We start from the raw sequence: 57,184 nt of genomic DNA, 5'->3' as shown, positions 1-57,184 counted from the left end.
CGGCCATCGATGCCTGAGCCCATCTAGCGTAAATCCAGTCTGAAAAAACCTGTGGGAGCGAACCGAAACCTGTGGGAGCGAGCTTGCTCGCGATGAGGGCGTGCCAGTCGGTATCACAGGTGTCTGACATACCGCTATCGCGAGCAAGCTCGCTCCCACAGGTTCAGCGTCACTTCAGATTGATCGCGATCATAAGACGATCAGGTATTGGTTTTCAGCTTGGTCCACAACCTCGTGCTCAACCGTGCGATGGCCGCGGGCAAGTCCTCGACGGTGAACAGCTTGTCCATCACGTTTTTCGGCGGGTAGATCGCCAGGTCCTGCTTCACCGCCGGGTCAACGAAGGCATCCGCCGCACTGTTGGGGTTGGCGTAATGGATGCTGTTGCTGATGTTGGCAATCACCTTCGGCTCCAGCAGGTAGTTCATGTAGGCGTAGCCGTTGCGCTCATGGGGCGCGTTCTTGGGCATGACGACCATGTCCAGCCACAAGGTGGAACCCTCCTCCGGGATCGAGTAGGCAATATCGATCCCGTTTTTCGCCTCCCTGGCACTGGCGGCGGCCTGCACTATGTCGCCGTTGAAACCGATCACCGCGCAGACGTTACCGTTGGCCAGGTCGCTGATGTATTTGGACGCATGGAAATACTGGACGTAAGGCCGGATCTTCAGCAGCGCCTGCTCGGCTTTCTTGTAGTCGGCAGGCTCATGGCTGTGGGGCGGCAGGCCCAGATAGTTAAGCGTGATCGGCAGGATCTGCGTCGGGTTGTCGATGATCGCCACCCCACATTCGCTGAGTTTCTTGATGTTGTTCTCGTCGAAAAACAGACTCCAGGACCGGGTGACGTCGGTATTGCCGAAGATCGCCTTGATCTTCTCGACGTTGTAACCGATGCCCGCCGTGCCCCACATGTAGGGGTAGCCGTACTGGTTGCCCGGATCGTTGACCTCAAGTTTTTTCATCAACGCCGGATCGAGGTTTTTCCAGTTGGGCAACTGGCTCCGGTCGAGTTTCTGGATGGCGCCGGCCTTGATCAGGCGCGACAGGAAGTGGTTCGACGGGCTGACCACGTCATACCCGGTGTTGCCGGTCATCAGCTTCGATTCCAGCACTTCGTTGCTGTCGTGGATGTCGTAGGTCGCCTTGATCCCGGTTTCCTTGTTGAAGTTGACCAGGGTGTCGTCGGCGATGTAGCCGTTCCAGTTGGAAATATTGACGGTTTCGTCGGCATGAGTCACGGCGGAAAAGGTCGAGATCAGGGCCACAAGGGAAAGCGTATTGACGCGCATGTTGAATCACCTTCGATGGGAAGTGCTTTTGTTCTTGTTGTGAAACGGGTGTTTTCAGATTTCGCTTCTGGCCCGGACCGCTTCCACGCGCATACGCAGCATGGCACCGATGTCGAGCAACGGCTTGGGCGGCAGCCAGCCGGGTTGCGCCCGCGCGATGACCGATTGCAGCAACGGCGAATCACGACCCGAGGCCAGCTCCGCCAGCAAGCGGCCCCACAGCGTGCCCCGTGCCACGCCGGAACCATTGCACCCGGCCACGGCGAAAACGCCCTCCTCGACTTTGCCGAAATACGGCTGCCCGGAACGCGAAGCGCTGAGATGACCGGTCCAGGTGTATTCGATGTCCTGCTCGCCGAGCATCGGGAAACGTCGTTGCAACCCCAGTACATGGTGCTGGCGGCGGATCGACAATTCGCTCAATGAAAGATCCCGCGAGCGGTATTCCGCGGTGTTGCGGATCATCACCCGGCGATCCGGGGTCAGGCGCACCGTGGCGCCCAACGGGCGGGTCGACAGCACGCCCCAGGACGCTGGCGCACCAAGGGCTTGAAACTCTTGATCGCTGAGCGGCCGCGTAAGGCTGGCGCTGAGCTCCATTGCGAAGGTGCCGCTGTCATCGATGCCCGCGCGAGGGATAAAGGCGTTCAGGCAGACCAAAACCTGTTTGGCTTCGACACTGCCGTTTTGGCCCCGGGCGCGGATCCGGCCGTCGCCCAGGCGCTCAAGACCTGCGATATCGGTGTTCTCGTAGACCGTCACTGTCGACGGCAGGGCATCGAGCAAGCCCCGAACGTACTTCGCCGGTTGCAGCAGCGCATTGCCGTTGCCGCACCAGATCGCGGCGCGGTAGTGCCGGCTGCCGAGTTTTTCGATCAATGGCTCGCCTTGCAGAAATTGCGCGCTGGCGCCAACGGTACGCAGGGTCTGCAGCTTGGCTTCGACGTGAGTCAGCTTGCGTGGGTCGCTGACGGCGAAGAAATAGCCCGACTCCCTGAAGTCGCATTCGATGCCATGGCGGGTTATCTGCTTGCGGACTTCGTCGGCGGCTGCGCGGCCGATTGCCGTATCCGCTTGATACCCGGCGAACCCGTCGCTACCCAGTAGCTCCCCGGCAGCGGGATGCTCATGAGCCACCACAAAACCGGAGTTGCGCGCCGAAGCGCCTTGCGCGGCACGCTGGCGGTCAACAACCACGATACGTGCCTGGGGGTGTATTTGCGCCAGAGCGTGCGCCGCACTGAGGCCAGTGATGCCAGCACCGATCACCAGCCAGTCGGCTTGCTGCGCGCCTTTGAGCGGCTCGCGCAAGGGGGAACTCCCCGCTTGCGCAATCCAGCCACAGATATTTTCCATGTGTCACCTCAGGTTCTTGTTCTGCGAACCGTCTCGATCCAAAACAGCACTGCATGCAGAATTTGCATAAGCTGTTTTCGAGGACGGTGGCGATGACTAGAATCTAAAGGCTCAAAACGCAGGCAACCAACGTTATTAAATCATCGAGGCATTCTGAAAACGCATGGACAAGATTCGCCACGTGCCCTCGCTGCAGGGCTTGCAGGCTTTGGTCGAGGTTGCCGGGTCTGGCAGCTTCACCCAAGCGGCGCAAAAGCTCTGCCTGACCCAGAGCGCGGTGAGCCGACAGATTCAGCAACTGGAGAGCCACTTTGGCCTGCCGCTGTTTGTCAGGAGCAGCCGCAGCCTTCAACTGACCGCCGAGGGCGAACAGGTACTGGCCAGCGCCCGCAGCATCCTTGAACAGTTGCGCACCCTCGAAGACCGGCTCGCGCCGCAAAAACGCCCGTTCCGCATTCGCATGCACGTGTCACTGGCGGTGCGCTGGCTGCTGCCCAAACTGAGCGATTTCTACCGGCATCACCCGGACGTATCCCTGGCAATCGAAACCGTGGCCACCGAAGTGGTCGAGCCGGCCAGCGACAGTGACGCCTACATTCTCTATCTGCCTGAGCCGTCCACAGCGCCCGATTGCCTGACCCTGTTCGAAGAGGCATTGGTGCCCGTGTGCGCGCCAGGGCTCAGCACCAACGACCGGCCGTTGGCTTCGCAAGAAGATCTGTCGGGTTTCGCGTTGCTGCACCGCTCCTCTGATCAACATGACTGGAAGGTCTGGCTGTCAGCCCATGGTGGCATGTCGCTGCATGACTACCGGCACATCCCTTTCAACCTCGACGAACTGGCACTCGATGCCGCCGCCCGGGGCCTGGGCGTGGCGATGACCGACATGACCCTGGCGGGTGAGTCGATTCAACGGGGCGAACTGGTGATTCCGTTCGGGGAGCCGTTGAAGACACGGGGGATTTACTCGCTGTGCCTGCAACCCTCGGCGGCATCGCACCCAGCCTGCGCACCGGTCATGCAATGGTTTACCGCGCAAACCACAACACCGCCAGTCAACTAAGCCCCAGAATCTGTGGGAGCGAGCTTGCTCGCGATGAGGGCGTGCCAGTCGGTATCACAGGTGTCTGACACACCGCTATCGCGAGCAAGCTCGCTCCCACAAGAGTTGCGCATCGCAGGACTCAATCATCCTCATGCAACTTGATGCCGCGTTTATGCAGCACATAGGGCACCATCAGCACCAGCAGCGTCAGGGCGAGGAAGAATGCCGAGATCGGTTGCGTGACGAACACCGTCCAGTCGCCCTGGCTGATGGACAAGGCATTACGCAGTTGTTTCTCGGCCATCGGCCCCAGCAGCATGCCGACGATCACGGGGGCGACGGGGAAGTCGAAACGCCGCATCAACACCCCGCCCCAGCCAATCGCCAACATCAGTATCAGGTCGAAGGATGAGTGCCGCATGCCATACACGCCAATGGTGGCGAACACCAGGATGCCGGCATTCAGGTATGGCCGGGGGATTTGCAGCAGTTTGACCCACAGCCCCACCAGCGGCAGGTTCAACACCAGCAGGATAACGTTGCCGATATACAGCGACGCCACCAATGTCCAGACCAGGTCGGCGGAGGTTTCGAACAGCATCGGCCCCGGTTGCAGGTTGTAGTTCTGGAACGCCGCCAGCAGGATCGCCGCGGTAGCGGACGTCGGGATGCCCAAGGTCAGCAACGGCACCAAAGACCCGGTCGCGCTGGCGTTGTTGGCCGCTTCCGGGCCGGCGACGCCTTCGATGGCGCCCTCGCCCTTGTTGGCGGAAAACTCCTTGGGGTACTTGCTGAGCTTGCGCTCGGCGGAATAGGACAAAAAGGTTGGAATCTCGGCACCACCGGCCGGAATCGAACCAAACGGGAAACCGATCAGCGTGCCCCGGAGCCACGCGGGCACCGAGCGTTTCCAGTCCGCGCGGGTCATCCACATCGAAGTCAGGCGATGCCGTCCTTCGTTTGATTCCCCTTGATAGAGCAGGCTGTACAAGGCCTCGCCCACCGCGAACAAACCGACCGCCACCAGCACCACTTCGATGCCGTCCACCAGTTCGGGCACGCCGAGGGTGTAGCGGGCAATGCCCGAGGTCGAGTCCAGCCCGATCAAACCGATGGTCAGCCCGACGCCGAGCGAAGCGAACCCGCGCAGCATCGAAGCGCCGAGCACTGCCGACACGGTGGTGAACGACAGCACCAGGATCGCGAAGTATTCGGTCGGCCCAAAATTCAGGGCCAGCCTGGCCACGACGGGTGCGAACAGGGTCAGCAAAACCGTGGCGATGGTGCCGGCGACGAACGAGCCTATCGCCGCCGTTGCCAGCGCAGGTCCCGCCCGGCCGTTGCGCGCCATCAGGTTGCCTTCCAGGGCCGTGACCATGGAGGACGATTCACCGGGTGTGTTGAGCAGGATCGAGGTGGTCGAGCCACCGAACTGTGCGCCGTAATAGATACCGGCGAACATGATCAAGGCGCCCGTGGGGTCGACCTTGGCGGTGATCGGCAACAGCAGGGCCACCGTCAGCGCCGGACCGATCCCCGGCAATACGCCGATGGCGGTGCCGAGCAGGCAGCCGATGAACCCCCACATCAGATTGATCGGCGTCAGTGCCGAGGAAAACCCCATTGCCAGGCTTGAAAGAATGTCCACGGTGTCGAGCTCCTTTCAAAGCCAAATGTTGATCAGCGACGGCAGGGAAACCCCCAGCCCGGCGTTGAACAGCCAAAAGATCGGCAAGGTCAAGGCAATGCCGATGGCCAGGTCCCGCACGGGATGCCGGCTGCCAAACCCCCGCGCCGAACAGGCGAACAGCAACCCGGCGGCCAGCACGAAACCGATCAAGTTGATCAGCAGGGCCACCCCCACCAACCCTCCAGTAACCCAGGCGGCTCCGGATTTACCGCCAGGGATCGCACCATTGCCGCTGTCCAGTTCGCGAAAGCCGCCGGTGAGCGCCTGATAACTGAGCAACAGGCCCACCACGCCGAGAAAGCCGGCGACGATCCAGGGATAGACGTAAGCCGGCAGAATCACGAAGCCCATCTCGGGTGGAAAGCGGTTGGCCCCCACGGCCAGCAAGGCGCTAAGGGCGATCAGTCCAAGGCCGATCGCCAATTGCGTCGGTACGATTGCGCGTGACCCGGCCATCTCAAAGCAGCCCGACCTTGACCAGCATCGCCCGCAGACGCACGTGCTCTTCGTCGACGAACTTGCCGAAGTCATCACCGGTCAACACGCTCTCGGTCCAGGCATTGGTTTTAATGTTGTCTTGCCAGACTTTGCTTTTGCTGGCGGTCACGACCGCGTCGGTCACTTCTTTACGCTGCTCGGCTGTGAGGTTCGCAGCACCGTAGACACCGCGCCAATTGCCGATGATCACGTCGTAGCCGCTTTCCTTGAGGGTCGGCGCATCGATCCCCGGGACACGCTCGGGCGCACCGATGGCCAGCACCCGGATCTGGCCGTTCTTGATGTATTGACCCAGTTCGGCGTAGCCCCCGGTGAGCACCTTGATCTGGCCGCCCAGGGTCTGGGCCACGATTTCACCCCCGCCGCCGGTGGCGATGTAATTGACCTTGTTGACCGGGACATCCAGTTTGCCAGCCAGCTCGGCGATGCCGATGTGGTCGATCGACCCCTTGGAACCACCGCCAAAGGTGACGCCGGTGGGCTTTTCCTTGAAGTCCTTGATCAGGTCATCGAGGGTCTTGTATGGCGAATCCTTGCGCACGGCAATCACGTTGTACTCGGTGAACAGCCGGGCTATGGGCGTCACATCCTTAAGGCTGATCTGCGGTTTGTTCTGTTCGATCCCCGCGACCATGATCGCACCGACCACCAGCAATGCGTTCGGGTCACCCTTGGTGCTGTTGGCAAATTGCGCCAGCCCCAGGGTCCCGCCCGCCCCGCCCTTGTTCTCGAAGGTCGCGGACTTGGCCGTATTGGCCTCGACCATGGCCTTGCCCAGCACCCGTGCGGTCTGGTCGTAACCACCGCCCACCGAACCCGGGGCCATGAATTTCACGGTATCCAGCGCGAAGGCTGGTGCGACCAGCACGGCAGCGGTCAAACCGGCGGCCATGCAGCGACTGAAACGACGGATCAAGGCGGACATGGGATCTCCTGATTGCATTGTTTTTATCGGTGCCGCTTGCCCATCGAGGTGTGCGATGGACCGGGGCCTGCAAACAAGCTTAGGCCATGGATTCATGGGTTGACTTGTTTTGCTGAAACCACCCGCCAAAGGCGCCGCCCCCCACTGTGGGAGCGAGCTTGCTCGCGATGACGGAGTGTCAGTCGACATTTTCGGTGTCTGACACACCGCCATCGCGAGCTAGCTCGCTCCCACAGGTTCTCGGTGTTCCATTGCGACAAAACAATGCTCCAGGGTACGTGTCATGGCCTAACCTCATTGGCTAAGTGACCAACAACCCGTCGAGCTCGCCGATGCGCAATGTCTTGAAGTCAATGATTTACGTCGCCTTCGCGGTTCTGGTGGCAAGCCCGGGATGGCTGTTGGCAGGGGATATGGCCGACGCTCCTGCTCTTGCCCCCGCCCCTGCCCCCGCAGCCCCGATCATCAGCATCTCCGACAGCGAATTGCTGGGGGTGCAAAACCAGCTCAACAGCCTCAAGCAGCAGGTTTCCCAGGCCAGTAATTACACCCAGCTGGAAAGCTCACAGGACCAGGTGCAAGTACTGATTCAGGAGATTGAACGCCTGTCCACATCGCTGCTGCCTGGCCAGGCGCAATTGCAGGCGCAACTGAACGTGCTGGGGCCCGTGCCGCTTGACGAGAACGCACAGGTGACATCTGCAATTACCACCCAACGAGACGCCCTCGGCGAGCAAAAAAACAAGATCGACAGCCAACTCAAAACCCTGGCCGCGCTTAAAATAAGTGCCGCCGAGCTGATCACCCAGATTGCCAGCATTCGGCGCAGCTTGCTGGAAGCGGAAGTGACTCAGCAGACCAGCAGTATCCTGAGCCCGAGATTCTGGTCGCCATTGTTCGCTCTTCCGATCGAGGACCGCCAACGTTTCAGCGTCCTCATCGAGCAACTCGAGGCCACGCACCGGGCCGCCTGGCAACCCGGACAACGCGGGATCACGGCCATCCTGTTGATCCTGGCCCTGCTCATATGGACCGTGGGTCGAGACCTCGCCGGCCGGGTTCTGGCGTGGCTGTGCTTTCATCGAATGCCTGCAGGCCGGCTGCGGCGCAGCTCCCTTGCGCTGGCGTCGGTGATGGCGACGGTGCTGACCGCTGGCATCGCCCTGCAACTGCTGCATTTTGCCGGGACCCGGCAACTGCCCTACCCCCCCCTGCTGGCCGACCTGGCGCAATATCTGGAAAAGCTGGCCTATACCTGCGTACTGATCACCGGATTGAGCCGCGCACTGTTGTCCACCAAACATCCTTCCTGGCGCCTGCCCGATATTGCCGATCCGGTGGCGCTGGCGATGGAGCCCTATCCGAGGTTGCTGGCCAGCCTGCTGCTGGTGCTGGTGACCCTGGTGCAGATGAGCAATGTCACCGGCATGAGCGCCGAAGTGGTGTTGTTGGGTCGGGGCATCGTGGCATTGGTCGCGGCACTGGTGATCGGTGCGCTGCTGTTGCGCGTCAGCAAGACGCGCAGAGACCTGATCGTTGCCGGAGAAGCCCCCGAAGGCGTCACCACCTTCGCCGGCCTGATTTACACGTTCACGGGCGCTGCCGTGGTGGTGTCCCTGTTCGCCCTGTTGATCGGCTACGTGACGATGGCCCGGTTCATCACCTATGAAATGGTCTGGATATTCATCATCTGCGCCGGTTTCTACCTGCTCACACAGGTCTATCAGGACACCTGCGACTACGTTTTTTCGCCCCGGCAACCCACCGGCAAGACCATCAAACAGCTGCTGGGCATCGGCAATCCGCGCCTGGAACAGATCTGCACCGTGTTATCCGGAGCCGGCCGCGCCATCCTGATACTGATTGGCCTCATTGCGCTGTTTGTCGGCGGGATCGGTACGACACTCGGGCAACTGTTCACCGGCACGGTGGCCGTACTCGGCGGTGAAGGGCTGCGCAAGCTGAACATCGTCCCGGACAATTTGATGCATGCCCTCCTGACACTGATGATCGGTGTCTACCTGATTCGTACCCTGCGCCGCTGGCTGGATCGCGAATTCCTGCCGAAAACCGAGATGGACCCGGGCATGTGCGCCTCGCTGAGCACCCTGTTCGCCAACATCGGCTACGTGTCCGTCGTCCTGCTCACGCTGGCATCGCTGGGGATCAAGTGGACCAACCTGGCCTGGATTGTCAGTGCCTTGTCGGTGGGCATCGGCTTTGGCCTTCAGGAGATCGTGAAGAACTTCATCTCCGGCCTGATCCTGCTGACCGAGCGCCCGGTGAAAGTCGGCGACCTGATCAGCATCAGCGGCGTCGAAGGCGACATCCGCCGGATCAACGTACGGGCCACGGAAATACAACTGGCCGACCGCTCGATCATGATCGTGCCCAACTCCCACCTGATTTCGCAGAACCTGCGCAACGTCACCCTCGGCGGCAGCGCCCAGGGCGTGGTGATACTCGAGCTGATGTTCCCGTTGGATATCGATCCGGAGCTGGTGCAAAACCTGCTGATGGACACCTACACCGAGCATGAATCCATTCTGGATAAACCAGCGCCGTTTTTACGCTTCAGTCAGCTGAAACCCGAAGGAATCACATTGACCATCACCGGCTATGTCGGCAGCCCACGCACGGTCGGCGCGATCAAGAGCCAGCTGCTGTTTGAAATTCTCAAGCGGTTGGGGGCCGCCGGGATTGAACTGGCGAAACCGCCTGCAGCGTGATGTGGGGGCGAGCCTGCTCGCGATGGTCGCCAACGATAACGCGAACTAACTGACAGACCGCATTATCTTGACGTTTTTCGCGAGCAAGCTCGCTCCTACAGGTTGATCAATGTGCGATGCACACCGACTTGAGCTCGGTGTAAGCCTCGATCACCGCACGGCCAAACTCACGGCCCATGCCCGATTGCTTGACGCCACCGAACGGCATCGCCGGGTCGAGCAGCACGTGGGCGTTGACCCAGACCGTACCGGCTTCGATGCGAGGCACCAGGTTCATCGCTTTGCCCAGGTCATTGGTCCACAGGCTGGCCGCCAGGCCGTAGCGGTTGTCGTTGGCCTGTTCGATCACGGCGTCTTCGTCGTCGAACGGCATCACGCCCAGAACCGGGCCGAACACTTCTTCGCGGGCCACGGCCATGCTGTGGTCGATGTCCGCCAGAATGGTTGGCTGCACGAAGAAACCATCACCCTCCAGCAACTCGCCGCCAGTCACCACCCGCGCACCTTGCTGTCGGGCCAGTTCGATGTGCTTGAGCACGCTTTGTTGTTGCTTGCGCGATACCAGCGGGTTGATTGCCGCGTCGCAATTCATGCCAGCGCCAATCGGCATCGAAGAAACGGCGGCGGCCAGGGCTTCGACGAATTGGTCGTGGATCGAACGGTGCACGTAGAAGCGCGAGGCCGCGGCGCAGACCTGGCCATTGTTCAGCAAGCCGCCGAGGATCGCGCCTTGCACGGCTTTTTCGATGTCGGCATCGGCGAGCACGATCATCGGGTTCTTGCCGCCCAGTTCCAGGGAGAAGCGCGTCATGTTTTCCATGCACGCCACGCCGACACTCTTGCCCACGGCGGTGGAACCGGTGAACGACACTTTGCTCACCAAAGGATGCTGGGTCAGCACGCCGCCAACGGAGGCGCCACCACCGGTGACCACGTTGAATACGCCAGCCGGGATGCCGGCTTCCAGCGCCAGTTCAGCCAGGCGCATGGCGGTCAGCGGGGTTTCCATGGCTGGCTTGATGATCACCGTGCAACCGGTGGCCAGGGCTGGCATCAGCTTCCAGGCGGCGATCAGCAGCGGGAAGTTCCACGGCACGATACCAACCACCACGCCCACCGGCTCACGTTTGGTGAAGGCGGTGAACTTCGCACCGGGTGGCAACGGGATCGACACGTCGAAGGTCTGGCCTTCGATCTTGGTCGCCCAACCGGACATGTAGCGCATGAACTCCACCGTGGCGTTGAGGTCCAGGGCGCGGGCCATGTTGATCGACTTGCCCTGGCTCAGGGTTTCCAACTGAGCCAGTTCTTCGGCGTGTTCTTCGACCAGGCGGGTGAAGTTCAGCAGGATGCGTTCACGGTCCGCCGGGCGCAGGCTCGACCACACGCCAGATTTGAAAGCCTTGTGGGACGACTGCACCGCACGCTCGACGAGTTCCAGCGGCGCATCCAGGGTTTCGCACAGGGTTTGCCCGGTGGCCGGATTGACCACGGCGATGCTGTCGCCCTCGGCAAGCACCCACTGGCCGTCAATGAAGCAGCCGTGACGACGTTCGAGGAATGCAGCAACCTGGGGCAGGATTTCAACGTTGCTCATAATTCACCTTTCATTCAGACGATGTGTTCAGGCGCAAATCCGGCCTGATCAGTGTTGTTCTTTGAGGAAGCACGCGACCGCCTGGCGGTCGTCGGCGGAAGCCAGGCCCATGTAGGGCATGTAGGTGCCCGGCACGAAAGCCTGGGGCTGGATGATCAATTGCGTGATGTTCTCGGCCTGCCAGTCGACGTCTTTGTCGCGCATGGCCTGGGAGTAGCTGAAGCCCGCCAGCGAGCCGGACTTGCGTCCATACACACCGAACAGGTTCGGCCCCATCATGCCGGTCGTGCCCTTGGTCACCGCGTGGCAGACGCTGCACTCAGTGGCAAACACTTCGGCACCACGGCGCGTGTCCGGGGCGCACTCGGCGGCGGACACCGCCTGAACCAGGGTGAAAGACAGCAAACCGATCACGGGCAAACGCAGCGAAGTGAACATAGGAAAACGACCTTGAAAATCCACGCGCCCGCCAGCAGGCGAACGCCAACACTAAAAATGCCGAGGCAACGGTGCTTCGGCAGGTTGGTAGGGATTGTCGGTGGTCGCCGGCACGCAGGTTTTGCCCTGCGTGCCAGTTGTGTTGGCCGGGCTGCCAAACCAGACAATCTGGCATGCACAACCAACTAATTGGCAAACAGGGAAAAGGGCAAACAATAGCCGCGCCTTAGTATCCGGACAGACCGCAAACCTGCGCTCAAGAACAAGAACGGATGCCACACCATGCTCAAGTCCCCCTTGCTTCGTCTCTCGACGCTCGCGCTGATGATCAGTGCCGGCAATGCCGGTGCCTATGAACTCTACGCCGATGACGACAGCCATCTGAACGCTACCCTCGAAGCCGTGTTCGGCATTTTCCACAGCCAGGAAAACTACGCCCTGTCCGGTCGCCTGAATGAAGGCAGCTCGTCGTGGCGCGAGGGCTACATCAAATACGGCTTGAGCTTCGATCAAGGCCTGGGCGGTGTGGGCACCGCGTACGGCGCGGCGAACATGCTCAGCTCCGGCACCTGGGGCGATGGCGATGCCGCCGGCTTCTCCGATGGTTCGGAACGCACCACCAAGTTCGAAGACGCCTACCTCGGCTGGCGCTCGACCGATCTGTTCGGCGCGCTGGGCAGTGACGGCGTCGACCTGTCCTTCGGTCGTCAGAACATTGTGGTCGGTGACGGTTTCCTGATCGACGGCGACGCGTTGAACATGGGCAAAGGCCTGGCCGACGGCGAATTCAACCGCGGCGGCGCCTACTACCTGGCGGCACGCAAGGCCTTCGACGAAACCGCCGTATTGCGTCTGGGTGGCAAGGAAGGCTGGCGTAGCGACCTGATGTGGCTCAAATCCGACAACCGCGCCCAGGCCAAGACCGAAATGTACGTCGGCACCCTGGAGCACGTGGCCGAGGCCGGCACGGTCGGCCTGACCTTCATCAAGACCACCGATATCGATGAACAGTACGCCTCGCCGATCCAGCTCGAACGCGACGGCATGAAGACCTACAGCCTGCGTGCGGCGGGCAACGCCGGGGTGAAAGACCTGTTCCTGTCCGGTGAATACGCCAAGCAGGACAAACCCAACACCTCCAGCGAAGACGCCTGGTACCTGGAAGCCGGCTGGACCTTCTCCGACGCGGTCTGGACGCCTAGCGCCAGCTACCGCTACAGCCGCTTCTCGGAAGGCTACGACACCCTGTTCTACGGTTTCAGCCGTGGCTACGGCACCTGGTTCCAGGGTGAAGTGGCGGGCAACTACGCCGGGCCGTTCAACAGCAACTCGCGCATCCAGAACGTCACGCTGAAAGTCTCGCCGCTGGAGAACCTCACCGTCGGCGCGATGTACTTCAACTTCGACACCATCGACCGCAACCTGGGCAACACCGATGGCCACGAAGTCGACTTGTACGCCGAATGGCACATCAACGACCACCTGACCGTGATGCCACTGGTGGGCATCTACCAACCGGACAAGAGCGCCGAAGACGGTGGTACCCAACTGGGTAACAACGACAAGAACGTCTACGCCCAGGTGGTGTTCGCCACCGGCTTCTAATCTCGGTCGCGGGCAGTGGCCACGCCATTGCCCGCGTGGAAAAAGGTATTTCCAATGCACAGAACATTCCTGACGATCCAGAGCAAGATCGCCCTGCTCGCCGGTCTCTGCCTGCTGTTGGTCGTCGGCTTGTTGATGGGTTTGTCGCTCTATCAGACCCACAAGAGCAGCCGGCAAGTGGCCGAGGCCAGCGGCGACATGCTCGCCAATGCGGCCAGGGAACACATGCAGGCCCTGGGCAAAGTACAGGCCATGCAAGTGCAACGGACCTTCATGCAGACCCACGAATACGGCCAGGGGTTATCGCGCTACTTGTTGTACCTGCGACAGTTGCAACATCAGGGCAGCCTGACTCGCCCGCAACTGCGCCAGGAACTCAGCACCCAGCTTCACCAAGCCTTGATCGACAAGCCCGACCTGCTCGGGCTTTATGTCATTTTCGAACCCGGTGGACTCGACGGTGCCGACGCCGACTTCGCCGACCAGGCCGCCTTGGGCAGCAACGAAGCCGGTCGCTTTGCGCTCTATTGGGTACAGAGCAAACCCGGCGAGCTGCAAGCGGTCATCGGCGACGAAGGCCTGCTTGCCAACACCGAGCCCGGGCCGAGCGGCGCACCGTACAACGCCTTCTACACCTGTGCCCGCGACACCGGCCAGGCCTGTGTGCTGGAACCCTATTTCGACGAGGCCTCCGGCAGCCGCAAACTGGTGACCAGTGTTGCCTTCCCGCTGCTGGAAAACGGCAAGGTCATTGCCGTGGTGGGACTGGACATCAACCTCGCCGCCCTGCAGCAGAACAGCGAAACCAGTGCCCGTGAACTGTTCGACGGCAACGGCCAGATCAGCATCGTCAGCCCCCATGGGGTGATTTCTGCCAACAGCCAGGACGTCGGTCGCCTCGGTCAGCCGATGGACAATGCCGAGGTGATGGACAGCCTGCGTCAGGGCCAGCCCAAAGTGTTTGTCGATGCCCGGCAAATCAAGGTGCTTGAACCGCTCTCACCGATTGCCGGAGCCGCGCCATGGGGCGTGTTGGTCGGTGTGCCGCAGAACGTGTTGCTGGCACCGGTCACTACGTTGCAGAACGAACTCGATGCCCAGGGCGTGCAAAGCACTGCGCTTGAACTGCTGCTCGGTGGTGGCTCGGCCCTGCTCGGCCTGTTGTTGATCTGGTACACCGCGCAACGCATCACCCGGCCGCTGCAAGTGCTGACCCGGGTCATGGAGGATATTTCCCTGGGCGACGGCGACCTGACCCGTCGCCTGCAAGTGCAATCGCGAGATGAAATCGGCCAACTGGCGACCGCCTTCAACCGCTTTGTCGAGCGCATCCACCATTCGATCCGCGAGGTGTCATCGGCGGCGTTGGGGGTGAACGAAGGCGCTCGGCGGGTACTGGATGCTTCAAACTCGTCGATGAGCAATTTCGACGATCAATCCACCCGCACCAACAGCGTGGCGGCGGCAATCAACCAGTTGGGCGCGGCCGCGCAGGAGATCGCCCATAACGCCTCCGATGCCTCGCAACAGGCTTCGTCTGCACGGCAGCAAGCCGAGGATGGGCGCCAGGTGGTGCAGCGCACGATCGAGGTGATGAACGAACTGTCCGGCAAGATCAGTGCCTCCTGCGCCAACATCGAAGTGCTCAACGACAAGACCGTGAACATCGGGCAGATCCTCGAAGTGATCAAGGGCATCTCCCAACAAACCAACCTGCTGGCGCTCAACGCAGCGATTGAAGCCGCGCGGGCGGGTGAAGCGGGTCGTGGGTTTGCGGTGGTGGCGGACGAAGTGCGCAGCTTGGCCGGACGCACCCAGGCCTCGGCGCTGGAGATCCAGCAGATGATCGAAGAGCTGCAAGTGGGCGCGCGGGAATCGGTCACCACTATGACCGTGAGCCAGCGCCACAGCGAAGAAAGCGTCACCATCGCCAACCTCGCCGGCTCCCGCCTGGGCAGCGTGACCCAGCGCATCGGCGAGATCGACAACGTCAACCAGTCCGTCGCCGCCGCCACCGAAGAACAGACCGCGGTGGTCGAGGCCCTGAATGTCGATATCACCCAGATCAACACCCTGAACCGGCAAGGCGTGGAGAATTTGCAATCGACATTGAGGGCTTGTACCGAGCTGGAGCAGCAGGCCGGGCGGTTGAATCAGTTGGTGGGGAGTTTTCGGATCTGAGATTTTGGTTGCCTGATATGCCGCCATCGCGAGCAAGCTCGCTCCCACAATTGGATTTCTGTCGCACACAAAAACCGTGTACACCGCAGATCCCTTGTGGGAGCGAGCTTGCTCGCGATGAGGCCATCACATCCAACACCATCGTTGACTGACACTCCGCCATCGCGAGCAAGCTCGCTCCCACATTTGGATTTCTGCCGTGCACAAAATCCGTGTACAGCCCAGATCCCCTGTGGGAGCGAGCTTGCTCGCGATGAGGCCACCACATCCAGCACCATCGTTGACTGACACTCCGCCATCGCGAGCAAGCTCGCTCCCACAGAGATCAAGGCAAGCCCGCACAAATCTGGCACCCACAACCAACCACATGGCATGCGCGCAAACATGTCGCCGCGCCCCCCGGGCGTAGTATCGAACCCGACCTCAGGGCACAACCCGCTCCTGGGCGCCCTGCAATGCAACGCTGAACCCCTCCATTTCTCACTAACAACAATAAATCGACCCTCGGGTCGCGGGAGATTTCTGTGCTCAAGAAAAGTGCGCTGGGCTGGCCAAAGATTGCCGGCCTCGGAATTGCGTTGGTGGTGGCCGGGCAGTTTTCCGGCTGGAACTTCGGGCTGGCGGCCGGTGGCTGGCTGAACATGCTGATCGCTACGTTGTTGATGGCCCTGCTCTGCGGTGGCCTGGCATTGTGCGTGGCGGAAATGTCCACCGCGCTGCCCAGTGCTGGCGGTGTATTCGTCTATGCGCAAAGTGCGTTCGGGCCGTTCGTGGGTTACCTCGTTGGCGTGGCCTGTGCCCTGGCTTTGACCATCGGCACCGGTGCAGCCGCGACCTTTATCTGCGCCTATACCGAATCAATTTTCGGCCTCGGTGGCTGGCCGGTGAAGATCGCCCTGTTCACGGTGATCATCGGCATCCACATGCGCGGTGTCGGTGAGGCCATGGGCCTGACGTTCATTGCCGGCGTGATCGCCGTCGTCGCCCTGCTCACGTTTGGCGTGGCCATGGCGCCCCATGTCGAGTTGGCCAATTTGCTGAAGTTGCCCGCCAGCGTCGCAACACCGGTCAGCCTTGGCGGTATCTTCGCCTGCGTGCCATTCGCCATCTGGCTGTTCATCACCGTTGAGCAAACCGGCTCGGCCGCCGAGGAGGCGCACAATCCCGGTCGCACCATGCCCCGCGGCATTCTGGCGGCCATTGGCACGTTGCTGGTGACCGCGCTGGTGGTGCTGGTATGCGCACCGGGTGCCGGTGGTGTCGAGCTCGTCGGTTCGGCAGGTGATCCGCTGTATGCCGCGATGTCCAGCAACAGCGCCTTCGGTGAAGGTTCATGGCTGGCCAGGGTGATTGGCTGCGGCGCGGTGTTCGGCCTGATCGCGACCTTCTTTTCACTGGTGTACGCCGCGTCCCGGCAACTGTTCGCCATGGCCCGCGACGGCTTGTTCCCGCAATGGCTGGGCAAGACCGGCAAGCGCGGCACGCCCTACCCGGCGCTGCTGCTGATCGGTGCCATCGGCCTGCCGCTGTCCGAAGTGGACCCGGCCACGGTGATGCTCGCGGTCGTGTTGCTGCTCAACGTTTGCTACCTGTTCATTTTCGGCGCGTACCTGCACATCAAACGCAACCAACCGGACCTGCCACGGCCGTTCACCCTGGTCGGCGGCAAACTGGTTGCCTGGCTCGGTCTGGCCCTGACGCTGGTGGTGATCGCCGCCTGCTTCCAGCTCGACATGCTGATGCTGATCGCCCTGGCGGTGACCTTCACCCTGTGCATTTTCAATTACCTGTTGCGCAACCGTCGCGCCACCGTCATCGAGGTTCCAGACCATGCCTGAAGACACTCTGCTGCAACGCCGCCATCGCGTGCTCGGCAGCGCCTCGCCGCTGTTCTACGACAAGCCCTTGCATCTGGTGCGTGGCGAAGGCGTCTGGCTGTTCGACGTCGACGGTCGCCGCTACCTCGACGTCTACAACAACGTGCCCTGCGTCGGTCACTGTAACCCCCATGTGACCGAGGCCATGCACCGCCAGGCCACCACGCTGAACATCCACACCCGCTACCTGGATGAACACGTGGTGCGCTACGCCGAGCGCCTGACCGCGACCTTCGTCGCGCCGCTGGACACCGCCATGTTCACCTGCACCGGCAGCGAAGCCAACGAACTTGCGCTGCGCCTGGCGCGCTTTGCCAGTGGCGGCACCGGCATCATCGTCAGCGACTACAACTACCACGGCAACTCGGCATCGCTGGCCGAAGTCACCACCGCCCTGCCCTCGCCGGAACCCTTCGCCGCCCATGCCCGGGCCGTGCCGATTCCGTGCCTGTACCACGCACCGGCCGGCACCACCGAAGCGCAACTGGCCGAGCAGTACGCGGCCAACATCGCGGCGGCGATTGCCTCGATGCAAGCCCAGGGCATTCGCCCCGCCGCGCTGCTGATCGACACCCTGTTCGCCAACGAAGGGCTGCCACGGGTACCGGCCAGCTTCGTCAACAAGGCGGCAGCGCTGATCCGTGCAGCAGGCGGATTGTTCATCGCCGATGAAGTGCAGTCCGGTTTCGGTCGTACCGGCGATCACCTGTGGGGCCATCAGGCCCACGGCGTGGTGCCGGATATCGTCACCCTTGGTAAACCGATGGGTAACGGCTATCCACTGGCCGGGTTGATCACCCACAAGGCGCTGGTCGAATCCTTCGGCCGCCACGCCATGTACTTCAACACCTTCGGCGGCTCGCCGGTCGCGGCAGCGGTTGGCATGGCGGTGCTGGATGTGATCGAGCAACAGCAACTGCTCAAGAATGCGCAAAACGTCGGCGCTTATGTGCAGCAACGCTTGCAGGAGCTTGCCAACAAACACTCGATCATCGGCGACGTGCGCGGCAAGGGTCTGTTCTTCGCCATGGAGCTGGTACGTGATCACGCCAGCAAGGAACCGGCCGGGCTGGAGGCGCGCAAGGTGGTCAACGACATGCGCGAGAACGGCGTGCTGATCAGCAAGATCGGCGCTGGCGACAACATTCTCAAGCTGCGCCCGCCGCTGGTATTCAGCCGCGACCACGCTGACTTGTTCGTCGACACACTGGACAGCGCCCTGAGCGCGATTTGAGGCCCTGCCATGACTGAATTCCACACCCTGCCCCATGACCAGCAAGTAACCCGTCTGCACGAACTGGCGCGCCATGCCCTGCAACAGTGGGAAGGCGAATTCGCTGACATTGAACTGGTGAAGTTTCGCGAGAACGCAGTGTTCTCGGCCCGCCGCCACGACGGTCAGCGCGTCGCCCTGCGCATCCATCGCAATGGTTATCACTGCGAGGCCGCACTGCGTTCCGAGCTGCAATGGATGGAAGCCCTGGCCAGCGCAGGTATTACCGTGCCGCAGATTATCCGCGCACAGAATGAAAGCCATCTGATCGAAGTCACCCACCAGGCCATCGGCGAGGCGCGTCACATCGATATGCTCGCCTGGCTGCCCGGTGCCACCGCCGGTACTTCCGAGGCGGGTGTGCAGGCCGATACGGAGATCGATTTCCTGTTCAATGAGGCGGGGGCGATTGCCGCGCGCATCCACCTGCATTCGGCGGATTGGCAACAACCGGACGAGTTTGTCCGGCATGCCTGGGATGAAGAAGGCCTGATCGGCGCCAATCCGTTCTGGGGGCGTTTCTGGGAGCTGGAGCAGCTCAGCGACGAGCAACGGGATCTGCTGCAACAGGCCCGGCGTACGGCGCGCAAGGACTTGCGCCAGTACGGTCGGCACCTGGGCAACTTCGGCATGATTCACGCGGATCTGGTGCCAGAGAACCTGCTGATCGAGGGCCCGCAACTGCGCCTGATCGACTTCGACGATGCGGGGTTCGGCTGGCACATGTTCGAGTTGGCCACTGCCTTGTACTTCTGCCTGGATGACCCGCGCTTTGATCAGATCAAGACGGCGCTGCTCGACGGCTACAACGCGGTCAAGCCGCTGACCGAGGCGGATCGCAAGACACTGGCGTTGTTCCTGATGCTGCGTGGCACCACGTACCTGGGCTGGATTCACACCCGCCAGGGCACACCGACAGCGATTGAAATGGCGCCGATGCTGATTGAGCGGGCTTGCTTGTTGGCTAGGGATTATTTGCAGGCCTGATACATCGAAATCGCGAGCAGGTCGGATCGCCTCACCGTCGCTCCCACACTGGATTTCAGTGAACTCAGAACTTGTGTTCGACGACGATCCACTGTGGGAGCGAGCTTGCTCGCGATGGGGTCATCACATCCAGCATCATTGCTGACAGATACTCCGCTATCGCGAGCAAGCTCGCTCCCACAGTGTTTAGTGGTTAACCGGGTCGATCGACCTGATCCAGCGCCCGATTCACCGCCAACTCCCCCAGCATGATGACTTGCGCGATGCCCAGCAGGGTGTTGCGGTGCGTGCCTTCCAGAAAACCCGCCAGGTCATTGGCCATGACACTCGCCGAGGCCAGCGATTCGCAGGCGTGGGCCAGCAGGGTTTCGGTGTTGATGTCGGGGTTGATGGTGAACAGTATGGAGGGTTTGTGCGAGGTGGCCATGATGTGAGCGGCCGGGTTGGGGCAGGAATCGTTGTCTGGTGGATCAGGCGTAACCTTGGACATGATGTTCTTTTCCGTTGTGATGCAACCACACCGTCGCTGCTAAACGAGGGGGTGGCGGCTGTACGCAGGTTAGCAGACCGGGGAAAAGAAGAAAGCCGGCGCGCCCAAGGGCGCCCTGCGCACAGCCACCATCAAATGCAGGTATGGAATACCTGCCTGACGGACACTCGTACGACCTTCAAATACCACGGGCTGCTAAACCCGATCACTGGGAATCAGTGACGCGGACCAAGTTACCGATGGCCTCCAGGGCGCACAAGCCGGCGGATTCTGGCGTAGCTGTAGGCAATGACGCAAGGCGTTGTGGCTTGCAGGAAGTTACTCCTACAGCCGTTAAACATGCATTCCAAACTGGCACCGCCATCGCGAGCAAGCTCGCTCCCACAGTTGATCTCAGTCGTACACAAACTTTGTGTTCACTACAGATTCCTGTGGGAGCGAGCTTGCTCGCGAAGAACGATAACGCGGTCTCAATCAAGCCGCGCTGGCATGCTCAACGCGATGAAACAACCGGTTGAAATACACCAGGCTATCGCGTGGCTCGCGCACGCCCACCTTCGTCAGCTCCACGAACATCACCGAATGCGACCCCACTTCCTTGCACTCGCTGATCCGCCCTTCGAGCTGCACCAGGGCATCGCGCAGCAACGGCACATCGGCCGCGCCGTCGTCCCACAGGTCCCAGGCAAAACGCTCGGCCATCGGCACCTGGGTCATGCCGGCGAAATGACGGGCCAGTTCTTCCTGCTCGCCACACAGCACGTTGACGCACAGATGGCCGTTGGTGCGGAACACGTCGTGGGTGGCGCTGTTGCGGTTGACGCACACCAGCACGGTGGGTGGCGAGTCGGTCACCGAGCACACGGCGCTGGCGGTGATGCCGCAACGACCGCCGGGGCCGTTGGTGGTGATGATGTTCACCGCGGCAGGCAGCTGCGCCATGGCGTTGCGAAAGTCGATTTGCTGCTGGCTCAGGTCGGCCATGTCGATGCCCCTTCCTTCAGGAGGACCGCTATCTGGCGGCCCGTAGGTGATGGAACAAGACTAAGGCTGCGGGTGCGCCGCAACCATTCTGACGATCCCCATGGCAGGGTTGGGTTTCCGCTAGTCGACTAGGTGGTTTCTTTATCGCAAGGGCCGGCCACAGTGGGTATTCTGCATACAGGCTCCAGAACGATGAGCCGATGCGTGCCGCGCGTTCGCGTGCGAAAACAATAATTAGAAAACTTTCGTGGCAGCCCCGATGGAAATCCGAAAACCGATTGTTTATATCGTTGACGACGACAAGGACCTGCGAACCTCACTGGCCTGGTTGCTGGAGTCGGTGAGCGTGCAGGCGCAGTGCTTTGCCGGCGCCGAAGAGTTCCTCAGCCAGTACGACCCCAAGCAGCCCGCCTGCCTGGTGCTCGACGTGCGCATGCCGGAGACCAGCGGTTTCCAGTTGCAGGAAATCCTCAACCAGCGCGGCAGCACCCTGCCGACCATTTTCGTCTCGGCCCATGGCGATATTCCGATGTCGGTCACGGCGATGAAGAACGGCGCGCTGGATTTCGTCGAGAAGCCCTACAACCCGCAGCAGATGATCGACCGCATCCAGGCCGCGCTGAAGACCGCCGTGCACGCCCAGGCCGATCAGCAGCAGCGTCAGAACCTGCAAGGCAAACTGGCACTGCTGACCAGCCGTGAGCGGGAAGTGTTGATGCTGGTGATCGATGGCAAGGCCAGCAAGGTGATTGCCCGGGAGCTGAACATCAGCGTGAAGACCGTTGATGTGCACCGCACCAAGATCAAGGAAAAGATGGGTGTGTCCAGCATTGCCATGCTGGTGCGCGAGGTGCTGCATTTACCGGTGGATGAGCCGGTGCGGCACTGAGTGATTTGCAGCGGTCATGAGGCCGCCATCGCGAGCAAGCTCGCTCCCACAGGTTGATCCCGGTCGTACACAGACTTTGTGTTCACCGCAGATCCACTGTGGGAGCGAGCTTGCTCGCGATGGGGTCGGCACATCCAACATCGCTGGCGACTGACATACCGCTTGTGCGAGCAGGCTCGCTCCCACAGGTTGATCCCGGTCGTACACAAACTTCGTGTTCACCGCAGATCCACTGTGGGAGCGAGCTTGCTCGCGATGGGGCCGGCACATCCAACTTCGCTGGCGACTGACATACCGCTTTCGCGAGCAGGCTCGCTCCCACAGGTTGATCCCGGTCGTACACAAACTTTGTGTTCACCGCAGATCCACTGTGGGAGCGAGCTTGCTCGCGATGGGGCCAGCCCATTCAACATCGAATTCAGCAGCTATAGCGCTTGCGATAAGCACCCGGCGACACGCCAAAACGTGATTTGAAGGCCGACGAGAAGTAGCTCGAATCCGAGAAGCCCCAGGCATAACACAGTGCCGATAGCTTCTGCTCGACATCGGCGCGACGCAGGTTTTCGGCGCAGAAGTCCAGGCGGCGGTGCTTGATGTATTGCGCCACCACCAGGCCGCGCTTGGAGAACATCCGGTACAGGCCGCGCACGGAAATCCCCACTTCACGGGCGATCAGCTCGGGGCACAGTTCTTCGTCGCTGAGGTGGGCGTCGATGAAGGCGATGATCTTGCGGAACTGCCGCTCATGGGCGTCTGCACCGCCGTCCCGGGCGCTGATGCCCGGCAGCAACAGGCTGGCCAGGGCATCGAGCACGGCCTCGCTTTCCTGCATGTCCAGCCCCTCCTGCTGGCGGGTGTCCAGCACCAGCTTGTTGGCCATCGCCGCCAGGGGGCTGCCGGCCGCGATGCGCGTGGCGCAGTTGACGGCATTGAAGTGCGAACCCCGCTCGACCACCTGGCGCGGAAGAATCAGCGACAGCTGTCGGCAATCGTCGTTGTAGATCATGTCGCTCGGACGGCTGGCGTCGATCAGGGCGATGTCGCCACAGCCCAGTTGCGCGCGGTTGTCGCCCTGCTCCAGTTGCGAGCTGCCGCGCATCTGGAACACCGCGTAGTAGTGGCCGTCGCTGCTGGTGCTGACGTCCTTGCTGGTGCGGTACAAATGCACGTGCGCCATGTCGACCACACTCAGGTTGATCGCACCGCTGCGAAATTCCGCCAGTTCGCCGTAGAAATCGGTGTCCAGCGCCCGGGCATCGAAACGCCCACAGGCCTGGTTCACCTGGCTCAACCAACTTTCGAACGCCTCGTTGCGCACCGTCGATGCTGTAATCATGTCCGCAAAGCCTCACGTTTTTGTTGTTATTTTTCGACCGCTTCATCGAGCGGTTCGTCAAAACGGTTGTTTCTGTAGCCATCTCCTCCTTCGACGGCCGCCGGGCGCCCATTCAACAGGCTCCGGCCCAAGCTTTCCAGTCGACCTACGGGTTAAATGTCCAATACCAGACGAGCGGAAAGCGCCCGTGATACACACGCGCAAATCTGCTTGTTGGACGCCTTTTCCTTGTTCGACAGGCAGTTGTCGCGGTGCTCCGGCACGCCGTCCAGTACCTCGACGATGCAGGTGCCGCAGATGCCTTCGCGGCACTCGGTGTCGATGTCGCAACCGTGGGCCTGAAGTACGTCGACCAGGCTGGCGTTTGCCGGCACTTGCAGCACCACGCCGGAACTGGCCAGCTCCACTTCGAACGTGCCGGCCGGGGCGCTGTTGGCGGCCGGGTCTGCGGCAAAGTGTTCAAGGTGAATCGAATCGTCAGAGCGACTGCGGGACGCCACTTCCACCACTTTGTTCATGAAAGGTGCCGGGCCGCAGGTGTAGACGTGGGCGGCGCTGCCGGCACGCGCCAGGCATTCGCTCAACGCGCTGTCCAGATCCGCCGGCTCCACACCGTAATGAAACTCCACGTGGTCGGCGAATTTTGTCGCCAACAGCTCTGTAAACGCCGCGTACTGCGCCGAACGGGCGAAGTAATGCAAACGATACGGCTGGCCGCTTTCCGCCAGTCGATAAGCCATGCTCAACAGCGGAGTCACGCCGATACCGGCGGCGAACAGCACGTGTTCGCGGGCACTGTCATCGAGACGGAACAGGTTGCGCGGCGCGCCCATTTCCAGCTCCATGCCCTCTTCCACTTGCTCGTGCAGCGCCAGCGAACCACCGCGCGACTGCGCTTCTTTCTTCACCGCCACCAGATACGCACGGCGATCCTGCGGCGGGCTGCACAGCGAATACTGACGGGTCACCCCGGTCGGCCCGGTTAGGTCGACGTGGGCACCCGGTTCATAGGTGTCGAGCGGCTGGCCGTCACTGCGCACGAGGCGAAAGGAACGGATATCCAGCGCTTCGTCGACGATCCTTTCGATCTTCACCTTCATCATTGCATCACCTGAATACTGTTGTTTTGGTTTACTGCACCTTGTAGGAGCGAGCCTGCTCGCGATGAACCTGAGAACAACACGGGGTGTCAGGTTTCCCGCGTTATCGTTGGCGACCATCGCGAGCGAGCTCGCTCCTACAGGGTGGGGGCATTTTTCTGCTGCTCAGCGCATGAACAAACCGCCATTGATGTCCCAGCACGCGCCGGTTACCGAGGTGGCGTTGTCGGCGATCAACAACAGAACGCTGTCGGCGATGAACGTTGGGTCACCGAGGGTGCCGGCCGGGATCATTTTCAGGATCTGTTCCAGACGCTCCGGAGCCACGGTTTCGCGTACCACCGGCAAGTCCAGCGGACCTGGCGAAATGCTGTTGACCGTCACGCCCTGGGGCGCCAGTTCACGGGCGAAGACTTTGGTCAGGGTCGCCACGCCACCCTTGGCCGCCGCGTAATGCGCGCCGGTAGCGGTGCCGCCGTTCTGCCCGGCCAGGGACGCAATGTTGACGATGCGACCGAAGCCGCGCTCGGCAAAGTGCGCGCCGAATACCTGACAGGCGACAAAGGTGCCCCGCAGGTTGATCGCCATCGACTCATCGAACTCTTCCGGCGTGATGTCCATCAGCGCCGCGACTTTCGACACACCGGCGTTGTTCACCAGAATGTCGGTGCCGCCCCAGCGCTCGGCGAGCACATCGCGGGCACGTTGAAAGTCGGCCTTGCTGCGCACATCCAGTTCAATGGCCACGGCGCTGGCGCCGCTGCCATCGAGTTCCAAAGCCAGTTGCTGCACGCCATCGAGGCGCACATCCGCCAGGCCGACGCGATAACCGGCTGCGTGCAGACGGCGGGCGATGCATTCGCCCAGTCCGCGCGAGGCACCCGTTACGAGGGCTACTCGACTCATGATGTTGCCCTCACAAAAGGAAGCCGAGCGCGCTCAGGCTGTCGGTGGAGTTGATCAGGCGCACCACTTTTCGCTCCAGGGTCGGCACGCCGTCGGTGAAGCGGATACGGTGGTTCAGGTCGGCCACGAACGGCGTGTGCACGCCGCGCTTGTACGCGTACAGCAACTGCGCCGAATTGACTTCGACGATGTCGCCGGCCGCTTCCACCAGGCGGAAACGCGAGATCGTACGGATGGTTTTCGCTGCGTCCACCGCCGACGGCGAGTAGCCGGCGGTCAGGCGTTCGATGCGCAGGTCACGCATGCGCGCATCGTCGTAGGCGTAGTTGAGGGTCGCTTCGAAATCTTCGGTGTCCGGGTCGATCGGCACGATGTACTTGCCGCTTTCGCTCCACAAGGTTGCCCATTCGGCGTAGTTCTTCTGGTCGAGCAATTCGGCTTCGCGCCAGATGAATTCGATGGCCTGGGCCAAGGGACCTGCAAAACCGTTCAGGGTGTCGTGATTACTCATTGGCTCATCATCCTTTTCCACATGTCATAGGCACCGCGCATGCCGCCCTCGTCGGTGGCGTGGCTGACCTTGTCGCCGTTTTCAGCGGTGATTTCGCGGTTCAGGCCGCGGTTGACCAGGATTGGCGCATCGACGCCGGCGTACGAGCCGCGCTGCACGCGGTCCCAGGCTTCGGCATCGTCAGGGCTGCCAAAACCGAACGGGCCCTGGAAGTGTTCGTGGATGCGCATGCGTTCGCGGTTGGCGATTTCCGGGCCGCCGTCCATGCCGAGGGCCACGTGGCGGATCTCGGTTTCGGTGACCGACACCGGGCGCAGCACGCGGAAGAACGACATCGACATCGCCACGTTGGGGAACAGGTTCAGGTTGAAACCGGCGCCGTGCAGCGAGCGCACGATGCGACGGACCTGATCGGCCGGCAGGGTTTTCGACAGTTCTTCGGTGACGTGGGCGAAGCGCTCCTGCAACTGTTCGGTGCCGTCGTCGTGATCGAGGTCGACGTGCTCCGGCACCATCACCATCACACTGTGGCCGTTGCCCAGGGAGTGGGTCACGGCTTGCTCGTCGGTCATGAACGAAAGCATTTCCGAAGTTTCTTCATCCACCGACGACATGAACGACTTGTGCACGATCGGGAAGTGATAGCCGTCGGTGGTGTTTTCCAGCTGGATCTTCCAGTTGCCCTTGAAGCTGAACTTGTGTTCGCCCTGGGTCTTGATCGGGTAGCCGGCGCCCTGCTTCATGAACAGGTCCATCCAGTGTTTCGCGCCGCCGAGGAAGTCTTCCAGCGGTTCGATCTCGTCGTTGTAGCTGGCGAACACCATGCCGGCGTAGCTCTCGACGCGCAGGCTGGTCAGCGGCAATTCCGACTTTTCCAGAATGCCTTCGTAGCCGTCCGGATACGGCAGCGCACGCAGTTTGCCATCCAGGCCATAGGACCAGCTGTGGTACGGGCAGGTGAAACCGGTGGCGTTGCCCTTGTGCTTCTCGCACACGGTGGCGCCACGGTGGCGGCAACGGTTTTCCAGCACGTTGATGTTGTTCTTCTTGTCGCGCACCACAATCACCGGGCGGCGGCCGATGGTGGCGGTCTTGAAGTCGCCGCTATTGCGCACTTCGCTTTCGTGGGCAACCCACACCCAAGTGCGGTAGAAAATCTTGTCCAGCTCGGCTTCGAACAGCGCCGGGTCGTTGTACAGCGAGACGTCGACGCGGTCGTGCCGGACCAGGTCTTCGGGGCTTTTCGACGTTGCGATCAGCTGATATTCATGAGTGCTCATGCGGTTCTCCTCATGGCTTCTTTTTATGATTGAGTGGTAGAGGCTTGCAGCTGCGCACCAAAGGCGCAGACCAGTTCGTCCTGACCTTTGCGGCCAACGATTTGCAGGCCGACTTTCAGCCCGCCGCAATCGAGTTCCACCGGCACCGTCAGCGCCGGGTGACCACTGAGGTTGAAAGGCCGCACCAGCGGGGTCATGCCGGCCACGGCTTTGCTGCCAGCGCGGGCTTCGCTGAGGGTTGGCGGCAAGGTTGGCAGTGTCGGCAACAGCAATACGGCGAAGTCTTCCAGCGCTGCATCCACCTGTTGGGTGAACCGCGTGCGCACGGATTCGGCCTGGGCCAGTTCTTCGCGCGTGGTGCGGCTGGCCGCCAGCAAGCGTGTTTCCACGTCGGCGCCGATCAGGCCCTTGCCGGTCAAATAGCCGAACGCCGCCCAGTTTTCGAAATTGATCACGGTCAGGCCGGCGGCAAACGCTGCTTCGAATTCGCTCAGGTGCAGGTTGCTGCGACGCCATCCGGCGCGGTCGGCGGCTGCACCCAGGCTGGCTTGCAGGTGCGAATCACAGGCCACCTCGAGAAAGCCGACCCTGGCGCCGTCGCCTGGCAGGCCTTGAGCGGTAAAGCCCGGGCAGATCACCTGCATCGCGGCGATCAGGTCGTCCATGCTTTTTGCGAACGGCCCGACGCAATCGAGGCTCGACTCCAACGGATGCGCACCCACACGGCTGACGCGACCATAAGTCGGCTTGAGCCCGGCAATCCCGCAGCACGCTGCCGGCACCCGCACCGAACCACCGGTGTCGGTGCCGATGGCGATGTCCGCCAGGCCTGCCGCGACCGCCGAAGCCGAACCGCTGGACGAGCCGCCAGGCACACGGTCCGGCGCTTGCGGATTGATCGGAGTGCCGGTCCAGTCGTTGATGCCGGTCACGCCGAACGCCAGTTCATGCAGGTTGGTCTTGCCAACGATCTGCCAGCCAGCATCGAGGATCGCATCGACCACCTCGGCGTTTTGCGTCGCCGCCGGTGCATCGGCGAACGCACGGCTGCCTGAGCGGGTCGGATGGCCGGCGATGTCGATGGAGTCCTTGATGGCGACGCGCTTGCCGTTGCCACCGAGGAGGAATTCGCTGATGAAAGTACTCATGCGCTCAGCTCCGAATTGAACAAGCGTTGCGTGCGGAAATGCGCGATCAGCCAGACGCCGTCGAGACAGCGAAAATCGATGTTCAAGCGAGTGCCGAACAATTCGTTGCGACCATCGGCGTAGGTGGAAATCTGCTGCATGATCCACTGCCCCTGCGCCGCCTTGCCGTCGACCACGATCGACTCGCTGGTGAGGTAATGCAGGTTCAGCTTGAAGTGGTTGGACGGCGGCAGATAACCGCCGACAAACGCCGCCACCGCCTCACGTCCACGGTGTTGACCGAAGGTCTTCGCGGTCTGTGTGCCGAGGCCTTCCCAGACCGCATCCTCGGTGAACAACTGCGCCAACTGGTCGAGATGAATCGCCGCCCGCGGCACATCGCACAGGTCCATGTAGTGCGCCATCAAACGGCGCACTGCGCTTTCCCCTTCGAGCGTCGCCAGACGCTGCAGCAAGGCCTCGTTCATGGCTTACACCTTGGCCGCATCAGGAATGGTCAGCGGACGACCGATGCGCGCTTCGATCTTGGCGTAGCGCCACAGGCTGTATTGGCCAACCGGTGTGGTGCGGAACAGGTTGCAGGCGTCGATCACCGACTGGTGGCAGTCGACGTCGGCCATGATGTACACGGTCCAGGGCGAGGTGGTGGACGGGCCGACCATCAGGCGGTCGTCATCCATCGCGCCGAGCACGGTGATGCCGGGCATCGCGCCAAGGTCACCCATCATCTGGCTGAAGCCTTTCCACACGCTCAGGCCTTCGCCGGTGGGCAGGTCGAAAAAGTTCTGGGTGATACCGATGCAGAAGACGACGCGCAATGGCTCTTGGGTGGTTTGCGACATGGGTGTGGTTCCTTGAAAAAGTAATGGGGATTCAGATGTAGCCCGGGAACGGAGGTACGCCGAGGAACACCGAGCCGGCGCCGTCGTACAGGCCTTCGCTGAGGAAGGCGTGCTGGGTCACCACCATCGAGTCGCGCAGGTAGCGTTGCAGCGGATGGCGCAGGTAAATGGCGGTGGTGCCGGCCAGGCTGTAGGCGCTCTGCACCACCTCGGCACCGGCCTGGGACACATGAATGGCCGACAGGCGCAACAGGCTGGTCTGCTCCGGCGTGACCGGGTTACCGGCCAGGATCGAGTTCCACACCTGTTCGGTGGCGTTGTAGAAGAAACCGCGCGCGGCGCTGAGCTTGGCTTCAGCCTTGGCGATCTCGATGCGCACGTAAGCGCGGTCGGACAATTTCGGCGCGCCGGTGATGCCACTGCCGCCAGCCATGCGGCTGATTTCGTCCAGCGCGGCACGGGCCAGTCCGAGGTTGACCACCGCCAGCACTTGCGCGGCGTAGGCGATCGATGGATAGCGGAACAGCGGCTCGTCGATGGTCGAGGCACCGCCGCGGATGAACGTCCAGCGCTCGTCAACGCGTTTATCGGTCACTCGTAGGTCATGGCTGCCGGTGCCTTTGAGACCAACCACTTCCCAGTTCTCGACGATGTCTACCTGCTCCGGGCGGAACACAGCGGTGCGTGGCTTGCCGCCCGCAGCGCCGATGCCGACACCGAGCAGGTCTGCGCCTTTGCAGCCGCTGGCGAATTTCCAGGTGCCGCTGACCTGATAGCCGCCTTCTACGGCCTCGGCCGGTTGCAAGGGGAACAGGCCGCCAGCGAACACCAGGTCAGGGCTTTCGGCGTAGAGTTCAGCCAGGGTTTCCCGTGGTAAAGCAGCCAGGTAGACACCGGCGCTGCCGAAGCTGGCCACCCAGCCCGCCGAGCCGTCGGCTTCAGAGATGCGTTCGATCATTTGCAGAAACAGGTGCGGTGCCAGGGCGTCGCCACCGAAGCATTTCGGCGTGGCGGCACGGTAGATGCCCACTTGTTTGAAGCGCTCGATCATGTCCCGTGGCACGTGGGAGCCAGCGTCGAATTCTTCGCGGCGCCGGCGCACTTCATCCAGTACCTGCGCAAAGGCCTGGCTGTCGACGACATTCTCGTCAACGCCGATCGATGCGTCTTGTTGCGCAACCGCTGAACGCAGCATGGGCATTCTCCGTTTTGTTTATTGTTAGTGGGGTGACACGCATGCCCCGTTGTAGGAGCGAGCCTGCTCGCGATGGTCGTCAACGATGACGCTGGAAACCTGGCACCCCGTGGCGCTCTCAGGTTCATCGCGAGCAGGCTCGCTCCTACAGGGAATCGGCGTGGTCACCCTTGCATTGCGGTCCAGTGTAAAAACCGCATCCGGCCGCCACTATTGGTGCGTGCAGCCCCCTCGCTAAAGAAAACCCCTAGACCCACGCCGGTAACCTCTGAGCGCATCCCGCTGTGCGAGCAGGTATAAAACGCCATACTGCAAATCTCTGCCGCCAGGGGCCGTGCGATGTACCAGCCAAAACCGAACGACTTTTATGCGCTGATCGAAGCCATGCCGCTGTGCATCATTCTTCATGACGCGCACACCAAGGAAATTCTCTGGGCCAACGCCGCTGCCCTGGCGGCGTTGGGCTTTACCCTGGAAGAACTGACGCCGCTGAAGGCCTCCGACATGACCCGCGATGCGCCGAAATACCGGCGTTCCATAGGTTTGCGCTGGCTCGAAAGGGCCGCGCGCACCGGGCAACGGACCATCGAGTGGTGCTATCGCTCCAAGCAAGGGGTGGAGATTCTTTCCGAGGCGGTGGCGACCCTGGTGCACCTGGACGGTCGCGATGTGTTGATGGTGCAGTTCCGTGACATTTCCAAAGAGGACAAGGTCAAGCGCGACCTCAAGCGTTTCGAGAGCCGGCTCAAGGCCTTCATGCAGGACCTGGCCGAAGGTGTGGCGGTGCTCGGCCCCGAGGGCGATATAGGTTTTATCAGCGACTCCGGCGCGCACCTGCTCGACAGCGAAGTGCACCAGCTGATGGGCGAGAACTTCCTGGCCTGGTGCGACGACGCTTCGCGTCAGCGCTTGTTGCAACAGTTCGCCCATGAAACGCCGGAGCACGCGCCGTTCAACGTGCACTACAAGGTGCAGCGCCGGGACGGCGAATGGCGCTGGCATGACGCAACCTGCCGCTACATCGAGATCGAGGACGATCTGGTCGGCCATCTGCTGCTGTTCCGCGACGTGACCGAGCAGGTGCAGGCCGAAGAGGCGCGGCGGGTCAGCGAGCAGAAACTCGAGTACCTGGCGCGCTACAACGCCATGGGCGAAATGGCCGTGGCCATCGCCCACGAGCTGAGCCAGCCATTGGCGGCGACCCGCAACTTTATTGAAGGCGCAGTGATTCGCCTGGGCAACACGGGTGAAACCGATCAAGGCGTCACCTGGGGCTTGCAGAGCGCCGTGCGGCAAATCGAGCATGCCTCGGTGATCATCAAGAGCGTGCGCGATTACGTGGTCAAGCTGGAGCAGACTGAAGAGCTGGTCGACCTTAATGAGTTGCTGCGCGAAACCCGCTACTTCATCAGCCTGCGCGCCGATCCGAGCCGGGTGCGCGTGGAAATCGTCGCCGCGTCCGAACCGCTGCGGGTGAGTTGCGAGAAGGTGCTGATCGGCCAGGTGATCCTCAACCTGGCCTTCAACGCCATTGAAGAAATGGCCGACCTGCCCACTGAACGACGCCTGTTGCGTATCCACGCCAGTCGCGAGAACGATGTGGCCCTGGTGCGCATCGAAGACTGCGGCCGCGGCATCCAGGCCCAGGCGCAGGAGAAGCTGTTCGACGGCTTTTTCTCGTCCAAGGTCAGCGGCAACGGCATCGGCCTGGCGCTGTGCAAGAACATCATCGGCAGGCATCGTGGCGATATCTGGGCGCAAAACCTGGAGCCGTGCGGCGCGGTGTTTACCTTCTCCCTTCCCCTCGCCAATCCCGCCTGACCTGCACCACTACTGTGGTCTGACATACACAAATCCTGTGGCGAGGGGGCTTGCCCCCGTTCGGTTGCACAGCAGCCGCAAAACCTGCTGGCACGGTGTGACTGGCAAATGCTGGGGCCGCTTCGCAACCCAACGGGGGCAAGCCCCCTCGCCACAAATGCAGCTTCGCCCTTCCCACCTCTGACGCCAGTCAAACCCCCGCCTTATCAGATTGTGCAGCCAGTTTCATGACACTGGCACAGACACACAAACACTTGGCAGGCAGGGCAATTCTCCCGATCTCGGGGCACGGCAGAATCAAAGGGTAAAAATCTGCCAAAGCACCCGCGATCCGCGTTACCAACAATTCAGGAAGTTCCCCTTATGCGAACAAACAGGATCTCCGTACAGTCAGCGCTAGGCCTGAGCCTGCTTGTACTCGGTTTGAACAGTGCCCACGCGGATCTACCCGCCGGTACGATTGGCCAGACCGTTCTGGCGTTTCCACCCGAAGCTCACCGCGCGTTTGTCATCGACGTCGAGTTCGACAGCTTTGTGGCTGGCCGCGTGACCGTGGTCGACCCGGACCAGAAGCGCATCCTCGGCATGGTGCCGACCGGTTTCGCAGCGCCGTCGACCCTCAGTCACGACAAAAAAACCATCTATAGTGCGGACATCTGGTATTCCCGCGGCACCCGCGGCACCCGCACCGACGTGCTCACCGCGTGGGACAGTTCGACCCTGTCGCCGGCCTGGGAAGTGCTGATTCCAAACAAGCGCGCCGAATCGCTGACCCAGCGTTATGCGCTCAAGCCAAGCGGCGACGACAAGTTCGTCTACGTCTACAACTTCACCCCGTCGACGTCGGTGACCGTGGTCGATACCCAGACCAAGGCGGTTGCCACGGAAATCGCCATCCCCGGTTGCGTGCTCAACTACCCGGTCGGTAACCGCCGCTTCGCCTCGCTGTGCGGCGACGGCAGCCTGCAAGTGGTGACCCTCAACGATCAGGGCCAGGAAACCGCGCGCAGCCGCACGCCGTTCTTTGATCCGAACGCGGAAAAACTGGTAGAGCGCGCCGTCAACGTCGGCGACACCTACTACTTCACCACCACGACCGGCACCGTACGCCCGGTGGATTTCGCCGGTGATGCGCCGAAGGTCCTGCCGTCCTGGTCGCTGGTTTCCGACGAAGACAAGAAGGCCGGCTGGGCTCCGGGTGGCTGGCAGATGATGGCAGTGGCGCCGAAGCTGGACCGCCTGTACGTGCTGATGCACGACGCCCACGAACCGATGAAGTGGGAAGACCCGAGCCCGCTGATCTGGGCGTTTGACCTCAAGACCCACAAGAAGGTGGCGACTCTGGAAGCCCCGGTTCCGGTGTGGAGCATGCAGGCAACCGGCGACGACAAGCCGTTGTTGCTCGGCACCGACGTGGAAGGCGGTTTGCAGATTTTCGATCTGAAGACCAACAAGCTCACCGGCAGCATGCCGAAAGTCGCCAAAACCGCGACTCAGGTCCTGAGCTACTAAGAGGTTCGGCCATGCACACAGATCCGATCTTCATCATTGCCAGCGCCATCGCCATCGCGGTGTTGCTGGCCAGCGCCGCGACCCACAAGTTGCGCGCGCCGGCCCGCTTCGCCCGGCAACTGGCGGACTATCAACTGCTGCCCGAGGCGCTGGTGCGCCCGACGGCACGGTGGGTGCCGCTGTTGGAACTGGCCATTGCCTTTGCCCTGCTGGTACCGGTCAGCCGTGGTTACGCCGCGTTGAGCGCCGCCAGCCTGTTGGCCCTGTACGCCGCCGCCATCGGCATCAACCTGTGGCGCGGTCGCGCGGACATCGACTGCGGTTGCGCCGGTCCCGACCAGGCACAGCCGCTGCGTCCGGTGCTACTGGCACGTAACAGCGCACTGATAGCGCTGGCGCTGGTGGCCAGCGTGGCGCCGGTGGCCCGCGACCTCAACCTGTTCGATGGCTTCGTGACCCTGGCTGCCGCCGCGGTTGCGCTGCTCATCTACGCCGCCGCCGATGGGCTGCTGGCGAACTCCCCTCTTCTGCTCAAATTGATTGGTAGGTAATCGAAATGGAAGGCTTGATTGTTTCCAACGTTCTGCTCTGGGTGCTGCTGGTGGCTGTGGCGTTTGTCGTCATGGGCCTGGTGCGGCAGATCGGCGTGCTGCACGGTCGTCTCGCCCCGGCTGGCGCGCTGATGGTCGACAAAGGGGTGGCGGTCAATGAACCCGCGCCGCAAGTCACCGCCAGCGACCGTCACGGTCGCCCGGTGAACTTCGGTTACGCCGGCGAGAAATCGCAATTGCTGTTCTTCCTCTCGCCGACCTGCCCGATCTGCAAGTCGCTGCTGCCAGCGATCAAATCCATCGCCAAGGAGCAATCGGACCGCCTCGATGTGGTGTTCGTCAGCGATGGCGACATGGACGCCCAGCAAGCGCTGATCCGCGAACACAAACTCGAAGACGCCACCTACGTGGTCGGTCCGGAAGTGGGCATGACCTACCAGATCGGCAAGCTGCCGTACGCCGCGCTGATCGACAAGGCCGGCACCCTGCGTGCCAAGGGTCTGGTCAACTCCCGCGAGCACCTGGACAGCCTGTTCGAAGTCGAGCATTTGAAGCACGCAACGCTGCAGCAGTACCTCAATGCCCAACCGCACACCCACGATCACGACCACAGCCACGGCCATAGCCACTGATAAGGCAGGGAGACCTTTATGAAACTGCTGGATCTGTTGTTTGAGCGTTCGTCCCGCCGTGTCGCCGACACCACTTCGCGCCGCAAACTGCTGGCACGCATGGGTTCGCTGATGGTGGCCGGTGCCGCCCTGCCACTGTTGCTGCCGCTGGACCGCACCAGCAAGGCCCTGGCCGCGGAGCCTGCGCAGGCCGGCGACCCTGGCGATCCGAACACCTGCGACTACTGGCGCTACTGCTCCATCGACGGCTTTCTGTGCAGCTGCTGCGGCGGGTCGGTGACGTCCTGCCCACCGGGCACCGAAGCCTCGCAAGTGACCTGGATCGGCACCTGCCGCAACCCGGCCGACGGCAAGGACTACATCATTTCGTACAACGACTGCTGCGGTAAGCAAAGCTGCGCCCAGTGCGCCTGTACCCGTAACGACAGTGAAGAACCGGCCTACCGCCCGTTCAACAACAACGATGTGAACTGGTGCCTGGCCGCCAAATCGCACATCTACCACTGCACCGTTTCGGTCATCCGCGGCGTCGCCGTTTAAAGAACGCGCTTTGCGCCGGTTGCTCGCGCAATCGGCGCTTTTTTTTCTGTGGCTGCTTTTCTTTTTTTACTGCTTTGTGTGTGTGTGTGTACCTGTAGGAGCGAGCTTGCTCGCGAAGAACTCAAGGGCGACGCGTTAAACCAGATAGCCCGCGTTATCGTTGACGTCCTTCGCGAGCAAGCTCGCTCCTACAACAGGTGCCAAACCGGTCATCAGCGGAGTTGGATTACATGCGTAGTTTGATATTGCTCGGTCTCGTCTGCGCCCTGAGCGCCCCGCTCGCTTTCGCCCGGGCCATTCCCGACCCGGCGCAGAGCCATGCGCCGGGCAACGAAGACGTTCAAACCCCGATTGCCCAGGCCGGTTACAGCGTCGGCGTGAACTACCAGCTGCAATGCGCCGGTTGCCACCTGGGCGACGGCACGGGTTCGGCCGCCAACGACACGCCACGGATGAAAGGTTTCGTCGGTAACTTCCTGAAAGTGCCCGGTGGCCGCGAATTCCTCGTGCGAGTGCCGGGCATGTCGCAGTCAGCGCTGAACAACGCACAACTGGCGGACTTGCTCAACTGGCTGTTGCGCGAAGACGGCATGGCGGGTAGCAGCATGCCGGCCGATTATCAGCCTTACACCGCCGAAGAAGTCATGGCGTTGCGCGCCAGGACCATGCTCAACCTGCCCGGCACCCGTGGTGAGTTGATCAAGGCCATGCGTGCCCAAGGCATCGCGATCGATGACGGGATGAATTACTGAGAACATTTGCCCCGCCCCGCTTCAACATCAACCGCCCGGACGATGGACGCGTTGACGGCAAATAAGTAACGTAACCGGTGCTGTTTTCGAACCTGGAAAATCGAAAAGGGAGTTTGCATCGTGACCGAAGAGACAAAAACCAAAGGACCGGCTTCGTACTTCCCGTCCATTGAAAAAAAGTACGGGCAGCCGATCAGCCATTGGCTGGACCTGCTCAAGTCTGTCAGCGATAAGAAACACATGGAGATGGTGGCCTGGCTCAAAACCGAACACGGAATGGGTCATGGTCACGCCAATGCGCTGGTTGCCTATCATCTGGCAGCCACCAAAAGCGCCTAACCACCGGTCCATCCTTTGCTGTGCTATCGGTGGTGCCGGGTAAAACCGGCTCCACCGTAAGTCTTCTGTTGCCCTATTCTTTCATCCAACCCATCACGCCGGACATCGACCATGTCAGCCCCCGAATCCATCCTCCTCGACAGCTGGCACCACAACGCCCGGGCCTGGATCGACGCCATACGCAGCGGCACCATCGAAAGCCGCCTCAAGGTCACCGACCAGGCCATCCTGCTGGCGGTGCTGGGTCGCCAGCCCGAGCGTGTGCTCGACCTGGGTTGCGGTGAAGGCTGGTTGTTGCGCGCGCTGGCAGACCGGGCCATCGATGCGGTCGGCGTGGATGGCGATGCGACACTGGTGGAGGCGGCGCGGACGGCCGGCACTGCGCGGGTACATTTGGCGAGCTATGAACAACTGGCTGAAGCGAAAGTCGACATCGGCCGCGACTACAACCTGATCTGCGCCAACTTCGCCCTGCTGCATCAGGACATCATCCCCCTGCTCGCTACCATGAACACCCTGCTCGCCCCGGGTGGCGCGCTGCTGATCCAGACACTGCACCCGTGGGCGGCTGCGGCGGGCGACTACCAGGATGGCTGGCGGGAAGAGACCTTCTCTGGCTTCAAGGGGCAGTGGCAGCCCATGCCATGGTATTTCCGCACCCTGTCCAGTTGGCTGAATGCACTGGACATGGCCGGCTTTGCATTGGCCGGCCTGCAGGAGCCACAGCACCCGCAAAGCCCCGTGCCGCAGTCATTGCTGTTGGTGGCCGAGCCACGGCGCTGAGTGGCTTTAATATCGCACACAGTTCTTGCCCCGCCGAACATCCCTGCGGGAGCGAGCTTGCTCGCGATGAGGCCGGCACATTCAACATCGATTTCGCCTGTCATGCCGCCATCGCGAGCAAGCTCGCTCCCACAGGTTCAGTGGTTGTACGCAACATCTGCGAACCACCCAAATCACTGTGGGAGCGAGCTCGCTCGCGATGAGGCCACAGGTTTCAGTGGTGCACCCAATACAGCGTCAGGCCCACTCTTTACGCAGCTGACGCGCAGCGTTGACCATGTGCACCAGCGCCGCTTCGGTTTCCGGCCAGCCGCGGGTCTTCAGGCCGCAGTCCGGGTTGACCCACAGGCGGTCGGCGGGAATACGCTTGGCGGCCTTGCGCAGCAGGTTGGCCATTTCCGAGGAGTCCGGCACCCTTGGCGAGTGGATGTCATACACGCCCGGACCGATTTCGTTCGGGTACGCGAAGGCTTCGAACGCGTCCAGCAGTTCCATGTCCGAGCGCGAGGTTTCGATGGTGATCACGTCGGCATCCATGGCGGCGATGGACTCGATCACATCGTTGAACTCGCTGTAGCACATGTGGGTGTGGATCTGGGTTTCGTCGCGCACACCGGAGGCGCACAGGCGGAACACTTCGGTCGCCCAGTCCAGGTAGTGCTGCCACTGCGCCTGGCGCAACGGCAGGCCTTCGCGGAATGCGGCTTCGTCGATCTGCACGATCTTGATCCCGGCGGCTTCCAGGTCCACCACTTCATCACGGATCGCCAGGGCCAGTTGACGAGCCTGCACTTCGCGGGTCACGTCTTCGCGGGGGAACGACCACATCAGCATGGTCACGGGACCGGTCAGCATGCCCTTCATCACCTTGTCGGTGAGGCCCTGGGCGTAGCGGATCCACTCCACGGTCATGGCTTTCGGACGGCTCAGGTCACCGAAGATCACCGCCGGTTTCACGCAACGCGAGCCGTAGCTCTGGACCCAGCCGAAACGGGTGAACACATAGCCGTCAAGTTGCTCGGCGAAGTATTCGACCATGTCGTTACGCTCGGCTTCACCGTGCACCAGCACGTCCAGGCCCAGGTTTTCCTGCACTTGCACGGCGTGACGGATCTCACTGTGCATCGCTTCGGTGTATTCGGCTTCGGTCAGCTTGCCTTGCTTGAACGACTGGCGAGCCAGACGGATCGACGCGGTTTGCGGGAACGAACCGATGGTGGTGGTCGGGAACAGCGGCAGGTTCAGGCCGGCGCGCTGTTTCTCGATGCGCCGGGCAAACAGCGAATGACGCTGGCTGTCCTTGACAGTGATGGCGGCCACACGCGCCTGCACGGCCGGTTTGTGGATGCGTGGCGACGCAGCACGGCTGGCCTGCACGGCGCGGCTTTGGGTCAGCGCTTCAAGCACCTTCGGCGCTTCCGGCTCGTTGACGGCCTGAGCCAGCACCGCGACTTCTTCACACTTCTGCACGGCAAACGCCAGCCAGCTTTTCAGTTCGGCATCGAGCTTGTCTTCACGCTCCAGATCAACCGGGCTGTGCAGCAGAGAGCAGGATGGCGCGACCCACAGGCGATCACCCAGACGCTCATGAGCATGCTGCAGGGTGGCCAACGCGTTTTCCAGGTCGCAGCGCCAGACGTTACGGCCGTTGACCAGGCCCAGCGACAGCACTTTGTAAGCCGGCAGGCGATCTAGGATGGTCGGGTACTGCTCAGGCGCACGCACCAGATCGATGTGCAGGCCGTCCACCGGCAGGTTGGCGGCCAGGCCCAGGTTTTCTTCCAGCCCACCGAAGTACGTGGCGACCAGTTTCTTCAACGGGTCACGCTGAATCAGGTTGTAGGCCCGCTCAAAGGCGTTTTTCCAGTCCTGCGGCAGGTCGAGCACCAGGATCGGCTCGTCGATTTGCACCCACTCGACGCCCTGTGCCGCCAGGCGCTGGAAGATCTGGCCGTACAACGGCAACAGACGATCCAGCAGCTCCAGCTTGTCGAATTCGACGCCCTTGGCCTTGCCCAGCCACAGGTAAGTCAGTGGGCCGATGATCACCGGCTTGACGTTGTGCCCCAGTACGCGGGCTTCCTCGACTTCTTCGAACAACTGGTCCCAGCCGAGCTGGAACTGCTGATCGGCGCTGAACTCAGGGACAAGGTAGTGATAGTTGGTGTCGAACCACTTGGTCATTTCCTGGGCATGCGCGCCGCCGCAGCAACTGTCGCTCACACCACGCGCCATGCCGAACAGGGTTTGCAGGCTGGCCTTGCCATCGTGCGGGCGGAATCGCTCAGGGATCACACCGAACATCAACGAGTGGGTCAGGACCTGGTCGTACCAGGCGAAGTCGCCGACCGGCAGCAACTCGATGCCGGCCTTTTTCTGCAAGTCCCAGTGGGTCTTGCGCAGGTCGCGGCCCACGGTGCGCAGACCGGCTTCGTCGAGTTCGCCCTTCCAGAACGCCTCTTGAGCCTTTTTCAGTTCGCGGTCGCGACCAATGCGCGGAAAACCAAGGGAATGGGCCACAGCCATGTCAAATAACTCCAATGCGTTCGATGGGAGCCATTGTCGACAGTGTCAGCGAGTGAGACAAACTCATTTTAATCGTGATGATCACAAGTTCTTCTCATGATCAGAAGCACTGCGCAACTGCGCTGGATGGACATCTGGTTCAAGGCGCTCGCCCGTGGCGTGTGCGTAAGCCGCGCGTCAATGGCATCATCACCCGCTACGAAAGTTTCGATACCCGCCCCCCTCTGATCGGCTAAGGAATAGTCCCGATGCGTATCAAAACACTGCTGGCCTGTGTCACGGCGCTCTACCCGGACGCCAAAGTGCAGACCGCCGGGATCAGCCCATGACGGCCATTTTTCGGCCGCGTCCGACGTTGATCTTTTTGCTGCTGTTGCTGGTGTTGGTGTTCTGGCTGTCCCTGGCCCTCGGACCGGTCAGCCTGCCCCTGGGCGATACCTTGCTGGGCGGGATGCGTCTGCTCGGGTTGCCACTTGACGGTGGTGACACGCAGCAGGCGGAGTTGATCCTCGGGCAGATTCGCCTGCCGCGCAGCTTGCTCGGTATTGCCGTGGGGTCGGTACTGGCGTTGTCCGGCGTGGCGATGCAGGGGTTGTTCCGCAATCCCTTGGCCGATCCGGGTCTGGTCGGTGTGTCCGGCGGTGCTGCGCTCGGTGCCGCCCTTGCCATCGTCGGCGGCAGCCTGCTCGGTGGCTTGCCGCCTGCAATCGAACCCTACCTGCTGTCGGTGAGCGCCTTCGCCGGTGGCTTGATCGTCACGGCGGTGGTGTATCGCTTCGGTCGCCGCAACGGGCAAACCGACGTTGCCACCATGCTCTTGGCGGGTGTGGCGATGACGGCCATGGCCGGTGCCGGGGTCGGGCTGTTCACCTACCTGGCCGACGATGCCACCTTGCGCACCCTGACGTTCTGGAACCTGGGCAGCCTCAACGGTGCCAGTTACCCGCGCTTGTGGCCGTTGCTGATCGTCACCCTGGGCGTGGCGTTGTGGTTGCCCCGCAGGGCGGCGGCGCTCAATGCATTGCTGCTGGGTGAGTCGGAGGCCCGTCACCTGGGTTTTGACATCGAGCGGATCAAGCTTGAGCTGGTGTTGTGCACAGCGCTCGGCGTCGGCGCGGCAGTCGCGGCGGCCGGGCTGATCGGTTTCATCGGCCTGGTGGTGCCGCATCTGATGCGCCTGCTGGTCGGCCCGGATCACCGGGTGTTGCTGCCCGCGTCGTTGCTGGCCGGTGCCAGCCTGCTATTGCTGGCCGATCTGGCGGCGCGTTTGTTGTTGGCGCCAGCCGAATTGCCAATCGGTATCGTGACTGCACTGATCGGCGCTCCGTTCTTTCTTTATCTGCTGGTGCGAGGACGCTCCTGATGCTGCGGGCAAACAACCTGCTGGTACGCCGTGGCAAGCGCACGGTGCTGACCAACATCGATATCGAGTTGCGCCCCGGTGAAGTGCTGGGTGCGCTGGGGCCGAACGGCGCCGGCAAAAGCACCCTGCTCGCCGCTTTGTGTGGTGAGCTGGCGACCAGTGAAGGCAGGGTCAGCCTCGACGAGCGTCCTCTCGCCGACTGGCCGGGACAGGAACGAGCCAAGCGCCTGGCCGTGCTGCCGCAGAGTTCGAGCCTGAGCTTTGCGTTTTCGGTCAATGAAATCGTCGGCATGGGACGCTTGCCTCACGCCAGCGGCCGCGTGCGCGATGCCGAAATCGTCGACGAGGCACTCAAAGCCGCCGATGCGCTTCATCTTGCCGGACGCAGCTACCTGGCCCTGTCCGGCGGTGAACGCCAGCGCGTGCATCTGGCGCGGGTGCTCGCTCAGCTCTGGCCGGGTGCCGAGGGGCAAACCCTGCTGCTCGATGAACCGACATCGATGCTCGATCCGCTGCATCAGCACACCATTTTGCAAGCCGTGCGTGACTTCGCCGAGCGCGGGGTTGCTGTGCTGGTGATTCTGCACGACCTCAATCTGGCCGCCCGTTACTGCGATCAACTACTGTTGTTGCATCAGGGCCTGCCCCACGCCTACGGTCCACCGGCAGAAGTGCTGACCACCGAAGCGATGGCGGCGGTGTATGGACTACAAGTGCTGATTCACCAGCACCCGGAACGCGGCCACCCGCTGATCATCGCGCGCTGATGCCGCTCCCTCTTCTGTCATCGAGGGGGCACCTGTCCAATAAGGAAAACCGATGCGCTTTCTGTTGCTCTGTGCATTCAGCCTGTTGGCTGCCTGCCAAATCCATCAGGTCACACCACTGCCGGCGCCGATCGCCCCGCACGGCCGTGATCACGCCGACCTCGGAGTCATCCGTGAACTCGCCACGGGCCGTACGCTGACGCCGCAAGAACTTGTCCAACGCCTGGCCGTTGTGCCTCGGGTATTGGTCGGTGAACAGCACGACAACCCGGACCACCACGCCCTGCAATTATGGCTGCTGCGCGAACTGGCGACACAACGCCCCCAGGGCAGCCTGCTGATGGAGATGCTCAACCCCGATCAACAGGCCAGGGTCGATGCCGCGCAAGCCGTGACCCGCGCGGGCCAGCCACCGGCCGATGCGTTCACGGCGCTGGCCTGGCAGGCCAATTGGGACTGGAGTGTTTATGGCGCACTCGTCACCTACGCGCTGCGGCAACCGTATCCGCTGCTGGCGGCGAACCTGGACCGCGCGCAGATCATGCAGATCTACAAACAGCGCCCGGTACTTGCGGGGCAAGCGTCCACCACCCAACAGGTGCGGGCGACCTTGCTGGATGACATTCGCCAATCCCATTGCGGCCTGCTGCCCGAAGCGCAGATGCCGGCAATGCTCGCCGTGCAACAACAGCGTGACCGGCGCATGGCCCAGCGCCTGATGGCCGCGCAGACGCCGGCGTTGCTGCTGGCCGGTGCCTTCCACGTGCGCAAGGATCTGGGGGTGCCACTGCACCTGAAGGACCTCGGTGCCGGTGAAGGGAATGCGGTGCTGATCCTGGCCGAAGCGGGCAAGACCGTGACCACCGAGAATGCGGATTACGTGTGGTACACCGCCGCGCAACCGGAACAGGATCATTGCGCGCAATTGCGTCGCTAAACCCGACCGAAACATTGTGGCGAGGGGGCTTGCCTGTGGCGAGGGGGCTTGCCCCCGTTGGGTCGCGCAGCGACCCTGAACCCTGCAATCGCGGTTACTCAGACAAACCGCATTGCCTGGATTGGGACTACTTCGTAGTCCAACGGGGGCGAGCCCCCTCGCCACAGGTGTCGGCCTGCCGGCGCGACACTATGTCACGCCTCCCCGTCGGTCCAATGGTCGTATCCGCCCCTCCGACACCGGCACAGTTTGTTAACATCCCCGCGATTTTTTCGTCTGTACAGTCATCACGCTGTCATTTCAGCCTGTTCAACAGGATGCTTTTTTCATGAGTACTTTGTATACCCGCCGGACTGTCCTGCAAGGCATGGGCCTGTTGAGCCTGGGCCTGCTCGCCGGTTGCGACGACAGCAGCACGCTGTCGTTCAACTACGGCAAGGACCTCAGCGACAAGATCATGGGGCGTAACTTCAAGCTCAAGAACCCTGAAGGCGAAACCAGGATGCTGGGCAGCTATCGCGGCCTGATGCCGATGGTATTCTTCGGTTTCACCCAGTGCCCGGCCGTGTGCCCGACCACCCTGGCCCGCGCCGCGCAGGCCAAGAAGCTGATGGGGCGCGATGGCGAAAGGCTGCAGGTTATCTTCATCACCCTGGACCCTGAACGCGACACGCCAGAGTTGCTGGACCAGTACGTCAAGGCGTTCGACCCGAGTTTCGAAGCCCTGTACGGCACGCTTGAAGAAACCGCCGCCACCGCCAAGGAATTCGGCGTGTTCTTTGAGAAGGTCCCGAGCGGCGATACCTATACCCTCTCCCATACCGCGACCAGTTTTGTCTTCGACTCCCGGGGCAATCTGCGCCTGGGGCTGTCCGCGTCCCTGACGGCCAAAGAGTGCGCAGAAGACCTGCTCACCGTGATGGAGGTTTGCTGAAATGAATGCCCCGCAAGCTAAAAAACGCTTCGTGCAAAGTTGCAAGCAACTGGCACTGGGCTTGTCCCTGGTCGGCCTGGCCTTTCAGGTATCGGCACAAACCCGGGTCGACGACGCCTGGGTCCGCGCCACCGTGGCCGACCAGCCGTCGAGCGGCGCCTTCATGACCGTCACCGCCAGCAGCGACAGCAAGTTGCTGAGCGTGCAAACGCCGGTTGCCAAGCTAGTGCAGATTCATGAAATGAGCATGAAAGACGACGTGATGAAAATGCAGCAGGTGCCGTCCGTTGCGCTGCCAGCCGGCAAGCCGGTGAGCTTCGATCCCAACGGCTATCACATCATGCTGATGAATCTCACAGGTCAGATCAAGGAAGGCGACAAGGTGCCACTGACCCTGACCGTGGAAGACGCCAAGGGCGAGAAAGAGTCGATTCAGATTGAAGCCGTTGCCAAGGCGATTAACACCATGGATCACAGCAAGATGATGCATGATCACAGCAAGATGAATTGATTGCTCCGTCAGTTAAAACACAGAGCCTGTGGGAGCGAGCTCGCTCGCGATGAGGCAGGAACATTCGACATCGATGTCGCCTGACACTCCGCCATCGCGAGCAAGCTCGCTCCCACAGTTTGATCTTCAGTGAATACGAGTCCTTTTCACGTCAACTCAAACAAGCTTGAGCACCACGTTGATGTTGTTGCGCGTGGCTTTCGAGTACGGGCAATACTGGTGCCCGGTGTCGACGATTTTTTGTGCGGTTTCACGGTCCAGCCCCGGCAGGCTGACATTGAGCCGCGCCTGCAGCAGATAGCCGTCTTCATTGGTGCCCAAATCAACCTCGGCATCGACGGCCACATCCTTGGGCAACGCCACTTTCATTTCCCTGGCTGCAACTTGCATGGCGCCGATGAAACAGGCGGACCACCCGGCAGCGAACAGTTGCTCCGGATTGGTTCCGCCGCCACCCGCGCCCGGGGACGACAGCTTCACATCGAGGATACCGTCGGAGCTGCGGGACGCGCCGTCACGCCCGCCGGTGGTGTGGGTTTGGGCGGTGTACAACACTTTATCGATCTGGCTCATGATGACCTCCTGATTGAGTTGTAAAAAACCGGTTTTCACCCCATCGGGTCGCTGGGATGGTCAATCAATATAGTCGTCGCAGCCCCACCTCGCGGTCGATCCGACCAGCGCCCCCTCTACTTTATTTACGCGCCAACTTGTACCTGACGCAGTCCTCATAAAAGCTCTGGCGTACAGCAGTCGGTTTGAATCGCGACGGACTGTCATAAGTTTGCTCTGTAATGCCAAGTGCCATCATGCGCATCCAGGATTTTGCAAACTTGTAGACCTGGATTTTTTGGCGTGCGGCGTACAGAGAAACGCCTGAAAGCTTGAGCTCCTGTGCCCTTGCGGCGGTTCCCGCCCCCCAACTGCACATGTATTGATCCTGGGTGGCCAGTTCTTTGGCTTGAGCCGAATGGGCTACACCCGCGATAACTAACGGCATTAACGCGATCCATGTCTTGCGCATCTTGACCTATTTAACTGGCTGAAAATGAACTAATTTTGCTGAGGATTTTTAAACTTGGGGGCCAGCATCGTGCCTTTTTTGCAAATTAGTGCGAAAACGAGATGTGTGACGTTATTTCTTGCGAGTTTTCAATCCTTTGCTATAGCTAAGACTCTCAATCGCCAACTAAGTGAGGCAACGGAATGTCAGTCGCAAAGAAAATGAGTGTGGGGCAACTGACAATGTTGACCGCGGTCAACATGTTGGGCTCAGGCATTGTGCTGCTACCGACGAAACTCGCGGAAGTCGGTGCAATTTCGATCCTCTCCTGGCTGATAACGGCCACCGGCTCCCTCGCTCTGGCGTACGCCTTTGCGCGATGCGGGATGCTCAGCCGCAAGACCGGCGGCATGGGCGGTTATGCCGAATACACCTTCGGTAAAGCAGGTAACTACATCACCAACTACACCTACGGCCTCTCGCTGTTGATAGCCAACGTGGCGATCAGTATTACAGCGGTCGGTTATATCCAGGTGTTGTTCGGGATAGAACTCGACTCACTGCAAGTAGGCCTGGCCACTATTGCCCTGTTGTGGATCACCACCTTCGCCAACTTTGGCGGCGCCAGCATTACCGGCCGTATCGGCGCGGTGACGGTCTGGGGTGTGATTGCACCGGTGGTGCTGGTCTCAACGGTGGGCTGGTTCTGGTTCGACAGCAGCGTATACGCCGCTGGCTGGAACCCCCACGACAAAGGCTGGTTCGAAGCGGCAGGCGCCTCGGTGGCAATTACCCTGTGGGCCTTCCTTGGCCTTGAATCGGCTTGCGCCAACACCGACGCGGTGGAAAACCCTGAGCGCAACGTACCGATTGCCGTGCTGGGCGGCACCCTGGGTGCAGCGGTGATCTACATCGTCTCCACCAACGTCATCTTCGGTATCGTCGGCAACGAAGAACTGGCCGCGTCCACTGCGCCGTTCGGCCTGGTGTTCGCCAAGATGTTCACCCCGATGGTCGGCGACATCGTGATGGCGGCCATGGTGCTCGCCTGCATCGGTTCGCTGCTGGGTTGGCAGTTCACCATCGCCCAAGTGTACAAAAGCTCGGCGGACACCGGTTACTTCCTGCCGATCTTTGCCAAGGGCAACAAAGCGGGAACGCCGATTGTCGGCATGCTGGTGCTGCTGGCGGCACAGACCGCGCTGGCCCTGCTCACCATCAGCCCCGACTTGAGCAAGCAGTTCGACACCCTGGTCAACCTCGCGGTGGTCACTAACCTTGTGCCGTACATCCTGTCCATGGCCGCGCTGATGACCATGCAGAAAGTCTCCAACGTGCCGGAAGGCAAGGCACTGGCGACCAACGTCATCGCCCTGATCGCGGCGGCCTACAGCTACCTGGCGCTGTACAGCTCCGGTGAACAGGCGCTGATGCTGGGCGGCGTGGCCACGATCGTTGGTTACACCCTGTTCGGCTTCGTCAACAACCGCCTGATCCGCCTCGAAGCGCTCAACAACAGCGTACCGACACAAACCGTCAGCGCGCAGCACCTCACTGCCGAGCCAGTGCCGGTCAACAACCTGAATTAACTCTGGAGGATCAATCATGACGGAATATAAACACTCGCTGGGCATGCTGGCGCTACTGGTCAGCAGTCCGCCGGACAAGCGAACGGTGTTTGGCCGCGCCCTGGATCAACTGGTCCACGACGTAGAGGGACGTGGCGTCAGCGTACTGGCCTCGGAAAGCCTCACCGATGCCGCCTCGATCCTGCGCTCGGACCCTGCCATTCAATGCGTGCTCATCCGGTGGGAAATGGACACCAGCGAAGGCCACGCCGACTGCACCAAATTGCTGGTCAAGCTGCGCGAGCGCAACACGCGAGTGCCGGTGTTCCTGATCAGCGACCGCACCACCGCGTCGAGCATTCCGTTGCTGGTCATGCAACACGCCGACGACTTCATCTGGCTGCCCGAGGACACCTCCCGGTTCCTCAGCGGGCGCATCCTGGCGGCCATCGAACGCTATCGTCAGGCCGCCCTGCCGCCGATGTTCGGCGCGCTGGTGAAGTTTGCCCGCAACTATGAATACTCGTGGCACACCCCAGGCCATGCCGGCGGCACGGCTTTCCTGAAGAGCACCGCAGGCCGGGCCTTCTACGAGTTCTTCGGGGAGAACCTGCTGCGTTCCGACCTGTCGATCTCGGTTGGCGAACTCGGTTCGCTGCTCGATCACAGTGGCCCTATCGGCCAGGGTGAACGCTATGCCGCCAAGGTCTTCGGCGCCCACCGCACGTATTACGTGACCAACGGCTCGTCGATGTCCAACCGCGTCATCCTCATGGCCAGCGTCACGCGCAACCAGATCGCCCTGTGCGACCGCAATTGCCACAAGTCCGCCGAGCACGCGATGACCCTGTCCGGGGCGATTCCGACCTACCTGGTGCCGACCCGCAACCGCTACGGCATCATCGGCCCGATCCTGCCGCAGACCCTGAGCGCCGAAGGCGTGAAAGCCGCCATCGCCAACAACCCGCTGGTCAAGCAAGGCATCGACCCGACGCCAGTGCACGCCATTGTCACCAACTCCACCTACGACGGCCTGACCTACAACGTCACCCGCGTCGAAGAACTGCTGGGCGAAAGCGTGGACCGTCTGCACTTCGACGAAGCCTGGTACGGTTATGCGCGCTTCAACCCGCTGTACAGCGGACGCCATGCCATGCACGGCAACCCGGCCGATCACGACAAATCCAAGCCGACCGTGTTCGCCACCCAGTCGACCCACAAATTGCTGGCTGCCCTGTCCCAGGCCTCGATGATCCACGTGCGTGACGGGCGTAACCCGATCGAACATGCGCGTTTCAACGAGTCGTACATGATGCACGCCTCGACCTCGCCAAATTACGCGATCATGGCTTCCTGCGACGTCAGCTCGGCGATGATGGAAGCACCGAGCGGGCAGATCCTCACCAACGAGTCGATTGAAGAAGCCATCAGCTTCCGCCAGGTTCTCTCGCGCATGCACAACGAGATGGTGGGCAAGAACGACTGGTTCTTCACCTGCTGGCAGCCGCCGACCGTACAGGTTGGCGCAGCGGCCGTGCCGTTCCATGAGGTCGACCCGGCTACGCTGAAAACCGATCCGAACTGCTGGGTCCTGCACCCGAACGCGGTATGGCACGGTTTCGGCGACATCGAAGACGGCTACTGCATGCTCGACCCGATCAAGGTCTCGGTGCTCAGCCCGGGCATGGGCGACGACGGCAGCCTGCTCGCCTCCGGTATCCCCGCTTGTGTGGTCACGGCGTACTTGGGCCGTCAGGGTATCGTGGTCGAGAAAACCACCGATTTCACCATCCTGTTCCTGTTCTCCATCGGCATCACCAAAGGCAAGTGGGGCACGCTGCTCAACGCCCTGCTCGACTTCAAGCGTGACTACGACGACAACGCCGAGCTCGAGCTGTGCCTGCCCGACCTGTACAACGCCAACCAGCATCGCTATGCCGGCATGGGCCTGAAGGATCTGGCCGACGAAATCTTCGCCGCCATGAAGAAACACAAGACCACCGCCAACATGTCCCAGGCCTTCGGCACCCTGCCAAAAGCCGAGTTCAGCCCGGTGGAGGCCTACGAAAAACTGGTGCGTAACGACATCGAGCTGGTGACGCTCAACGAGGCCGCCGGACGCCTTGCCGCGACCGGTATCGTGCCGTATCCACCAGGCATCCCGCTGCTCATGCCGGGTGAGAACGCAGGGCCTGCGGACGGTCCGTTGCTGGCGTATCTCAAGGCACTGGAAGCCTTCGACAAATCCTTCCCCGGCTTCACCCATGACACCCACGGGATCGAAGTCGAAGATGGCGTTTACAGGATGCTGGTACTGAAATAAGTTAAACAGGTTCACCGCAACCCCTGTGGGAGCGAGCTTGCTCGCGATGGAGTGTCAGCTACGTTGATGTCGACTGACACACCTTCGCGAGCAAGCTCGCTCCTACATTGCATTGCAAAACCCCCGAAATCCCTATGGGCAAACTCGATCACAGCGCTCTATGATTGATCCCCATGACCACCACCGCTGCGATCCGCTCACCCTGCCCGCCCGGCGCCTGCGACTGCGGGCGTGACCCGTTGCTGGAAACACCAGGGGCGGACCTGCGCATTCTGTTTCTGACCCGCAACGAAGAAAAACGCCTGATCGAACGCCTGGAGAACCTGCAGAGCCTGAGCGATCTGGAGCACCTGCAACGGCGCATGCTCGAACAGTTGGGCATCCGCGTGGACATCGCTCCCGGTTTCAACGAAGTGCGCACCATGCGCGGCATCGGCATCCAGATTGGCGAACTGCCGGGGCTGTGCCGCAAGACCCGCGCCAACATCCCCGCCGCCATTCGCCGGGCCATGGAAAAGCGCCCGGAGATCGCCTACGAACTGCTCAATGCCAACGACCTGTTGCGTGACGCCTGATGAAGCTTCTTCTCGAACTCCCCCTCACCGACGAGATTCTCACCTCGTTCGCCCTGGCCATCGGGGCCGACCTGCAGGGCTACCGCAACCACATTTACCGGGTGCTGAATTTCCATGGAGCCCTCAGTGGTGCCGATGGCCTGCCCCCGGCCGCCGTCCAAATCGCGGCGGCGTTTCATGACCTGGGCATCTGGACCGATGACACCCTCGACTACCTGCCGCCGTCCATTGCCCTGGCCACCGAGTACCTCGACAACCAGCAACGAGCAGAACTGAAGGATGAAGTCAGCGCATTGATACTTGAGCATCACAAACTGCGCCGGTATCGCGGCGCCTACGCTGCCAGCGTCGAACCCTTCCGCCAGGCCGATCTGGTGGATGTGTCCCTAGGCCTGGTGCGTTTCGGCCTGCCCCGCAGCTTCATCAAAACCGTGCAGGCGACCTTTCCCGATCACGGCTTTCACTCGATGCTGATGAAGCTTTCAGCCCGTCAATTCATTCGCTCGCCGCTGCGCCCGCTGCCCATGTTTCGCTGGTGAAACACGCATCCGTTACCCCCTCGAACAGGCACCTGAACAAGATCAGCGGTCGTACATGAATCACGAGGCGCTGCTATGCCTTCCATGGGAGATTTTGCCGCAAGCCAGCCAGGATGGAACTGCAAACCCAAGCGCGGCCACGGCCCCGGCGCCAGCCAGGTGCGCGCATAAAAACCGGTGCCAATCCGTAACAGGAGGTAGCCGATGTTATTCATCGTCAGTTGGACAATCAGCCCGGACAACCGTGATGCCGCAATCGCACGTTTCCTCAAGACCGGTGGCGCACCGCCCGAAGGCGTCACCATGCACGGACGCTGGCACGCCGTAGGGAGCTCGGCCGGCTTCGGCATTGCCGAGGCGAGTGATCTGGTGCCGATTCAAAAATGGGTGCTGGAGTGGAACGACCTGATGAGCATGGACGTGCATGCCGCATTGACCGATGAGCAAATTGCACCATTGCTGGCTGCCACTGCCGACCGGTAATGGCGATTGAGGCGGCGAGTAGCGCTCGCCGCCTCAATTTAGCGGGTGTTTTTGAGCGAACACTCTTTCGGCGCAATGCTCCTGAATCAGTGCTTTCTGACTATCCATTACTGGATATTTCGCAATTCAAACCTACGCTCTTCGCGGGGGTTACGAAATTCAACGACGGTTGGGGGCTCGTCTCGATGTACTCACGCGAGTGCGCAGGAGCTCGAAATGAATCGGACAACCTTATCCACGCTGTTTGCGGCCCCCCTATTGCTGTCTGTGATGGCGTTTCCCGGCCTGACCCTGGCCGCCGACAAAGCTCCCAACATCCTGGTGATCATGGGCGACGATGTGGGCTGGTCGAATATCGGCGTCTACAACCAAGGCATGATGGCCGGCAGAACCCCCAACCTTGATCAGCTAGCGAACGAAGGCATGCGTTTCACTGACTATTACGCCGAGGCCAGTTGCACCGCCGGGCGCGCCAACTTCATTACCGGCGAACTGCCGATTCGGACAGGCATGACCACCGTCGGCCAGGCCGGCTCGCCCGTGGGTATTCCCGCCGAAGCCGTCACCATCGCGACCGCACTCAAGGCCATGGGTTATGCCACCGGCCAGTTCGGCAAGAACCACTTGGGCGACCTGAACCAGTTCCTGCCCACCGTCCATGGTTTCGATGAGTTCTTCGGCTACCTCTATCACCTCGACGCCATGGAAGATCCCGCACACCCCAATTATCCGAAGGAGCTGCTAGACAGCGTCGGCCCACGCAACATGGTCCACAGCTGGGCCTCCACCACTGATGACACGACCGTGATGCCGCGCTGGGGCAAGGTCGGCAAGCAGAAAATCGAAGACGCCGGAACGCTCTATCCGGAGCGGATGAAAACCGTCGACGAGGAGATTCGCGACAAGGCCTTCTCGTTCATCGACAAGGCCAAGCAGGACAACAAACCGTTCTTCGTCTGGCTCAACCCGACCCGCATGCACATCGTCACGCACCTGTCCGACAAGTACGAGGCCATGCGCAACTCGCAGAATGGCTGGTCGGAACAGGAAGCCGGTATGGCGCAGCTCGATGACATTGTGGGCGACGTCCTGGCGAAGCTGAAAAAAGACGGCATGGACGACAACACCATCGTGATTTTCACCACCGACAATGGTGCGGAAAACTTCACCTGGCCCGATGGCGGCACGACTCCGTTCGCCATGGGCAAAGGCACGGTCATGGAGGGTGGCTTCCGGGTACCGGCAATCATTCGCTGGCCAGGCAAGGTGCCGGCCAACCAGATTGCCAACGGCATCATGTCCGGCATGGACTGGTTCCCGACCCTGGTCGCGGCGGCAGGTAACCCGAACATCACGGCGGAACTGCTCAAAGGCAAACAATTGGGCGACACCACCTACAAAGTTCACCTGGACGGCTATGATCAAACGCCAATGATCACCGGAAAAGGTCCGTCGAACCGGCATGAAGTTTTCTACTTCGGAGAGAGCTCCTTGGGTGCGGTGCGCATAGACGACTACAAATATCGCTTCATTGACCAACCGGGTGGCTGGATGGGGGCTAAAGTTGCTGTGGATGTGCCGATCCTGACCAATCTTCGACTCGACCCGTTCGAGCGCATGGGCTGGCCGGAAAATCAGGCCGCGCAGGGTTCGCAACAATACTTCGACTGGTTCAAATTCCAGTTCTGGCGCTTCGTGTTCGTCCAGCAGCAGGTGGCCAAACTGGCAGAAACAGCGATCGAGTTCCCACCAATGCAAAAAGGCGCGAGTTTCAACCTCGACTCGGTTAAAGCCAAGATCGCCGCGGCTCGGGCAGAGATGGCCAAGTAACAGCCGAATCCACGGGTGGCGAGTTCAGTCCACCCGTATTCGAAATGGACAATTGCTGAGGGATTTCCATGCCGACGAAAACAGCTACCCTGCCCGCCTCTGCGCTACTTGCCCTGTGCTGCCAGCAAGCCTGGGCCGGCGGCATCATGCTCTATGAAATCGGCACCGATAACGCCGGCCTGGCCAACGCCGGTGCCGCCGCCCGTGCCCAAGGCCCCTCGACCATCGCCAGCAACCCCGCGGGCATGAGCTATCTGCCAGGCACGCAAATCACCGCCGGCTTGCAGGTTCTGTACGGCGACCTGAGCTTCGACCGCGACTCCGGCACCAACACCCCGGGCAGCGGCAGTGGCAACGCCCTCGATCCGATTCCCGGTGGCAGCTTCTTCGTCAGCCATGAACTCGACGAGCACTGGAGCGTCGGTTTCGGCCAGTACGGCGACTTCGGGCTGGCGGTCAATTACGACAACGACTGGTCGGGCCGCTATTTCGCGCAGAACTCCAGCCTGCTCGGCCTGTCGCTGGTACCGAGCGTGGCTTATCGCTTCAATGAGCAGTGGTCGGTCGGCTTGGGCATCAAGGCCATGTACGGCATGTTAAAGGCAGACACCGCCATCGACCGCTCCCCTTTCGGCTTCACTGACCGCTCTGACGGCCAATACAAGTACCGGGACAACACCTGGGGCTATGGCGCCAACGTGGGCGTGATCTACGCCCCGCAACCCGGCACGCGCATCGGCCTGACCTACACCAGCCAGGTCGATCTGGACTTCAAGGACCGGCTGGACGTCAAGGGCGACGGCCGCCTGCTCGAGCGCGTCAACAACACCGATACCGAACTGGACATGAAGGTGCCGCAAACCGTCACCCTGAGCCTTTTCCAGCAACTGGACCGGCAATGGGCGTTGCTCGCCTCGGCCAACTGGCAGGACTGGTCCGAGTTCGGCGACATCGCCGTAGAGGTCGACACCACGGCGTTTGGAGCGCAATCGACAACAGTCGACGCCGGCTTCAAGGACACCTGGCACCTCTCCCTTGGCGCGCAATACCAGGCCACCGAGCAATGGTTGTGGAACGTCGGTGTGGCCTACGACAGCAGCGCCGTCTCGGACAGCAACCGCAGCGTGGTCGTGCCGATGAATGAATCCTGGCGCATTGCGACAGGAGCCACCTATGCTCTGAACGAGAACACCGATGTCAACGTCAGTTGGGCCATGGTCTGGCTCGGCGACATGCCGGTGGACCAGGCGAAGGCCGTATCGGGCAATCGAATCTCCGGTCAATTCGACAATGCCTGGATTCAGGCTATAAACGGAAACATGACCTGGCGATTCTGATGTCTTGTAAACGAAAGAATGACGATTTAAACCAAGGAGTAAACACCACTATGAATCTGTCCCGAAAACTGCTCGTCGGCGCTACGCTGGCCAGTCTGTTGCTAGGCGGCTGCACCTCGAAAGTGACTGAGAAGGAGCAATATTCAGGCTTCCTGTCCAACTACAACAACCTGCAGGAAGTCGAAACGCCGAGCGGCGGCACCGCGATGCGTTGGGTCAGCCCTGCGTGGAACCCGAATGCCTATGACACCGTGGTGTTCAACAAACTGGAGCTCTACCCGGCCCCCAAACCCGATGAGCGTGTCAACCAGCAGACACTGACCGACATTCAGAACTACATGACCAGCAAGGCCAAGGCTACGCTGGGCCAGAAATACCGCGTAGTGACCAACACCTCTTCCGCACCGGCGGGTTCGCGCCCCCTGATCATGCGCGCGGCGATTACCGGGGTGAACGCCGAGAACGAAGGCATGAAGTGGTATGAAGTGGTGCCCATCGCGGCCGTAGTCGGGGCAACCCAGGCAGCCACCGGTCACCGTGACCAGGAAACCACCCTGTTCATCGAAGCCGAGTTCGTCGACGCCAAGAGCAACCAGACCGTAGCCAAAGTGGTGCGCAAGGTGTTCGGCACCGAACTGAAAAACGAAAGCCAGAAGATTACCGCCAAGGACTTCAAGGCGGCGATCGACAAACTGGGTACCGACTTCCAGGCATTCCTCAAGTAAGAACAGGTTGCTCGCGTAGGAGCTGCCGCGGGCTGCGATCCTTTGATCTTCAGGTTATTGAAACCATGCAAAGGTCGCAGCCTTCAGCAGCTCCCATCGGCACAGTTCACTTCTTCATCCCCACCCGCCGGCGCATCTCGGCAGTGATCGCTTGCCGGGTTTTGGGCATGTCCGCCCAAGGCTCATCCCCGACTTCGGCCAGACGTTCATGCACGTTGTGCAGATTCCATTGATTGGCGCCCTTGAGTTCGGCCACCTCTTCGCGCCAGATCGGCATCGACACCGGCAACCCCTCGCGGGTACGTACGGCGTAGGCGCAAATGGTGGTCGCCCCCAGACCGTTGCGCAGGTAATCGATGAAAATCCGTCCGACCCGGTTCTTCGGTCCCGACACCGCGGAAAAACGCTCGGGTAACAGCCTGGCCATGTGACTGACAATGGCATGGCTGAAATCCTTGACCTCATCCCAACCGAGCTTGCGGGTCAACGGCACCACCACGTGAATTCCCTTGCCGCCGCTGGTTTTCAGAAACGCCTTGAGCCCCAGTTCATCCAGCACCGACAGCGTCAGCTGCGTGGCCTCGACCATGCGTTTCCATGGCAGCGCCGGGTCTGGGTCAAGGTCGAGGATAAAACGATCCGGCTTGTCGAGTTTGTCAGACGTCGCAATCCAGGTATGCAGTTCCACGGCATTCATCTGCACCGCGCCAACCAGCGCCTCGACGTTGTTGATGAGCATCATCGGCTGGCCGGTAAGCTGTTTGTCCAGCAGGGTGATGCCGGGGATCGACAGGTGCTCGGCATTCTTCTGGAAAAACAGCTCACCAGCGATACCGTCCGGCGCACGCACCAGCGCCACCGGACGATCCTTGAGTTCGGGCAGGATCCACTCGGCGACGCTGGCGTAGTACTGCGCCAGTTGCAGTTTGGTGGTGCCGCTGCCGGGGTCGATCATCCGGTCCGGGTGGGTGATGCGTACCTTGCCCTCCTCCAGACCGAGTTGTGAGGGGGCGGGTGCGGTTTTCTTTCCCGTGGCAGCGGGCTTCGCCGTGCCAGCCTTTTCCGCAGTGGAGGTTTTCACGGTTTTCGCGCGCTCCTCGGTGATGGCTCGTGCCGGTTTGTCATTGCGCAGGCCATGAAACACGGCATGGCGCACCGAACCGTCCCTGGTCATTTCAGCGAAGGCCACTTCCGCCAGCAGCCGGGGTTTGAGCCAGTGCACGTCCCTGGCCTGCGAACCGCCGGGTGGATTGACCACCGGCGGCTTTTTCACCTGCAAGGGCTTGAGCTGATCATGGAGGCTGCGCAGGGTCGCCTCGTTGAACCCGGTGCCGACTTTGCCGGCATAACGCAACTGGCCTCCATCGTGATCATGCAGCCCCAGCAGCAACGCCCCGAAGGCATGGCGCGAGCCTTTCGGATCGGTGAAACCGACGATGACGAATTCCTGTCGATGCTGGCATTTGAGCTTGATCCAATCGCTGCTGCGCCGGGATACATAGGGCGACCCCTGGCGCTTGCCGATCAACCCTTCCATGTGCATCTGACAGGCGCTGTCGAGCAAGGCGCGGGGCTCCTCGCCAAACGACTTGGAGAAACGCAGCAACGGCTCCTCACTGGTATTGAGCACCGTCGCCAGCGCAGCTCGACGCTCTTCGACCGGCACCTCGCGCAGGTCCATGCCATTGAGGTACGGCAGGTCGAACAGGTAGTAGAGAATGTCGTCGCTGCGATCCGCTTCGAAGGCGTTTTGCAGCGCCTGAAAGTCAGGGACACCCTGTCCGTCCATCACCACCATTTCACCGTCGAGCCACGCCGATTCCAGGCCCAGCGCGGTCAGGGCCATGGCCTGCCCTGGCAGTTTGTGGGTCCAGTCGTGACCATTGCGAGTGATGAGCTTCACCTCGCCATGATCGATGCGGGCCATGATCCGGTAGCCGTCGAATTTGATTTCGTAGCGCCACGGTCCGTCGGGGATTTTTTCCACCAGCGTCGCCAACTCCGGCTTTAGCAGGTCCGGCAGCCTGGCTTTGCGCGCGCCGGTCAGTGGCGATGATTTTCCCGGGCGTGAAAGTTTGGCGGCGGGCTTGGTGGTCGCCGAAAAATCACGCACGCGGTTGTAGTCATCGAGGTTGCGGGGCATGGCTCACCTGCTTCGCGCCCGGACGTTGAATGCAAACGTCTCCTAACCAAGCAGAGCCAGCGAACGGAGCAATAATTCAATCGGCGTTGAAAAGGCCCGGACGGACGGGCTTGTGGCGCGGGGTACAGCTGGTGTTCCGGCAGGTTGACCGAGTCATCGTTCTTCGCGAGCAAGCTCGCTCCCACAGTGATTTTCAGCGCACACGGAATCTGCGCTCGACGGCGATCAAAATGTGGGAGCGAGCCTGCTCGCGATGGCGGTGTGTCAGGCTCCAGGGATGTTGACTGGGTCGACCGCATCGCGAGCAAGCTCGCTCCCACAGTGATTTTCAGCGCACACGGAATCTGCGCTCGACGGCGATCAAAATGTGGGAGCGAGCCTGCTCGCGATGGCGGTGTGTCAGGCTCCTGGGATGTTGACTGGGTCGACCGCATCGCGAGCGAGCTCGCTCCCACAGTGATTTTCAGCGCACACGGAATCTGCGCTCGACGGCGATCAAAATGTGGGAGCGAGCCTGCT

51 protein-coding genes and 2 pseudogenes (1 of these 53 cut by a window edge) are annotated in these 57,184 nt (G+C 61.5%); 31 read left to right on the top strand and 22 right to left on the bottom strand.

What is annotated here, in order from left to right; genetic code table 11:
- Positions 1-17, top strand: the end of a protein-coding gene (locus AC1RS8_RS12700) for a carboxymuconolactone decarboxylase family protein (protein ID WP_218498376.1). 502 nt of this gene lie to the left of the window's left edge; the window shows 17 of its 519 coding nt (coding positions 503-519); its start codon lies off the left edge, out of view; the stop codon is at positions 15-17.
- A 183-nt stretch (positions 18-200) separates the two neighbouring features.
- Here the strand turns inward: AC1RS8_RS12700 and AC1RS8_RS12695 are convergent, their stop codons facing one another.
- Together AC1RS8_RS12695 and AC1RS8_RS12690 are read right to left on the bottom strand one after the other, a co-directional pair.
- Entirely contained in the window at positions 201-1,289 is a 1,089-nt protein-coding gene (locus AC1RS8_RS12695; protein ID WP_489340386.1) for a polyamine ABC transporter substrate-binding protein, read from the bottom strand.
- Between the two features lie 54 nt (positions 1,290-1,343).
- Entirely contained in the window at positions 1,344-2,645 is a 1,302-nt protein-coding gene (locus AC1RS8_RS12690; RefSeq protein ID WP_489340385.1) for an NAD(P)/FAD-dependent oxidoreductase, read from the bottom strand.
- A gap of 163 nt (positions 2,646-2,808) precedes the next feature.
- Between AC1RS8_RS12690 and AC1RS8_RS12685 the strand changes: the two genes are divergently transcribed.
- A complete protein-coding gene (locus tag AC1RS8_RS12685) occupies positions 2,809-3,708 on the top strand; it encodes a LysR substrate-binding domain-containing protein (protein WP_489340384.1) in 900 nt (299 codons plus the stop codon).
- Between the two features lie 121 nt (positions 3,709-3,829).
- Here AC1RS8_RS12685 and AC1RS8_RS12680 read toward each other — a convergent pair whose 3' ends face one another.
- The 3 genes from AC1RS8_RS12680 to AC1RS8_RS12670 are packed head-to-tail and all read right to left on the bottom strand — an operon-like array spanning position 3,830 to position 6,803.
- Positions 3,830-5,338, bottom strand: coding sequence for a tripartite tricarboxylate transporter permease (locus tag AC1RS8_RS12680; RefSeq protein ID WP_489340383.1), 1,509 nt, complete (start codon positions 5,336-5,338; stop codon positions 3,830-3,832).
- A gap of 15 nt (positions 5,339-5,353) precedes the next feature.
- Positions 5,354-5,836, bottom strand: coding sequence for a tripartite tricarboxylate transporter TctB family protein (locus AC1RS8_RS12675; protein WP_489340382.1), 483 nt, complete (start codon positions 5,834-5,836; stop codon positions 5,354-5,356).
- A gap of 1 nt (position 5,837) precedes the next feature.
- Positions 5,838-6,803, bottom strand: a complete 966-nt coding sequence (locus tag AC1RS8_RS12670) for a Bug family tripartite tricarboxylate transporter substrate binding protein (protein ID WP_057715393.1) — start codon at positions 6,801-6,803, stop codon at positions 5,838-5,840.
- 332 nt (positions 6,804-7,135) lie between these two features.
- On the opposite strand from AC1RS8_RS12670, the gene AC1RS8_RS12665 reads away from it, so the two are divergent.
- Positions 7,136-9,532 (top strand): DUF3772 domain-containing protein, encoded by a 2,397-nt coding sequence (locus AC1RS8_RS12665; RefSeq protein ID WP_489340381.1) that lies wholly within the window; start codon positions 7,136-7,138, stop codon positions 9,530-9,532.
- Positions 9,533-9,638: 106 nt separating this feature from the next.
- On the opposite strand, the gene AC1RS8_RS12660 is transcribed toward AC1RS8_RS12665, so the two are convergent.
- Entirely contained in the window at positions 9,639-11,129 is a 1,491-nt protein-coding gene (locus AC1RS8_RS12660) for an aldehyde dehydrogenase family protein (RefSeq protein WP_489340379.1), read from the bottom strand.
- Between the two features lie 48 nt (positions 11,130-11,177).
- Positions 11,178-11,567: a c-type cytochrome gene (locus AC1RS8_RS12655; protein ID WP_489340378.1), complete on the bottom strand. Its 390-nt coding sequence runs from the start codon at positions 11,565-11,567 to the stop codon at positions 11,178-11,180.
- Positions 11,568-11,849: 282 nt separating this feature from the next.
- Here AC1RS8_RS12655 and AC1RS8_RS12650 point away from each other — a divergent pair, with 282 nt between their 5' ends.
- The 6 genes and pseudogenes from AC1RS8_RS12650 (at position 11,850) to AC1RS8_RS12625 (ending at position 19,490) form a co-directional block, all read left to right on the top strand.
- Complete coding sequence (locus AC1RS8_RS12650) at positions 11,850-13,172, top strand: alginate export family protein (protein ID WP_489340377.1); 1,323 nt, start codon at positions 11,850-11,852, stop codon at positions 13,170-13,172.
- Between the two features lie 54 nt (positions 13,173-13,226).
- A pseudogene (locus tag AC1RS8_RS12645) lies at positions 13,227-13,955 on the top strand (cache domain-containing protein); the annotation flags it as partial.
- A 360-nt stretch (positions 13,956-14,315) separates the two neighbouring features.
- Positions 14,316-15,353 (top strand): annotated as a pseudogene (locus AC1RS8_RS12640) (methyl-accepting chemotaxis protein); the annotation flags it as partial.
- Positions 15,354-15,877: 524 nt separating this feature from the next.
- Positions 15,878-17,191: an amino acid permease gene (locus AC1RS8_RS12635; RefSeq protein WP_154910571.1), complete on the top strand. Its 1,314-nt coding sequence runs from the start codon at positions 15,878-15,880 to the stop codon at positions 17,189-17,191.
- Positions 17,184-18,464 (top strand): aspartate aminotransferase family protein, encoded by a 1,281-nt coding sequence (locus AC1RS8_RS12630; RefSeq protein ID WP_489340376.1) that lies wholly within the window; start codon positions 17,184-17,186, stop codon positions 18,462-18,464. Before AC1RS8_RS12635 ends, AC1RS8_RS12630 begins: the two co-directional genes overlap by 8 nt.
- Positions 18,465-18,473: 9 nt before the next feature.
- Positions 18,474-19,490 carry a phosphotransferase enzyme family protein gene (locus AC1RS8_RS12625; RefSeq protein WP_489340375.1) on the top strand — a complete coding sequence of 339 codons (1,017 nt, stop codon included), beginning with the start codon at positions 18,474-18,476 and terminating at the stop codon, positions 19,488-19,490.
- A gap of 193 nt (positions 19,491-19,683) precedes the next feature.
- Here AC1RS8_RS12625 and AC1RS8_RS12620 read toward each other — a convergent pair whose 3' ends face one another.
- Both AC1RS8_RS12620 and hpaC read right to left on the bottom strand, forming a co-directional pair.
- Complete coding sequence (locus AC1RS8_RS12620) at positions 19,684-19,980, bottom strand: DUF6124 family protein (protein WP_489340374.1); 297 nt, start codon at positions 19,978-19,980, stop codon at positions 19,684-19,686.
- A 474-nt stretch (positions 19,981-20,454) separates the two neighbouring features.
- Positions 20,455-20,964, bottom strand: coding sequence for a 4-hydroxyphenylacetate 3-monooxygenase, reductase component (hpaC, locus tag AC1RS8_RS12615; RefSeq protein WP_489340373.1), 510 nt, complete (start codon positions 20,962-20,964; stop codon positions 20,455-20,457).
- Between the two features lie 259 nt (positions 20,965-21,223).
- Between hpaC and AC1RS8_RS12610 the strand changes: the two genes are divergently transcribed.
- Positions 21,224-21,853: a response regulator transcription factor gene (locus AC1RS8_RS12610; protein ID WP_053161157.1), complete on the top strand. Its 630-nt coding sequence runs from the start codon at positions 21,224-21,226 to the stop codon at positions 21,851-21,853.
- A gap of 418 nt (positions 21,854-22,271) precedes the next feature.
- Here AC1RS8_RS12610 and feaR read toward each other — a convergent pair whose 3' ends face one another.
- From feaR to AC1RS8_RS12565, 9 genes are all read right to left on the bottom strand, one after another.
- Complete coding sequence (gene feaR, locus AC1RS8_RS12605; RefSeq protein WP_489340372.1) at positions 22,272-23,189, bottom strand: transcriptional regulator FeaR; 918 nt, start codon at positions 23,187-23,189, stop codon at positions 22,272-22,274.
- Positions 23,190-23,341: 152 nt separating this feature from the next.
- Positions 23,342-24,292, bottom strand: coding sequence for a PDR/VanB family oxidoreductase (locus tag AC1RS8_RS12600; RefSeq protein ID WP_489340371.1), 951 nt, complete (start codon positions 24,290-24,292; stop codon positions 23,342-23,344).
- A 162-nt stretch (positions 24,293-24,454) separates the two neighbouring features.
- Positions 24,455-25,195, bottom strand: coding sequence for an SDR family NAD(P)-dependent oxidoreductase (locus tag AC1RS8_RS12595; RefSeq protein WP_489340370.1), 741 nt, complete (start codon positions 25,193-25,195; stop codon positions 24,455-24,457).
- 10 nt (positions 25,196-25,205) lie between these two features.
- Positions 25,206-25,706, bottom strand: a complete 501-nt coding sequence (locus AC1RS8_RS12590) for an aromatic-ring-hydroxylating dioxygenase subunit beta (protein ID WP_489340369.1) — start codon at positions 25,704-25,706, stop codon at positions 25,206-25,208.
- Positions 25,703-26,986 carry an aromatic ring-hydroxylating oxygenase subunit alpha gene (locus tag AC1RS8_RS12585; protein ID WP_102672315.1) on the bottom strand — a complete coding sequence of 428 codons (1,284 nt, stop codon included), beginning with the start codon at positions 26,984-26,986 and terminating at the stop codon, positions 25,703-25,705. The genes AC1RS8_RS12590 and AC1RS8_RS12585 overlap by 4 nt, the downstream gene beginning before the upstream one ends.
- 23 nt (positions 26,987-27,009) lie before the next feature.
- Positions 27,010-28,134 carry an amidase gene (locus tag AC1RS8_RS12580; RefSeq protein ID WP_429522029.1) on the bottom strand — a complete coding sequence of 375 codons (1,125 nt, stop codon included), beginning with the start codon at positions 28,132-28,134 and terminating at the stop codon, positions 27,010-27,012.
- A complete protein-coding gene (locus AC1RS8_RS12575) occupies positions 28,131-28,601 on the bottom strand; it encodes a nuclear transport factor 2 family protein (protein ID WP_489340368.1) in 471 nt (156 codons plus the stop codon). Before AC1RS8_RS12575 ends, AC1RS8_RS12580 begins: the two co-directional genes overlap by 4 nt.
- Before the next feature lie 3 nt (positions 28,602-28,604).
- Positions 28,605-28,976, bottom strand: a complete 372-nt coding sequence (locus AC1RS8_RS12570) for a hypothetical protein (protein ID WP_057715413.1) — start codon at positions 28,974-28,976, stop codon at positions 28,605-28,607.
- 31 nt (positions 28,977-29,007) lie between these two features.
- A complete protein-coding gene (locus AC1RS8_RS12565) occupies positions 29,008-30,171 on the bottom strand; it encodes an acyl-CoA dehydrogenase family protein (RefSeq protein WP_057715414.1) in 1,164 nt (387 codons plus the stop codon).
- Between the two features lie 339 nt (positions 30,172-30,510).
- Between AC1RS8_RS12565 and AC1RS8_RS12560 the strand changes: the two genes are divergently transcribed.
- The 8 genes from AC1RS8_RS12560 to AC1RS8_RS12525 all read left to right on the top strand — a co-directional run bounded on the left by AC1RS8_RS12560 (position 30,511) and on the right by AC1RS8_RS12525 (position 37,101).
- Positions 30,511-31,992, top strand: a complete 1,482-nt coding sequence (locus AC1RS8_RS12560) for a sensor histidine kinase (protein ID WP_489340367.1) — start codon at positions 30,511-30,513, stop codon at positions 31,990-31,992.
- 363 nt (positions 31,993-32,355) lie between these two features.
- Positions 32,356-33,504, top strand: coding sequence for an amine dehydrogenase large subunit (locus tag AC1RS8_RS12555; RefSeq protein WP_057715416.1), 1,149 nt, complete (start codon positions 32,356-32,358; stop codon positions 33,502-33,504).
- An 11-nt stretch (positions 33,505-33,515) separates the two neighbouring features.
- A complete protein-coding gene (locus AC1RS8_RS12550) occupies positions 33,516-34,055 on the top strand; it encodes a MauE/DoxX family redox-associated membrane protein (protein WP_102672308.1) in 540 nt (179 codons plus the stop codon).
- 5 nt (positions 34,056-34,060) lie between these two features.
- On the top strand, positions 34,061-34,687 hold the full coding sequence (mauD, locus tag AC1RS8_RS12545) for a methylamine dehydrogenase accessory protein MauD (protein ID WP_090454794.1): 627 nt from the start codon (positions 34,061-34,063) through the stop codon (positions 34,685-34,687).
- Between the two features lie 18 nt (positions 34,688-34,705).
- Positions 34,706-35,227: a methylamine dehydrogenase light chain gene (locus AC1RS8_RS12540; RefSeq protein WP_150815355.1), complete on the top strand. Its 522-nt coding sequence runs from the start codon at positions 34,706-34,708 to the stop codon at positions 35,225-35,227.
- 230 nt (positions 35,228-35,457) lie between these two features.
- The gene (locus AC1RS8_RS12535; RefSeq protein ID WP_489340366.1) at positions 35,458-35,979 is read left to right on the top strand and encodes a cytochrome C; all 522 of its coding nucleotides are present in this window, start codon (positions 35,458-35,460) and stop codon (positions 35,977-35,979) included.
- Positions 35,980-36,099: 120 nt separating this feature from the next.
- Positions 36,100-36,318: a DUF4287 domain-containing protein gene (locus tag AC1RS8_RS12530; RefSeq protein WP_057715420.1), complete on the top strand. Its 219-nt coding sequence runs from the start codon at positions 36,100-36,102 to the stop codon at positions 36,316-36,318.
- A gap of 111 nt (positions 36,319-36,429) precedes the next feature.
- Positions 36,430-37,101, top strand: a complete 672-nt coding sequence (locus AC1RS8_RS12525; RefSeq protein ID WP_489340365.1) for a class I SAM-dependent methyltransferase — start codon at positions 36,430-36,432, stop codon at positions 37,099-37,101.
- Positions 37,102-37,338: 237 nt separating this feature from the next.
- Here AC1RS8_RS12525 and metE read toward each other — a convergent pair whose 3' ends face one another.
- Complete coding sequence (gene metE / locus AC1RS8_RS12520; protein WP_489340364.1) at positions 37,339-39,627, bottom strand: 5-methyltetrahydropteroyltriglutamate--homocysteine S-methyltransferase; 2,289 nt, start codon at positions 39,625-39,627, stop codon at positions 37,339-37,341.
- 379 nt (positions 39,628-40,006) lie between these two features.
- Here metE and AC1RS8_RS12515 point away from each other — a divergent pair, with 379 nt between their 5' ends.
- From AC1RS8_RS12515 to AC1RS8_RS12495, 5 genes are all read left to right on the top strand, one after another.
- Complete coding sequence (locus AC1RS8_RS12515; protein WP_174245550.1) at positions 40,007-40,990, top strand: FecCD family ABC transporter permease; 984 nt, start codon at positions 40,007-40,009, stop codon at positions 40,988-40,990.
- Entirely contained in the window at positions 40,990-41,757 is a 768-nt protein-coding gene (locus tag AC1RS8_RS12510) for a heme ABC transporter ATP-binding protein (protein ID WP_493162738.1), read from the top strand. Before AC1RS8_RS12515 ends, AC1RS8_RS12510 begins: the two co-directional genes overlap by 1 nt.
- A 52-nt stretch (positions 41,758-41,809) precedes the next feature.
- Positions 41,810-42,694, top strand: a complete 885-nt coding sequence (locus AC1RS8_RS12505) for a ChaN family lipoprotein (protein WP_489340362.1) — start codon at positions 41,810-41,812, stop codon at positions 42,692-42,694.
- 328 nt (positions 42,695-43,022) lie between these two features.
- Entirely contained in the window at positions 43,023-43,628 is a 606-nt protein-coding gene (locus tag AC1RS8_RS12500) for an SCO family protein (protein ID WP_493162736.1), read from the top strand.
- 1 nt (position 43,629) lies between these two features.
- Positions 43,630-44,139, top strand: coding sequence for a copper chaperone PCu(A)C (locus AC1RS8_RS12495; RefSeq protein WP_489340361.1), 510 nt, complete (start codon positions 43,630-43,632; stop codon positions 44,137-44,139).
- Positions 44,140-44,295: 156 nt separating this feature from the next.
- Here AC1RS8_RS12495 and AC1RS8_RS12490 read toward each other — a convergent pair whose 3' ends face one another.
- Both AC1RS8_RS12490 and AC1RS8_RS12485 read right to left on the bottom strand, forming a co-directional pair.
- Positions 44,296-44,712, bottom strand: coding sequence for an organic hydroperoxide resistance protein (locus AC1RS8_RS12490; RefSeq protein ID WP_489340360.1), 417 nt, complete (start codon positions 44,710-44,712; stop codon positions 44,296-44,298).
- Positions 44,713-44,833: 121 nt separating this feature from the next.
- Positions 44,834-45,163, bottom strand: a complete 330-nt coding sequence (locus AC1RS8_RS12485; protein WP_090454782.1) for a hypothetical protein — start codon at positions 45,161-45,163, stop codon at positions 44,834-44,836.
- Between the two features lie 182 nt (positions 45,164-45,345).
- Here AC1RS8_RS12485 and potE point away from each other — a divergent pair, with 182 nt between their 5' ends.
- The 8 genes from potE to AC1RS8_RS12445 all read left to right on the top strand — a co-directional run bounded on the left by potE (position 45,346) and on the right by AC1RS8_RS12445 (position 54,522).
- Positions 45,346-46,731 (top strand): putrescine-ornithine antiporter, encoded by a 1,386-nt coding sequence (gene potE / locus AC1RS8_RS12480; protein ID WP_057715429.1) that lies wholly within the window; start codon positions 45,346-45,348, stop codon positions 46,729-46,731.
- 16 nt (positions 46,732-46,747) lie between these two features.
- On the top strand, positions 46,748-49,033 hold the full coding sequence (locus AC1RS8_RS12475) for an Orn/Lys/Arg family decarboxylase (protein WP_057715430.1): 2,286 nt from the start codon (positions 46,748-46,750) through the stop codon (positions 49,031-49,033).
- A gap of 173 nt (positions 49,034-49,206) precedes the next feature.
- A complete protein-coding gene (locus AC1RS8_RS12470) occupies positions 49,207-49,608 on the top strand; it encodes a hypothetical protein (protein WP_008050481.1) in 402 nt (133 codons plus the stop codon).
- Entirely contained in the window at positions 49,608-50,147 is a 540-nt protein-coding gene (locus AC1RS8_RS12465) for a hypothetical protein (protein WP_057715431.1), read from the top strand. The genes AC1RS8_RS12470 and AC1RS8_RS12465 overlap by 1 nt, the downstream gene beginning before the upstream one ends.
- 204 nt (positions 50,148-50,351) lie before the next feature.
- A complete protein-coding gene (locus AC1RS8_RS12460) occupies positions 50,352-50,630 on the top strand; it encodes a DUF3303 domain-containing protein (RefSeq protein ID WP_057715432.1) in 279 nt (92 codons plus the stop codon).
- Between the two features lie 216 nt (positions 50,631-50,846).
- Positions 50,847-52,460, top strand: coding sequence for an arylsulfatase (locus AC1RS8_RS12455; protein WP_057715433.1), 1,614 nt, complete (start codon positions 50,847-50,849; stop codon positions 52,458-52,460).
- 68 nt (positions 52,461-52,528) lie between these two features.
- Positions 52,529-53,797: an OmpP1/FadL family transporter gene (locus tag AC1RS8_RS12450; RefSeq protein ID WP_489340359.1), complete on the top strand. Its 1,269-nt coding sequence runs from the start codon at positions 52,529-52,531 to the stop codon at positions 53,795-53,797.
- 50 nt (positions 53,798-53,847) lie between these two features.
- On the top strand, positions 53,848-54,522 hold the full coding sequence (locus AC1RS8_RS12445) for a DUF3313 domain-containing protein (protein ID WP_057715435.1): 675 nt from the start codon (positions 53,848-53,850) through the stop codon (positions 54,520-54,522).
- A gap of 106 nt (positions 54,523-54,628) precedes the next feature.
- On the opposite strand, the gene ligD is transcribed toward AC1RS8_RS12445, so the two are convergent.
- Positions 54,629-56,665 (bottom strand): DNA ligase D, encoded by a 2,037-nt coding sequence (gene ligD / locus AC1RS8_RS12440; RefSeq protein WP_489340358.1) that lies wholly within the window; start codon positions 56,663-56,665, stop codon positions 54,629-54,631.
- Positions 56,666-57,184 lie beyond the last annotated feature (519 nt).

It is taken from the genome of Pseudomonas sp. GW821-FHT12A04 (assembly GCF_058807755.1).
This window is presented reverse-complemented; position numbering and strand designations above follow the sequence as displayed.

Excerpts from the sequence above, each read along its gene's own strand:
- AC1RS8_RS12445 (WP_057715435.1), top strand. The coding sequence starts at position 53,848 with ATGAATCTGTCCCGAAAACTGCTCGTCGGCGCTACGCTGGCCAGTCTG.
- AC1RS8_RS12560 (WP_489340367.1), top strand. The coding sequence starts at position 30,511 with ATGTACCAGCCAAAACCGAACGACTTTTATGCGCTGATCGAAGCCATG.
- AC1RS8_RS12575 (WP_489340368.1), bottom strand. The coding sequence starts at position 28,601 with ATGAACGAGGCCTTGCTGCAGCGTCTGGCGACGCTCGAAGGGGAAAGC.
- AC1RS8_RS12470 (WP_008050481.1), top strand. The coding sequence starts at position 49,207 with ATGACCACCACCGCTGCGATCCGCTCACCCTGCCCGCCCGGCGCCTGC.
- AC1RS8_RS12450 (WP_489340359.1), top strand. The coding sequence starts at position 52,529 with ATGCCGACGAAAACAGCTACCCTGCCCGCCTCTGCGCTACTTGCCCTG.
- AC1RS8_RS12565 (WP_057715414.1), bottom strand. The coding sequence starts at position 30,171 with ATGCTGCGTTCAGCGGTTGCGCAACAAGACGCATCGATCGGCGTTGAC.
- AC1RS8_RS12525 (WP_489340365.1), top strand. The coding sequence starts at position 36,430 with ATGTCAGCCCCCGAATCCATCCTCCTCGACAGCTGGCACCACAACGCC.
- AC1RS8_RS12620 (WP_489340374.1), bottom strand. The coding sequence starts at position 19,980 with ATGTCCAAGGTTACGCCTGATCCACCAGACAACGATTCCTGCCCCAAC.
- AC1RS8_RS12670 (WP_057715393.1), bottom strand. The coding sequence starts at position 6,803 with ATGTCCGCCTTGATCCGTCGTTTCAGTCGCTGCATGGCCGCCGGTTTG.
- AC1RS8_RS12660 (WP_489340379.1), bottom strand. The coding sequence starts at position 11,129 with ATGAGCAACGTTGAAATCCTGCCCCAGGTTGCTGCATTCCTCGAACGT.
- AC1RS8_RS12455 (WP_057715433.1), top strand. The coding sequence starts at position 50,847 with ATGAATCGGACAACCTTATCCACGCTGTTTGCGGCCCCCCTATTGCTG.
- AC1RS8_RS12460 (WP_057715432.1), top strand. The coding sequence starts at position 50,352 with ATGTTATTCATCGTCAGTTGGACAATCAGCCCGGACAACCGTGATGCC.
- AC1RS8_RS12610 (WP_053161157.1), top strand. The coding sequence starts at position 21,224 with ATGGAAATCCGAAAACCGATTGTTTATATCGTTGACGACGACAAGGAC.
- AC1RS8_RS12675 (WP_489340382.1), bottom strand. The coding sequence starts at position 5,836 with ATGGCCGGGTCACGCGCAATCGTACCGACGCAATTGGCGATCGGCCTT.
- AC1RS8_RS12490 (WP_489340360.1), bottom strand. The coding sequence starts at position 44,712 with ATGAGCCAGATCGATAAAGTGTTGTACACCGCCCAAACCCACACCACC.
- AC1RS8_RS12685 (WP_489340384.1), top strand. The coding sequence starts at position 2,809 with ATGGACAAGATTCGCCACGTGCCCTCGCTGCAGGGCTTGCAGGCTTTG.
- AC1RS8_RS12550 (WP_102672308.1), top strand. The coding sequence starts at position 33,516 with ATGCACACAGATCCGATCTTCATCATTGCCAGCGCCATCGCCATCGCG.
- mauD (WP_090454794.1), top strand. The coding sequence starts at position 34,061 with ATGGAAGGCTTGATTGTTTCCAACGTTCTGCTCTGGGTGCTGCTGGTG.
- feaR (WP_489340372.1), bottom strand. The coding sequence starts at position 23,189 with ATGATTACAGCATCGACGGTGCGCAACGAGGCGTTCGAAAGTTGGTTG.
- AC1RS8_RS12595 (WP_489340370.1), bottom strand. The coding sequence starts at position 25,195 with ATGAGTCGAGTAGCCCTCGTAACGGGTGCCTCGCGCGGACTGGGCGAA.
- AC1RS8_RS12655 (WP_489340378.1), bottom strand. The coding sequence starts at position 11,567 with ATGTTCACTTCGCTGCGTTTGCCCGTGATCGGTTTGCTGTCTTTCACC.
- AC1RS8_RS12585 (WP_102672315.1), bottom strand. The coding sequence starts at position 26,986 with ATGAGCACTCATGAATATCAGCTGATCGCAACGTCGAAAAGCCCCGAA.
- AC1RS8_RS12540 (WP_150815355.1), top strand. The coding sequence starts at position 34,706 with ATGAAACTGCTGGATCTGTTGTTTGAGCGTTCGTCCCGCCGTGTCGCC.
- AC1RS8_RS12630 (WP_489340376.1), top strand. The coding sequence starts at position 17,184 with ATGCCTGAAGACACTCTGCTGCAACGCCGCCATCGCGTGCTCGGCAGC.
- AC1RS8_RS12465 (WP_057715431.1), top strand. The coding sequence starts at position 49,608 with ATGAAGCTTCTTCTCGAACTCCCCCTCACCGACGAGATTCTCACCTCG.
- AC1RS8_RS12695 (WP_489340386.1), bottom strand. The coding sequence starts at position 1,289 with ATGCGCGTCAATACGCTTTCCCTTGTGGCCCTGATCTCGACCTTTTCC.
- AC1RS8_RS12570 (WP_057715413.1), bottom strand. The coding sequence starts at position 28,976 with ATGTCGCAAACCACCCAAGAGCCATTGCGCGTCGTCTTCTGCATCGGT.
- potE (WP_057715429.1), top strand. The coding sequence starts at position 45,346 with ATGTCAGTCGCAAAGAAAATGAGTGTGGGGCAACTGACAATGTTGACC.
- AC1RS8_RS12505 (WP_489340362.1), top strand. The coding sequence starts at position 41,810 with ATGCGCTTTCTGTTGCTCTGTGCATTCAGCCTGTTGGCTGCCTGCCAA.
- AC1RS8_RS12600 (WP_489340371.1), bottom strand. The coding sequence starts at position 24,292 with ATGATGAAGGTGAAGATCGAAAGGATCGTCGACGAAGCGCTGGATATC.
- AC1RS8_RS12510 (WP_493162738.1), top strand. The coding sequence starts at position 40,990 with ATGCTGCGGGCAAACAACCTGCTGGTACGCCGTGGCAAGCGCACGGTG.
- AC1RS8_RS12580 (WP_429522029.1), bottom strand. The coding sequence starts at position 28,134 with ATGAGTACTTTCATCAGCGAATTCCTCCTCGGTGGCAACGGCAAGCGC.
- AC1RS8_RS12650 (WP_489340377.1), top strand. The coding sequence starts at position 11,850 with ATGCTCAAGTCCCCCTTGCTTCGTCTCTCGACGCTCGCGCTGATGATC.
- AC1RS8_RS12690 (WP_489340385.1), bottom strand. The coding sequence starts at position 2,645 with ATGGAAAATATCTGTGGCTGGATTGCGCAAGCGGGGAGTTCCCCCTTG.
- AC1RS8_RS12590 (WP_489340369.1), bottom strand. The coding sequence starts at position 25,706 with ATGAGTAATCACGACACCCTGAACGGTTTTGCAGGTCCCTTGGCCCAG.
- AC1RS8_RS12500 (WP_493162736.1), top strand. The coding sequence starts at position 43,023 with ATGAGTACTTTGTATACCCGCCGGACTGTCCTGCAAGGCATGGGCCTG.
- AC1RS8_RS12535 (WP_489340366.1), top strand. The coding sequence starts at position 35,458 with ATGCGTAGTTTGATATTGCTCGGTCTCGTCTGCGCCCTGAGCGCCCCG.
- AC1RS8_RS12485 (WP_090454782.1), bottom strand. The coding sequence starts at position 45,163 with ATGCGCAAGACATGGATCGCGTTAATGCCGTTAGTTATCGCGGGTGTA.
- ligD (WP_489340358.1), bottom strand. The coding sequence starts at position 56,665 with ATGCCCCGCAACCTCGATGACTACAACCGCGTGCGTGATTTTTCGGCG.
- AC1RS8_RS12495 (WP_489340361.1), top strand. The coding sequence starts at position 43,630 with ATGAATGCCCCGCAAGCTAAAAAACGCTTCGTGCAAAGTTGCAAGCAA.
- AC1RS8_RS12625 (WP_489340375.1), top strand. The coding sequence starts at position 18,474 with ATGACTGAATTCCACACCCTGCCCCATGACCAGCAAGTAACCCGTCTG.
- metE (WP_489340364.1), bottom strand. The coding sequence starts at position 39,627 with ATGGCTGTGGCCCATTCCCTTGGTTTTCCGCGCATTGGTCGCGACCGC.
- AC1RS8_RS12475 (WP_057715430.1), top strand. The coding sequence starts at position 46,748 with ATGACGGAATATAAACACTCGCTGGGCATGCTGGCGCTACTGGTCAGC.
- hpaC (WP_489340373.1), bottom strand. The coding sequence starts at position 20,964 with ATGGCCGACCTGAGCCAGCAGCAAATCGACTTTCGCAACGCCATGGCG.
- AC1RS8_RS12665 (WP_489340381.1), top strand. The coding sequence starts at position 7,136 with ATGCGCAATGTCTTGAAGTCAATGATTTACGTCGCCTTCGCGGTTCTG.
- AC1RS8_RS12555 (WP_057715416.1), top strand. The coding sequence starts at position 32,356 with ATGCGAACAAACAGGATCTCCGTACAGTCAGCGCTAGGCCTGAGCCTG.